The organism is Micromonospora foliorum, assembly GCF_022229015.1.
Classification (GTDB): Bacteria; Actinomycetota; Actinomycetes; order Mycobacteriales; family Micromonosporaceae; genus Micromonospora; species Micromonospora foliorum.
Genome location: NZ_JAKKFF010000100.1, coordinates 1 through 50,551 on the forward strand (window position 1 = coordinate 1; position 50,551 = coordinate 50,551).

Consider the following 50,551-nt stretch of genomic DNA (forward strand, 5'->3'; position numbering starts at 1 on the left):
CCACAATCGCCGGCCCCGTCACCACCGCGTTCGCCGCAACCACCAGCAAGCCGACCACCCAGACCCAGGCCGACCGTAAGGGTCACGGTGAGCGGGAACTGGGTGTGCGCTACGAGGCGCAGCCGAACTTCTACTACTGCGGGCCCGCCGCGACCCGTAACGCCCTGAGTGTGCAGGGTAAGAACATCAACGTTGATGACATGGCCAAGGAGATGGGCACCACCGAGGCCGGCACCAACTCCATCAACGACATCACCCCCGTCCTGAACAAGGAAACCGGCAAGAACGACGCCTACCGGTCGGTGGAGATCAGCACCCCCGACGCTGACGGCAAGCAGACCGACACGCTGCGCGCCGACGTCGTCAAGACCGTCGACGACGGCCGGGCCGTGGTCGCCAACATCGCCGGCACCAGCACCGACACCGACGGTGTCACCCACTCCTACGAGGGCGGGCACTACATCAGCGTCGTCGGCTACCGCGACAACGGCGAGACGGTGAAGATCGCCGACTCCGCCGACCCGAACACCGCCTCCTACTGGATCAGCGTCGAGCACCTCGCGGACTGGATCGCCACCCGCGGCTACGCCACCAGCTGACCCCACACACCAGCACACCAGCACACCAGCACACACCACGCACCACGCACGAAGCGAAGGGCCGGACCCCACCACGGGGCCCGGCCCTTCGTCGTCATTTCCACCAACTGCCGCACGTATTGACAATTGTCGACTTCGGCGTGAGGCTGAAGGGCAGTGAGAGCGCTCTCTCGCACCGGCTCGACAGGCCACCACCAAGTCTGGCCAGGCACAACTCCGATGCCTTCGGCGGCGGCGCGGAGCTGTCCCTGACCCGTCCCCCGACAGGAGTCACGAGATGGACAGGGCCGCACCCCTCTCCGGCATCCCCCGCCGACTGCGCCTCGTCACGGCGATCGGCGCGTTGCTGGTGCTACTCGGCACGTACCTGGTCTCCGCCACCGACCGGGCCGACGCCGCCCCCGGCCGCGCCGGCGCTGACTTCGGCGTCAACGTCATCCGCGTCGCCGAGTTCCCCGCCGACTGCACGTACAGCCACCGGCTGCCGGACGACCCGATCGTCTTCCCTGGGCTGCCCGGAGCGTCGCACATGCACAGCTTCTTCGGCAGCACGGTGACGAACGCCAAGACCACCCTCCCGGACCTGGTCAACTCGCCCACCACCTGCAACCCCCGGGTGGACGTCTCGTCGTACTGGGTGCCGACCCTGTACCGGGACAACGTCGCGGTGGAACCGGCGATCGCCACGTTCTACTACCTGGGCGAGGGCGTACGCGCCGATGTCGTCGCGAACACCCAGCCGTTCCCGCTGGGGTTGCGGCTCGTCGCCGGCAACGCGAAGGCCACCGGGCCGAACGACAGCATCGCCCGCTGGTCCTGCCTGCACGCCGGGCACGTGCCCCCGTCGAAGGACTTCGTCAACTGCCCGTCGGGCACGATGTTGGAGTCGTACCTGGACTTCCCGCAGTGCTGGAACGGCCGGGACCTCGACTCGCCGGACCACAAGAGCCACCTGGCGTACCCGGTGAACCAGGCCTGCCCGAGCACCCACCCGGTGCACGTGCCGAAGTTGCGCCAGGTGCTGCGGTACCCGGTCACCGGTGACCCGTCGCGGTTCCGGCTGGCCTCCGGGCCGGGCTACACGATGCACGGCGACTTCTTCAACGCGTGGCCGGTGGCCGAGTTGGCCCGCCGGGTCCAGGACTGCATCCGTCCCGTCATCAAGTGCGGTCACGACGGCCGACCGATCTGAGCCGACAGGTTCACCCCGCGGCGGCGGGTCCGGTCATCCGGGCCCGCCGCCCTGGTGGGAAGGGAGTCGGATGCGCCAGTCGACGGCGTCCGCCCTGCTCGCTGCCGTGCTGCTCGTCGCCGGCTGCGGCGCTGGGCCACGAGACGCGGCCAGCACCGCCACACCACCCGTGACCGCGCCGCCCGTGTCGAGTGCGCCGACAGCCACGGGTACGGCGGGGTCGTTCAACCCCACTGACATCGCCTGGCTGCAACTGACGGTGGCGATGACCGAACGCCTGCTGCCCGTACTCGATCTGGTGCCGGCGCGGACCACCGACCCGGCCTGGCGGCGGACGGCCACCCAGGTGGCGACCACCCGGCGCGCCGAGTTGGACCGTGCCCACCGACTGCTGGCCGAGGCCGCCGCCCCGACGACGAATCCGCACGAGGGGCACGACATGCCGGGAATGGTCACCGCCCAGGAGGTGACCGTGCTGCGGGCAGCCAGCGGGAAGCCGTTTCACCGCCTGCTCGCCGGGCACCTGCGGGCGCACCTCACGCAGTCGGTCCGGATCGCCACCGAGGAGCAGCAGAGCGGAGCCCAGCCGGCGACCGTCGCGCTGGCGGCTGCCGTGGTCCGGTCCGGCACCGCCGACCTCGCCCGACTCGATCATCTCGACCCCGCGTAGCCGCCCGCGCTCAGCCGCGAGCGGTGACGATCTCGTCGAGCAGCGCGGCCAGCTCGACCGGACGGGACAGGAACGGTGAGTGGCTGGACTCGATCCGCCGGACGCTGGTGGCCCGGGCGGCCATCTTCTCCTGCAGCGGCACCGGAATGGCTTGGTCGTTGGTGCAGACGATGTAGGTCGACGGGATCGAGCGCCATGCCGGCTCGGTCACCCGGTCCACGCATGCCCGCAGGCGCTGGTCGACCAGTTGGCTGATGGCGGCCTCGGCATCGGCGTCCGACAGGTCGCCGTAGAACGCCGTGCGCGGGTCCCCGGTGATCGGGATCAGCACGTCGGTCTCGACCGGGTCCGGCACGCCGTGGAAGCTGAACATCGACTCACCACGGTCCAGCTGGTACGCCGTCAGGTAGACGAGGTGCTCGACCTCGGACAGGCCGGTGGCGGCCTCGCTGACCGGGATGCCGCCGTAGGAGTGGGCCACCACGACGACCGGCCCACCGATCGCCGCGATCTCCTGGCGGACGGCGGCGGCGTCGTCCCGCATGCCGCCTCGGGCGTCCGGCCCCGAGGTGGGCAGGTCGACGGCCCGGGTCGGGTAGCCGAGGACGTCCAGTTCTGCCCGGAGGCGGTCCCAGACGGCCGGCTGGTGCCAGGCGCCGTGGACGAACAACAGGGTGGGGCGGGTCGAGGTCATGGCCTGCGCTTTCACTGATCGGACACAATGCCGGACAGTGTGTCCGACGGAGCCAACGATAGCTGGCGCCGCCCCACCGGCCACCCGAGGCGGGTGAACTCCTGGCGTCGGTGCCGTGGTCTGCGCGATCGCGTCCCGGGCTTACGCCTTACGCCCGGCGACCACAGCGTCCTCCAAATCCCGCGAGCGAAAGCTCCCGACCTGGCCAGCGGGAGCGGAGTCTGCGGTCGTGGCTGGCCACGACGACGGCACCCGGGCCGGTGCCCAGGGCGTCCTCCAGCTCGTCGCAGAGCGTCGGCGAGAGGTGGTTGGTGGGCTCGTCGAGCAGGAGCAGCTCCGGCGGATCGGCGACGAGCACCGCCAGGGCGAGCCGACGGCGCTGTCCCACCGACAGGTCGGCCACCGGGCGGTCGAGGTCCGCCGGGGCGAGGAGTCCGAGGGACGACAGCGGTACGACCTCGGCCCGCTCCATCCCGACGGCACCGTCGAAGACCTGCCGGGCCGTCCGCCGCGCATCCGCGAAGACGCTGTCCTGGGCGAGCAGACCGACCCGCAGCTCCGGTCGTCGCCAGAGCGCTCCGGCACCAACCAGGTGGCCGGCCAGCACGGCGAGCAGAGTCGACTTGCCCGCGCCGTTGGGGCCGGTCACCAACAGCCGGTCGCGAGCCTTGATCTCCAGGTGCGCCACCCGCAGTCGGCCGGGAACCTCCAGCCGGTCCGCCGTGACGATGACCCCGTCGCTGTCGCCGACGGCGAGCGCCGGCGCGTGGAAGCGCAGCGGCTCCGACGGCACCGGAACGGGGTCGCGCTCGATCGTCTCCAGTCGACGGGCGGCGTCACGGACGCGCCGGGAGATCTGGTTCTGGACACGGCCGGCGGTGTGCCCGTACCCCATCTTCTCGCTGTCGCGCGGGCCCCGGCCGTGGGCGACCTGGTGCCCGGTCACGGCGGCGGCCTCGCGCAGATCGGCGAGGAGCGCCTGCTCGTCGTCGTAGCGCCGACGCCACCGTTGCGCCTCGGCGCGCTTCGCCGTCAGGTACGCGGTGTAGCCGCCGCCGAAGCGGACCGGCCCGTCGACCGCCGGGTCCAGGTCGATGAGATCGGTGCAGACCGCGTCCAGGAAGGCCCGGTCGTGACTGGCCACCACGACCACCCCCGGCATGGCACGGAGCTGGTCCTCGCAGAACGCCGCCCCCGCGTCGTCGAGATGGTTGGTGGGCTCGTCGAGCAGCAGCGCGCTCGGCCGACGGATCAGCGTCGCCGCGAGAGCGAGCCGACCACGTTGCCCACCGGAGAGCGCGCCCAACGTCCGGTCGTGGGGCAACCCGCCGAGACCGAGGCCGTCAAGGACCGTCCGGGCCCGCCGGTCGGCGCCCCAGGCGTCGCGGTCCTGCGCCCGCTCCAGCACCTCGCCGTAGGCGGCCAGCAGCCGGTCGTGCTGCTCGGCGCCCTCCGGCGAGTCGGCGAGCGCGACGCCGATCCGGTCCAGCTCGGCGAGGTCGGTGCGAGCCTCGCGCAGCGCGTCGTCGAGGACCGCGGCGATGGTCGTGGCTGGGCGGAAGGGCAGCTCCTGGTGCAGGAAGCCGACGTCCGGCGGGCGCGTGACGGCGCCGGAGTCGGGTTGGTCGACGCCGGCGAAGACCCGCAGCAGGGTCGTCTTGCCGGTGCCGTTCTCACCGATCAGGCCGATCCGGTGGCCGGGCGCGGCGGTCAGGGAGACGCCGTCGAGCACGCGGCGGCCACCGCGGAACCGCACGAGGTCATGGGCGATGAGAGCAGGTCGAACAGACATGGGGAACCTCGGAGAACGACGATCCGGGGCGCACACCGGCACCCCCGGCGGAAGCAGGACATGACGACGGAGGCCGCGGCGACAAGGGCGCGATCACGCGCTCGTCGGCGGCCGGTCCGGGTGCTCACCCGGAGATGTCGTCGTCACCTGCCACGTCTGCTCCGATCTCCGAAAACTCGGGCGCAAGAATAACTCGGCGTCGCTGGCCTCGGCTCAGCTCCCGCCAGTGCGGGCACCGGCTCGCAGCGAGTCGATGGTGAGGTCGAGGACGGCTTCGAGGTGGTCGATCTTCCCGGTGGAGAGCAGCAGCAGCACACCGCCCTGGATGCCGGCGAGCAGTGCCGCGGCGGCCCGGTCGGCGTCGAGGTCCGGGTCGATGTCGCCGGTCGACTGCATGTGCCGGATGCCCTCGGTGATCGCCGTCTGCCAGCGCCACATGAGCCCGGTCACGATCGCCTGCGCGCCGGGCGCCCGCCGGCCGGTCTGGCCGAGCAGACCGTTGAGGGGGCACTTCACCCCCTGCGCGAGGTACCGCTCGATCAGTCGGTCGCGCCAGGCGAGCCAGGCCGGCCAGGATGTCAGGTTGCTGAGCATCGGCTCCTGGTCAATGAGCACCTGGTCCGCCTCGTGCTGGGCCACCGCGAGCAGCAGTCCCTCCTTCCCGTCCGGGAAGTAGTGGAAGAGCTGGCCCTTGCTGGTGCCGGTGTGGGCCATCACATCCTCGAGGCGTACCTCGTCGACGCCGCGCTCGCGGATCTCGGCGGCCGCGCCGGCGACGATGCGCGCCCGGGTCGCCTCGCCCTTGCGGGTCAACGCCCGTGTCATGAGACCTCCTGGTCTGGACCTGCGGGTCCAACCCTACCTCGGTTTCTGGACTTGCGGGTCCATTTTTGCCGAGCAAAGGTCTGAACACGCGGTCCGCAGCGGGCCGACACCACGATCGGGAGGGCACCACGATGAACCACTACTACCTGCTCGGGCGGTCCGGTCTGCGGGTGAGCCGGCTGGCGTTGGGCACGATGAACTTCGGCGTCGACGGGTTCCACGCCGCGTACGGCAAGACCGAGGCGGAGGCCGAGCCGATCTTCCGGCAGTACCTGGAGGCGGGCGGGAACTTCATCGACACGGCGGACTTCTACACCGCAGGCGAGAGCGAGAAGATCCTCGGCCGCCTGATCGACCGGGCCGGCGTACGGGAGCGGCTCGTGCTGACCAGCAAGTTCACCAACACCGTCGACCCGACCGACCCGAACGCCAGCGGCAACGGCCGCAAGCACATCATGCGGGCCGTGGAGGCGTCGCTACGCCGGCTCGGCACCGACTACATCGACCTGTACCTGCTGCACACCTGGGACCGGATCACCCCGGTCGAGGAGGTCGTGCACACCCTCGACGACCTCGTGCGCGCCGGCAAGATCCGGTACGCCGGCCTCTCCGACGTACCGGCCTGGTACGCCGCCCGGGCACAGAGCTACGCCGAAGCGCACGGGCTGGCCCCGACGATCAATCTGCAGCTCCCGTATTCCCTGGTCAGCCGGGGCATCGAGGCGGAGTATGTGGCGATGGCCCAGACGATGGGCATGGGGCTCACCGCGTGGAGCCCGATCGCCAGCGGCCTGCTCAGCGGCAAGTACCGGCGCACCGGCGACGGTCTGAGCGGCAGCGGTCGGCTGACCAATCCCGACGCCGGAGGGCGTGAGGTCAGCCCCAGCGAATGGCAGGTCATCGAGGCACTGGAGAGCGTGGCCGCCGACCTGGGTCGCAGCATGGCCCAGGTCGCGATCAACTGGGTCGCGACCCAGCCCGCCGTCGCCTCAGTGATCATCGGGGCCAGCAGCGCCGAGCAGGTCGGCAGCAACTTCGAGTCGCTCGACTTCGAGATCCCGGCCGACGCCCGCCGCCGGCTTGAGGAGGCCAGCGCGCCGCAGTTCGGGGGGCCCTACGTGATGTTCACCCCGCAGTACCAGTCCTGGGTGGTGAGCCCCGGCCTCGGCATCGGCGACAAGCCCGCCGGCTACGCCCCGCCGGTGTTCAACGGCACCAAGTAGGCCGCCGCAAGATCGCGCTCGATCAGGGAAACAGTGGGGTCCGCGCCCGCGGAGACCACTCCGCCCAGGATCGAGCGCTGGGTGCGCCCTGGTCGGGCGAGGGTTACGGCGACCAGGGCGACGGTCCTACCGACTGATCGGCGCGTCGCCCGTCGTCGCGGGGCCCGAGGCCGGCGCGGTCGCACCCTCGTAGAGCGCGACGTACCGCCGGCGCCACGCGTCGCCGTCGGCGCCGAGGGCAGCGAGGTTGAGGGTGTTGTGTTCGATGCCCAACGCCTCCGGCAGGGTGCACACCCGCAGCGGGATCGCGTTCGCGTCGGCGATCCGACGCGGCACCTGGACCGCTGCCCTCAGGTCCACCACGCCGTCGAGCGGGCTGATCGCGACCGCGGCGGTCCGCAGACCGGTCCGCCGCGGCGGATTCGGCAGGGTACGGGCGATCGTCAGGTACTGGGTGACGGCGGCGAGGGAGTATCCGCGCGACGTGACACGGTCCCGCAGGACGCGACGCCCGTACAGCACGATGAGCGGCTTGACCGCGTAGGCCGGCGCCTGTCGCGGGTTCGGGCCGAAGAACGGTGACAGCAACAGCAGGTGTCGTACGACGTTGCCGGGCACCTGGGCCAGCCAGGCGGCCAGCACGGCGCCGCCGGAGATCCCCACGACGCCGACCTCGTCTCCCAGGGCCGCCGCGACGACCCACCCCTGCGCGGCGTACGTGGTCAGCTCACCGGCCTCGACCCGGTGGTGGGCCCGCCGGTCGACGGTCCCGTGCTGGGGCGCCCGGGGAATCCAGACGTTGTACCCACGCTCGAAGAACTCCTCGGCCAGCCCCGCGTACTGCTCGGGCGCGAGGGTGTATCCGTGCAGCAGCAGCACGGCCTTGTCGGTACGGGAGCCGTGGCTCAGCAGGCGGCTGCGTGACTCCGGCCGGACCTCCGGATCGGCCGCCTCAGCGGCGATGATGGCTGCGGCGGCACGGGTGGCCGTGTCGAAGTCGAGCGGTCGGGCCGGCGCGACCCGTAGCCCACGGCGGCCCACCGGCCAGAGGTAGAGCCCGGCGACCGCCGCCCCGACGAGCGCCAACCCGCCGACGAGAAGCGCGATGATCTCCGGCATGGTCAGATGCTGACAGGGGCCGCACTCGGTGCTGGCTGAGGGGGTGCGCCCGGGTGACCGGGCGCACCCAGTCAGCTATTCCTGGCTGGACGGCGGCGCGAAGACGACCCGGGAGCGCAACTGCCGAAAGCCGGTCCGCTCCAACTCCGCCAGCACCGTCACCCGGTGCGATTCCACGTCGGCGATGACCTCGCGGGCACCGCCGGCGGCCAGCACCCGGACCGCCTCGGCCAGCAGCTCGGGCCGGGCCGCCTCGTCGAGCAGGCCGAGATAGGCGAGCAGGGGATAGCAGGCGTCCCCCAATGTGCCGACCAACCCGACCGGCTTCCCGGCCTCCAGCGCGATGCGCCATCTCTCGGTGTCGTTCCCCAGCCAGGCCAGCGGGTCGGTGGCGAGGTCGACGCCCCCGACCACCCGCGCGATCTCGACGCCGGTCAGCACGTCCGGCTCGGCGATCCTGGCGACCAGGGCGTTGATCTCCGCCACGTCTACGGGCGCCCGGAAGTCGTACCGGCCGGAGGACGCCGGCAGGGGGGTGCCCGTCCAGGAGCAGCGGAGCCGCTCCCCCCGCTCGACCAGCCCGGCGAGCCGGGCGGCCTCCATGGGTGCCCGCACCACGGCCAGCACCTCGGGCCGCCGCCGCCAGTGCGCCGGTAGCGCGGCGTAGTACAGGCCGGGACCGCCCAACGCCTCGTGGGCGGCGCGCAGCAGCTCGGCGCCCACCTCCGGCTCGGCGTCCAGATCGAACCGGTCCAGCCAGGGGGCACCGACGGCGCCCGGGGGCAGGAGCCAGGCGGCCCGGCCCACCAACCGGCCGGCGCGCAGCGCGACCCAGGTGGTCTCGGGCCGGTAGCCGCCGCCGGCGATCCCGTCGGCGTACGCGACCTGGCGTAGTTGGGGCAGCGGATCAGGCATGGAGTCGAACAGGTTTTCCTCGCCCGCGACGAGCGGACGGATGACCAGATCAGTCATGGGTTGGTCCTCCGGGAAGCGCGCGCCCCGGGGTCAGATCCGCGCGGACGCCGGAGCGCGGAGGGGGCGCAGAACATCGGACATTGTTCTGACCTCCTTCCAGCTCGACGGCGTGCCCGACGACCATACGCGGGCTGGTCGCCGGTTCGCAACGGATCGTCACAGCGTCGGGTTGGTCTCCGCCCCCCGCTTGTGGGCTCGCTGGTCGTACACGGTGATGCCGGCCAGGATCACCGCCGCGACGGCCGCCACGGCGACCGGCGGGAGCAGCACCATCGGCGGGGCCGCCACGGCGAGCGCCACCCCGCCGAAGTACAGCGCCCGACACCGTGGCGCGGACCGGTCCTCCCGCTCCAGGGTGCTCCGCCCGATCAGGAACAGCACCGGGCCGCCGAAGATGATGGCCACCAGAGCCCAGTCGATCGGCGGGTGCGGATCCTCGACGACCTGACCGAAGCCTACGGCGGTGCAGATGATGCCACCGACGATCAGCAGCAGGCTGTAGCTCGCCCACCGGGACAGCTGGATCCCCTCCCCGCTCGGGGTCGAGGCATGGCCGGATCTGACGTGGTAGAAGTAGATCCGCCAGAACGAGACGACCACCACGAACGAGGCGACGAGGACGATTGTTCCCTCGGTGGTGAAGCCCGGGAAGCTCACCGCGGCGCCGGCTTCGAGCACCACCTCGGCGAGAGCGATCATGAAGAACTGGTTGTACCGCTCGGCGAGATGCTCCTGCGAAACGGTGACCCTCAGGCTGTTCAGCTGTCTCCGGCCCATTCGGGGAAGGGGGTAGGTGGTGGCGGCGCCGATCATCTCGATGGCGAGGGCGATGGTCCAGAAGACGCCCCGACCGAGACCGCCACTGATGCCACCACTGATCCAGAGCACGCTGGACGCCAGGTGCCAGGTCAGCACCCGGAGCGAGAACGTGTGCGCCGGGTGGCCCCGCAGGGCGAACGCCACGAAGAGCGGTCGGCCGACCTGGATGACGACGTAGGTGCAGGCGAAGATCACGCCGCGTTGGCCGAAGGCCTGTGGCAACGTGACGGCCAGCACCAGGGTGCCGAACATCGTCGCCAGCAGGAGGGCCTGCAGGTCGGGGCGCCTGGGGTCGTAGGTGCTGGCCAGCAGGGCGTTGAGCGACCAGATCATCCACATCGCCGTGAAGAACAGGACGGTCTGGCCCGCCTCGGACAACAGCGCGTGCCGGACGATGGTCAGGTCGTCCGCGATCCGCCCGGCGAGGCGGGCCAGCGCGAAGACGTAGACGATGTCGAAGAGCAGTTCCAGGACGGTCGCCGAGCGGGGGCTCCTGCTGTCCCCGAGCCCACGAAAGAACTCGGTGCGCGTCAGCACGGACGGCGGGACAGCTCAGCCGGCCAGGGCCGCCGGCACGGGCACACCACGGTGACCCTGTTCCGCTGCCATCGTCCCCGAGCCTCCCTCGCCGACCGGCCCCACCTGATCCCTATCTGCGTATTTTATCCATCTTCATCGGGTCCCCGTCGCTGATGGCGGATACCGGGTCGGCGGTGCGCCGGATCATCTGTGCCGTCACCCTGCGGTACGAGCCCGGGTCGACCGGGAACAGCCACTGCCGGGCCCGGGTCAGCGGGCCGACGTTGAGCCCCAACTCGTCGAGCACCTCGTCGACGTTGTGCATCGAGAACGGGATGATGTTCGTGCCGCGAGCGTGCCGTCCGTTGGTGCGCTTCGTCATCCAGAACAGCCGGGCGCGCACCTCGTCGCGCATCCGGACCTCGGTCGGCAGGGTGAGCCCACCCCGCAGGTACGCGGCCGTCCAGACCGCCGCCATCTCCGCGCTGAGCGGGCTGAAGAACGACGAGTTGTAGCCGGCGAACGTCAGCCGCGGCACGCCGATCGGCAGGATCTGCCGGTAGAGCATGAAGTTGCCGGCCTCGTCCTGGAGCCGGGCGTGCAACGCGTCGTCGAAGAACGGCACGTGCTGGCGGAAGCCGGTGCCACAGATGACCAGGTCGGCGGCGAGCACCGTGCCGTCGGCCAGGCGGGCGGCGGGTCGGCCACGGTCGTCGACAAGCAACTCGGTGATCACCTGGTCCCGGTGCACGGTGATGCGGCCGTCGGTGACCCGCTCGAAGAAGCCCTCGGTGGCGAGGCTGACCGTGCTGCGGGCGATGTCCTCGAAGCTGCCGTTGGGCACGAGACCCAGCTGGCGCAGCTTGAACTGCCGGGTCGCGACCGAGCCGACGCTGTCCACCATGCGCTGGCGCAGACCGTTGCCCGGGCCGTGCAGGAACCGCTCGAAGCCCCTCAGGTGCAGGTAACGGAAGAGCGCCTCACCCATCCGGGTGAGCAGCAGGTACTTGTAGTTGAGCGCGCCGCCGAGCTTGCGGGGCATCTTCCAGAGCAGCTGGCGCGCCACCACGTGGGTCTGGGCGGCGACCTCGCTCACCGGGACCGCCACGTCGCAGGACGACTTGCCGTACCCGACCACGAGGACGTTCTTGCCTCGGGCCGCCTCGATGTCGTGGAACTCCCCCGTCGCCAGTACGCGCCCTCCGGCGGCGGCGAAGCTCACGTGCCCGTCGAAGGACGGGACGAGCGGGTCCGAGAAGATGCCGTTGGCGACGATCAGGTGGTCGTACCGTTCCACCGTCAGCGGGTCCTGACCGCTCGCCGGCCGTGACGTGACCAGCCACCCGGTCTCATCGTTGACGAGTTCGGCGGAGACGACCTCCGTGGACAGGCGCAGCGCACCGGCCAGCCCGAACTTCTCCACGTAGCTCTCCAGGTACCGCTGGACCTGCTCACCGGACGGCCACTGCGGGTAGTCGGCGGGCATCGGCAGGTCGGAGAGGTGGTAGGTGCCCTTGTCGTTCTGGGTGTGCAGGCCGGGGTAGCGCCGGGTACGGCTCCACACCCCACCGACGTCGGGCGCCCGTTCGAACACGGTGACGTCGAATCCGCTCTGCCGCAGCACCTTCGCTGCGCTCACCCCGGCGAATCCGGCACCGACGACGGCAATCCTCATGGTCTCCTCCGAAGAACGTGCGAACCGTGCCGGCGCTGACCGCCCGCGTTGGTCGCACGCTAGCGAGCGGACCGGGCGGTCGCTATCCGCGCGACGCGGGCGCTGTCCGCAGTACGCAGGCGGACCCTTTTCCTGTCGGGTCGACGGCTTTCGGGTCTGGTCCGGCCCGCGCACGCCTTACGGTCAGCGCGACGGGACGCCCGGGAGGTGTCGGATGGATGCGGTGACGGTCCGGACGGACGACGTCGACCGGGCGCGCGCCGAGGTGGGCCGGATCTTCTGTCCACACCGGCTCACCCCACAGCCAGGTGTGCACAGCGTGCAACTGCGGATGGCGGCTCGCCGGGCGGGCGGGGTGGGTGTCATCGACCTCGACTACGGGCAGGCGGTCCGCATTCAACCGCCCGCGCTGGAGACCTTCTACCTCGTCCAGATCCCTACCGCCGGCAGTACGACGGTCCGGCACGCCGGTCAGACCGTGACCTCGACCCCCGACGTCGCCTCGGTCCTGTCCCCGTACGACCCCTCGGACATGCGGTGGTCCGCGGGGTCGCCCCACCGGATCTTCTACGCCGACCGGCGCGCCGTCGACAGGGAACTCGCCCGCCTGCTGGGCCACCCGGTGGACGACCCGGTCCGCCTGGACATCGGCATGCTCATGACCACGCCGACCGCGCAGGCGTGGGCGCGCGGGGTGGCGTTCCTCGCCGACGAGCTGTCGCAGCCGGCGGACGCGTCCCTGTTCGATCATCCGCAGGTCGCCGCCCGTTTCGAACAGGGGCTCATCGGCAAGTTGTTGCTGGCCCACCGGCACAGCCACTCGCACCTTCTGGCCGAGCCGGGCCACCACGCCCACGCCGGGCGTCTCGTCCGCCGGGCCTGCGCCCTGATCTCCGAGCACCACGGCGAGGCACTGACCGTCGGTGACGTCGCCGAGGCGCTACGGGTGAGCGTACGAACGCTGCAGGACTGTTTCCGCCGTGAGTTGCAGACCACCCCGACCGCGTACCTGCGGGCCTGCCGGCTCGACGCGGCGCACCGCACGCTCCGCTCGGCCGAGCCGGGGGCGTCCGTGACGACTGTTGCCCTGCGACACGGCTTCGTGCACCTCGGCCGGTTCGCGACCGAGTACCGGACGCGATTCGGGGAGTCGCCGTCCGCGACACTGCGGCGCTGACCGGGCCGTCCCACGTCGTACCGTCGCGGCCGCCTGCTGGGCGCCGGCGACGGTACGACGCGGCGGGCCTCAGGTCAGCCGACCGACCCCGGCGCCGCCGGTGACCAGCGCCGGAACGTTCGTCGCCGGGTCCAGCTGGTACGGGTAGTAGGTACGCGGCTCGACGACCGTGCCGGCGGTCTCGGGCTGACCGGAGTTGACGAAGACGTTGCCGCGCTGCACGGCGCGGCCGGGCCCGCTGTCGGCGTACCCGCTCGCGGAGTGCAGCGGGTACGGGACGTCGCGGAAGTAGTTGCCCTCGACCAGGACGCCGGCGTTCTCCGTCGACGCGACACCGTAGAGGGCGTTGCCGAGGAAGTAGTTGTTGTAGACGTGCACCGGCTCGCCGAACCGGACCCGGGGATGGCGCTGGCGGCTGTGGTCGAAGAAGTTGTGGTGGATGCTCACCTTCAGGTGCCCGATGTCGGTGGACGCCGCGCCGTCGGAGTGCCCGATGAGCATGCTCTTGTCGGCGTGGTCGAAGTGGTTCCAGGAAACCGTCACGTAGTCGGCACCCCGCACGATGTCGACCGAGCCGTCGATCGCGCCGGCGAAGCGGTTGTGGTCGATCCAGATGTGGTGGGAGTTCTGGCCGACGTTTATCGCGTCGTCCTCGGCCTCGGTGAAGTTGATGTTGCGGACGATCACGTTGTACGACCGGTAGAAGTCCAGCCCGCCCCCGGTGATCTCGGCGTTCCCGACGCCGATGATCGTCTTGTGCGGCCGCACCCCCTGCTTGCTGCTGATCCGGATCACGCCGCTGACCTGGATGACCATCGGCCCGATGGTGTCGATGTAGTCGAGGAAGTCCGCCGCGTTGGTCGCGGTGACCACCGGGCCTCCGGCCCCGCCGGTCGTACCGTTCTGACCGAGGGCGACGACGCTGGCGAACCCGTCCGGTTGGCCGGCCGGCGCCGCGCTCGGCGCGGCAGCGGCGAGCGTCGACGACAGCTTGCCCACCCCGGCGCCGGCCGGAACCGTGGTCGGTACGTCGGCGGCGGGGGTGAGCTGGTAGGGGTAGTAACCGCGCGGATCGGGAACGGTGCCGCGGGTCTCGATCGGATGGTTGCAGGCGACGAGGATGTTTCCCCGTGCCACGATCCGGCCGAGATCGCCGCTGAAGTCCACCCGGCCGGGGTTGTTCACGGAGTAGAAGTAGTTGTTCTCCATGAGCACGGCGGCGTCGTAGGTGGACGCGACCCCGTAGCTGTTGTCGTAGTAGTAGTTGTTGTAGACGTGCGCCAGCGCGGAGAACCGTACCCGGGGGTTGCGCTGGTCGGAACGGTCGAAGAAATTGTGGTGGTAGGTGACCCGCAGCCGGCCGATGTCCTGCGGTCCGGCGTCCTCGTCGTGGCCCAGCAACAACGTCTTGTCATGATCGTGGAAGTGGTTCCAGGAGACGGTCACAAAATCGGACCCTCGTTTGATGTCAACCGCACCGTCATCGCCATTCGAGAACTCGTTGTGGTCGATCCAGATGTGGTGGGAGAACATCTGCACGTTGATCAGGTCGTCGCTCGCGCCGGTCAGGTGCAGGTTGCGGATGATGATGTTGTGTACCGCGTTCACCGGAGGCGCGGTGACGTCGTCGTCGACCGGCACGCCGATGTTCAACCCGCCGCCGGAGAGCGTGGCGGTGGCGCCGAGCCCGATGATGGTCTTGTCCGAGGCGACGTCGTGCATTCCGTCGTTGCTGCCCGCGGGCAGGTTGATGGTGCCGGAGACCTGGATGACGTAGGGCTGCGGCCGGGCGATGTAGTCGAGGAACTGGGCAGCGGTGGTGGCGGTGACGGTGGGTCCGCCGGCTCCGCCGGTGGTGCCGGCCTGACCGAGCGCGGCGACACTGGCGAAGCCGTCGGCGGGGCCGGCGACGGCTTCGGCGGCCGGGGTCGACGACGCGGCGGTGGGGGCGGCCTGAGCCAGCCCGGGTGGGGTGAGCAGGACGGCGACGAGGCCGACGACGGCGGGCGACCACCAGCGCGGCGGGATGCGGCGAGCGGGTGTGGAGTGCATGTGGCTGCTGCCTTTCGCGGGACGGAACACGGACCGGGCGTGATCCGATGGGCCGCGGCGGCGAGCCCGAACCGGTCGGCGACGCGCCTGGACGTCGGCGTCGCCAGGCACGGGCCAGCGCCGGATCGGCCGGCGATCCGTGGCGGTGGGGTGCGAGGGTGGAAAGCGCTTTCCGGCACCCATGCTAGGCGTGGCGATTAATTCATGTCAATCAACGGATCATCGTTTCCTGCAAACGGTTGTTGCATTGATCATGGTCTACGTTGCTGATCTCAACACCGCTGCGGCTCGGCGCGGCGGCCTCCTCCTCCACCAACGCGGATAAATGCCGCAGGTTCACCGCAGGGCATTGACGCTGGTCTAGGTTCCGTGCTTACTTCGCTGCAAACCTTTGCAGGCCCGGGAGGTGGGTGCCGGTGTCAGTCAGGCCCGTTGGACGAGACCTCCTCGCCCCCGCCGGCCATCCGCCCACCGGGTGGGCCCGCGCCGCGCCGCCACCCGCCCGGGCCGACGAATGAACTGCGCCACCGACGACTCGACCGATTCTGGAAAGAGCGCTTCGGGCATCGACAACTGAACGTCAGCAGCCACGCAAACAGCACCCGGCGGCTGCACAGAATGGGCACGGTCTTTCGGTGAGAACCGGACCGAATGTCTGCCGACTCGACCGCCAGCGGCCGAGCGATAAGTGTTGCCCAAATAGGCTGCAACATATCTGCACATTCAATTCATTGACTCTCGCCAGTGCATCTCCCTACCGTTCGTGTATGGCTCATTTCGTATCCGTTACGGCAACGAAAATCTGAGACCACCACCACCACCAGGGAGGTCCACGATGTCATCAACGAAACCTCGCGGCCGGCCGACGCCCCGGCTGGTCGCGGCGGTGCTAGCCGCCGGAGCGCTCGCCGCCACAGCGGTGCTCATCGCCACTCCGCCCGCCTTCGCCGACACGCTGCTCAGCGACGACTTCTCCGACGGCAACTCGACCGGCTGGTCGCGGTCGGGAGGCAGCTGGTCGGTGGTGACCGACGGTTCACTGGTCTTTCGGCAGTCCGGCACCAGCAGCGACGCGCGGGCGTTGGCCTCCGCCCCGGGCTGGGCGGACTACGGCGTCCAGGCGCGGGTCAGACCCACCGGGTTCGGCGGCACGAACCGGCACGTCGGGGTTATCGCCCGGGCCCAGAACAGCAGCAGCTACTACGCGCTGGCGGTCACCGCCAGCGGCGGCGTGCAACTGCTCCGGCGGGCCGGTGGAGATCCGGTGGCGCTGGACTCGGCCGCGGGTGGCGTGACCACCGGCAGCTGGGCCACGCTGCGCCTGGAGGCCGTGGGCACGACACTGCGGGGCTACGTCAACGGCGCGCTGGTGGTCGAGGCGACCGACAGCGCCTTCGCCGCCGGCCGCGCCGGGCTCGCCACGTCCTACGCCAGCGCCTCCTTCGACGACGTCCGGGTGGACACCGAGACCGGAGGGCCCGGAGAGCCGCCGGGCGAGCCGACACTGCCACCCACCGAGCCACCACTGGACCCGGGCGCACCGCCGATCGGCTTCGCGTCGGTGAACGCGCTCGGCCAGAACGGCACCACCGGCGGCGCGGGCGGTCCGACCGTCACCGTCGACACCGCCGCCGAGTTCCTCGCCGCGATCGGCACCGCCGGCGCGTTGAACATCCGGGTCAGCGGCGTGATCGCGCTACCTGGCCCGATGCACGACGTGACCTCGGACAAGACGATCGTCGGCGTGGGCGCCAGCTCGGGCATCACCGGCGGGGGCCTGAACATCGGTCTGCCGGTGAGCACCGCGACCAGCCCGCCCGCCAACGCGGTGCACAACGTCATCGTCCGCAACCTGAACTTCCGCAACACGGTGGACGACGCGATCAACGTGCAGATGTTCTCGCACCACATCTGGATCGACCACAACGACCTGGCGTACGGCTATGACGGGCTGATCGACATCAAGCGGGGCGCCAGCTACGTCACCGTCTCCTGGAACCACACCCACCATCACACGAAGAACATGCTGCTCGGACACGACGACAGCAACGCCGCCCAGGACACCAACTATCTGAAGGTGACCTACCACCACAACTGGTTCGACCGGACACCGCAGCGCAATCCGCGGGTCCGCTTCGGCGAGCCGGTGCACGTGTTCAACAACTACTTCGTCTACAACACCGACGTCGGGGTCGCCTGCCAGCTCAACTCCGGTTGCGTCGTCGAGGGCAACTACTTCGAGGACGTCGAGGTGCCGTGGTCGATCAGCTACGCCGGATCCAAGGGTCGGCTGATCGCCCGGAACAACGTGCTCGCCGGCACCAGCGAGCCGGGTGACGCGGGTGGCTCGGTGCAGGAGCCCAGCACCTACTACCCGTACACGGTCACCGATCCGAACACGATCAAGTCGGTCGTCTCGGCCGGCTCCGGCACCGGAAAGCTCGGCTTCTAGCAGCGGCGGCGAGGCCGGTCGACAGGCACCGACCCGGTCACCAAGGGACGACGCCGCCCCCACACATAGATACAGATCGATCTCTTGCCCACGTCCCCGGGCAGACCACCACCAAGGAGGTTCCGTGCACACCACCGACACCTGGCGAAGGCATCGCCGAGGTCTCCTGCTCACGATCGGGGCCGCGCTCGCCGCGATCGCCCTCGCTCTCGGCATGGGCGCCACCGGCGCCTACGCCGACACCCTCTTCACCGACGACTTCGAGGACGGCAACGCCACCGGTTGGACCGCGTCCGGGGGCAGTTGGTCGGTCGCCACCGACGGCTCCCGGGTCTACCGGCAGTCCGGCACCAGCAGCGATGCCCGGTCGCTGGCCGGCACGGCGAGTTGGACCGACTACTCGGTCCAGGCCACCGTCAAGCCGACCGCGTTCAACGGCACCAACCGCTTCGTCGCGCTGCTGGCCCGGGCGCAGAGCAGCACCAGCTACTACTACCTGGCACTGCGCAGCAACAACACCGTCGAACTCAAGCGGCTCAGCGGCGGCTCCAGCACCACGCTGGACAGCGCCGCGACCACGGTGACGGTCGGCACCGCGTACACGCTGCGGATCGACGTCGCCGGCAACTCGCTGAAGGGCTACGTCAACGGCACGCTGCTGACCGAGGCCACCGACAGCCAGTTCGCCAGCGGCCGGATCGGCGTCGCCACCTTCAACGCCAGCGCGAACTTCGACAACGTGCAGGTCACCAGCGCCACCCCCGGGCCGGACCCGACCGACCCGACGGACCCGCCCGGCAACCCGGGCCCGAACGTGGCCGACGGCTGGGCCTCGGTCGACGCCTGGGGTCAGAACGGCACCACCGGCGGGGCCGGCGGCCCGACCGTCACGGTGACCACCGCGGCGCAGTTCATCGCCGAGGCCGCCTCAGCCGGCCCGAAGATCATCCAGGTCAGCGGCCTGATCGCCCTGCCCGGCCCGATGCACGAGGTCACCTCGGACAAGACGATCGTCGGGCTCGGCGCCAACTCGGGCTTCACCGGCGGCGGCCTCAACATCGGCCTACCGATCGACAACGCGGTAACCAGCCCACCCGCGAACGCCGTGCACAACGTGATCGTGCGGAATCTCAACTTCCGCAACTGGTCCGACGACGCGATGAACGTGCAGATGTTCTCCCACCACATCTGGATCGACCACAACACCTGGACCACCGGCTCGGACGGCGGCCTCGACATCAAGCGCGGCTCGTCGTACGTGACGGTGTCCTACAACCACGCCGACGGCACCGACAAGAACATGCTGCTCGGGCACGACGACGGCAACGCCGCCCAGGACACCGGACGGTTGAAGGTCTCCTACCACCACAACTTCTTCGACGAGACCCGCCAGCGCAACCCCCGGGTCCGCTTCGGCGACCAGGTGCACGTCTACAGCAACTACTACCTCAACACCGGTGACTACGGGGTCGCCGCGACGGAGAACTCAGGCGTGATCGTGGAGGGCAACTACTTCGAGAACGTCGACGACCCGTACCACCTGGCCGAGGCGTCCTCCGGCCCCGGCCGGCTGGTCGCCCGGAACAACTGCCTGATCAACTCGGGCGCGGGTGAGACCGGCGGCAGCGTCACCAACCCGCCGTACGCGTACACCATCACCACCGCCTGCGACATCAAGGCCGTCGTCACCGCGCAGGCCGGGGTCGGCAAGGTCGGCCTGCCGGGCGGGCCGACCAGCCCGCCCCCGACGACCCCTCCCCCGACCACCCCGCCGCCGACCACCCCACCGCAGACCGGCCTGGTCGGCTGGGCCACCCAGAACGGTGGCACCACCGGCGGAGCGGGTGGCCAGACGGTCACCGTCTCCGACGGCCCGGCGCTCGCCGACGCCCTGGAGTCGGCAGCACCGCTGATCATCCGGGTGCAGGGTTCGCTCACCATGCCGGACACGATGAACGACGTCCGCTCCAACAAGACCGTGCTCGGCGTCGGCAACGCCACGCTGGACAACGGCCTGAACGTCAGCAGCGCCACCAACGTCATCATCCGCAACCTCACCTTCCGGGGCTGGGACGACGACGCGGTCAACGTGCAGAACTCGCGCAACGTCTGGATCGACCACAACACCTTCGACGGCGGCTACGACGGCGCGTTGGACATCAAGCGGGAGTCCGACTTCGTCACCGTCTCGTGGAACCGGGTCACCAACCACACCAAGAGCATGCTGCTCGGCCACGACGACGGCTTCACCGCCGACATCGGTCACCTGCGGGTGACCTACCACCACAACTGGTTCGACGGCAGCAAGGAGCGCCACCCCCGGGTCCGGTTCGGTGACCCGGTGCACGTGTTCAACAACTACTACTTCGGCGCGGACTACGGCGTGGCGTCCACGATGGGCGCGGGCGTGCTCGTCGAGGGCAACTACTTCGAGAACGTGACCCGACCGACCGCGGTCGGCTACGCCGAATCGGACCCGGGCGACCTCGTCCAGCGCGACAACGTCTTCGTCAACTCCGGGGCGCCGGAGAGCGCCGGGGACGTCGCCGCGATCCCCTACTCCTACCAACTCGACGCCGCCAGCGGTGTGAAGGCGAGCGTCACCGCAGGTGCCGGCGCCGGACGCATCACGGTCTGACCCGTCAGTGGGGCGGCGGTCACCGGACCGCCGCCCCACTCCTGCGTGTGCGGCCAGACCGCCCGGGCCACGCAGATTTGGCGCTGCCCGGCCGACGAAACTGTTATTCGGGTACGGCCGGCGAGTCTCCTGAGGTGAGGCGTTGGCGGGTTGCCCCCGCCACGGCAGCACCGAGTGGTGCTGCGACCACACACGAGGGAGTCGAGACGATGCGCGCAACCGGCCAGGGTGAAGCGGACGCCGCGAGGGGAAACCGGGGCGTCCACGCGGAGCCCCGACGCGGGATGCTCGGCCGCCTCCCGATCGGCGCGAGGCGGCTGCTGTGGCCACTGCTCGTGGCCGCCGCGGTCGCCGTACTGGTGACGGGTGTGATCGTGGTGGTGCAACCGACCGGGCCGACGCCGGCCCCGGCGGCGACGCAGGCGCTCGACGCGCCGCCGTCCACGAGCCCGCAACCCGGGGCACCCAGCCCGACCACGCCCGCCACCACGACGAGCCCGACGGGGGCGACCCCGACGCCAGCGCCGACGGCGAAGCCGACGACCGGGCGTCCGGTCGCCCCGGCGGCCCCGGCGGTGACCTCGAAGCGCAAGGGCGTCGGGGTGTGGACCTTCGACGGCGTCAGCCAGGCGCTGGCCAACTCCGGGGCGAGTTGGTACTACACCTGGGACGTGGCCCACTCGGGTGTCACCAGCCCGAAGGGCGCCGAGTTCGTCCCGATGATCTGGGGGGCGAAGAGCGTCACCGCCGCCAACCTGCAACAGGCCAAGAAGAACGGCCGCCACCTGCTCGGGTTCAACGAGCCGGACCTGCAGGGTCAGGCGGAGATGACCGTCGAGCAGGCGTTGGAGCTGTGGCCGCAGTTGCAGGCCACCGGCCTTCCGCTGGGCAGCCCGGCGGTGGCCTGGGGCGGCGACCGGCCGGGCGAATGGCTCGACCGGTTCATGGCCGGGGTGAAGCAGCGCGGCTACCGCGTCGACTTCATCGCCCTGCACTGGTACGGCGGCGACTTCACCACCGCCAACGCGGTCAACCAGCTCAAGTCGTACCTGCAGGCCGTGCACGACCGGTACCAGCTGCCGATCTGGCTCACCGAGTTCGCCCTGATCGACTTCTCCAACGGTGTCCGCTTCCCCACCCAGGCGCAACAGGCCGCGTTCCTCACGGCGGCGACGCGGATGCTGGGCGGCCTGTCCTGGCTACAGCGGTACGCGTGGTTCGGCCTGCCCGCCACGGACAAGGACCAGACCGGCCTGTTCCGTACCGGCAGCACCGCCACCGCCGTCGGCCGTGCCTACCAGGCGGCGCGCTGACCTACAGCAGGTCGACGTGGTCCCGCCAGGAGTGCTGCGGCTCGTAGCCCAGCACCCGGCGGGCCTTGTCGATGCTGAGCAGCGTCTCGTGCTCACCCAGCTCCTTACGGATCTCGACGCCCGGGTAGACCTCGGCCATTAGGCTCGCGCTGGACCGGGTCATGACGGTGTCGGCGTTGGCGATGATGAAGACGTCGGCACCGGGCTGGTCGTGCGCGAGCGCGCGTTCGACGGCCTGCGCGCCGTCGCGGGCGTCGATGTAGCCCCACAGGTTCCACCGGCGCAGCCGCGGGTCGTCGTCGAACGAGGGGAACGGCGCGTAGTCCTCGACGTCCATGACGTTGGAGAAGCGCAGGCCCACCATGACCAGCTCCGGGTCCCACCGGCAGAAGTGCCGGGCCATCTCCTCTTCCAGGGCCTTGTTCAGTGAGTACGTCGACTCGGGCCGTGGCGCGTACTCCTCGTCGACCGGCGCGTACGGCGGCGGGGTGTCGAACGGCAGCCCGAGCACCGTCTCGCTCGACGCCCACACGACCCGCTTGATTCCGGCCGCCCGGGCCGCGGCGAACACGTTGTACGTCGCGGCGGAGTTGTTCGCGAAGGTGGTCGCGTTCGACATCAGCCCGGGGGCCGGGACCGCCGCCAGGTGCACGACCGCGTCGACGCCGCTGGCGTGCTCGTCGGCGCCGCCGGTGAAGGCCTCCACCACCTGCCCGTAGTCGGTCAGGTCGGCCAGCAGGAACTCGCCGTTCACGTCGCGTGGGTCACGGCCGCCGGCGCGGTCCACCGCCAACACGTCGACGCCCACGGCGCGCAGGTGGGCGACCACGGCACGGCCGAGCTTACCGGTGGCACCGGTGACGACGACCCGCCTGGGCAGTGCGGAATTGCTCATGACCACATCTTCGCCGCAGGCGGCGTCAGCCCGGCAGCCGGGTGGGCCCGGTCGGCCGCGCCGCGATGGCGATCAGAGCGCGATCGGGCGGGTAGGTGCGTAACGTGCAGGGGTAAACGTTGTCGCGACGAGGAGACTTCATGTCCAAGCCACCGCTTCCCGAGGCCGCGGTCGCCATGCTCCAGAAGCCGAACCCCGCCGTCATGACCACCCTTCGCAACGGTGGTCAGCCGGTGTCCGCCGCCACCTGGTACCTGTGGGAGGACGGCCGGATCCTGGTGAACATGGACGAGAGCCGCCGTCGGCTGCAGCACGTCCGCAACGACCCCCGGGTGTCGCTCACCGTGCTCGACGAGGCCGGCTGGTACACCCACGTCAGCATCATCGGGCACGTCGCCGAGCTGCGCGCCGACGAGAGCTTCGCGGACATCGACCGGTTGGCGGAGCACTACACGGGCAACGCGTACCCACGCCGGGACCGTGGCCGGGTCAGTGCCCTGATCGAGATCGACCGCTGGCACGGTTGGGGCGCGCAGAAGGACAACGACCAGGTCGGCTGATTGTCGCCGCCCGCCCTGTCGCCCTGACAGCATCAGTCAGGGCGACAGGGCGGTGGCGGGCCGGGCGCCGACGCGGGTCACCAGGTAGCCGAAGGCCGCCGCGGTGAAGAACATGACGATGCCGTAGACGGCGCCCGGGATCGCCATCTGGGTGCTGTTGAGCAGCGCCGGGCTGAGCGCGATCGTGATGGCCAGGGTGCTGTTGTGGATGCCGATCTCGAACCCGGCGGCCGTCGCGGCGCTCCGGTCGACACCGGCGAGCCTCGGCACCCCGTACCCGATGGCGAGGCTGAGCAGGTTGAAGGCGAGCACGGCCAGGCCGACCGAGACGAAGTAGTCGGCGATGTTCTCCCGCTCACCGAGCACCGCGCCGGCGATCACCGCGACGAGCACGACGACGGAGAGGATCCGGACCGGGCGGTTCAGCCGCTCGGCCAGGTGCGGCATCCGGGCCCGGATGAGCATGCCGATGGCGACGGGGACGAGCACGATGGCGAAGACCTGGAGCACCTTGTCGAACTGTAGGCCGATGCTCCTGCCGTCGGGCAGGAAGTACGCCGCCGACAGGTTGACCAGGATCGGCAGGGTGACCACGGCGAGCACCGAGTTGATGGCGGTCAGGGTGATGTTCAGGGCCACGTGCCCGCCGAACAGGTGGCTGTAGAGGTTGGCCGTGGTGCCGCCCGGCGACGCGGCCAGCAGCATCATGCCGACGGCCAGCTCGGGTGCGAGGTCGAACGCCAGGACGAGGCAGAAGCAGAGCGCCGGCAGCACCAGCACCTGGCAGACCAGTGCGATGACGGCGGCTCGTGGATGGTGGGCGACCCGGCGGAAGTCCGCCATGGTCAGTCCGAGACCCAGACCGAGCATGATGATGCCGAGGGCGACGGGAAGTCCGATCAGGGTGACGGCGGAGTCCATGGCACAACATCGTTACCACCGGGTAACGCCGTCACAATCCCCCATGCGGCTGGGTGGCCCTTGACCCCGGACGGTGATCGGCTTAACTTCATCAATCAGATAAGTCTCTTTACTAATTCTGCTTGATGTCTCGTGGGAGTGTGCCGATGCGACCATTCCGCCACCGCCGTCTCACCGCCGTCGTCACCCTGGCGACCCTGCTGGTCACCGCCGCTCCGCCCACCGCCGCCAGCGCCGGCGACAACCACCAGCGCCGCACCGGCTACCACCGGGTCGGCTACTTCACCCAGTGGGGCATCTACGGCCGGGCCTTCCCGGTCAAGAAACTCGAAACCTCCGGGGCGGCGAGCCGCCTCACCCACCTCAACTACGCCTTCGGCAACGTCAGCGAGGACGGCCGCTGCTACCTGGACGGTGGTCCGGGTGAGGGCGACGCCTGGGCCGACTACCAGCGACCCGTCCCGGCCGAGGAGAGCGTCGACGGCGTCGCGGACGCCCCGGGCCAGGCGCTCAACGGCAACTTCGGCCAGCTCGCCAAGCTCAAGGCCAAGCACCCCGACCTGAAGGTGCTGATCTCGCTGGGCGGCTGGAGCTGGTCGACGTACTTCTCGAACGCGGCCCGCACCGACGCCTCCCGCAAGGCGTTCGTGACGTCCTGCATCGACCTCTACCTCAAGGGGAACCTGCCCGGTGGTGAGGGCGCCGCCGGCGGCCCGGGTGCCGCGGCCGGCGTCTTCGACGGCGTCGACCTCGACTGGGAGTGGCCCAACTGGGAGGGCGAGCCCGGCAACGTGATCCGCCCGGAGGACCGGGAGAACTTCACCAAACTGCTCGCCGAGTTCCGCCGGCAGCTCGACGCGTACGGGCGCACCACCCGGGCGCACCACCCGCTGACCGCGTTCCTGCCGGCCAGCCCGGCCACCATGGACGCCGGCTACGAAGGTCGCAAGATCTTCCAGTACCTGGACTTCGCCACCGTGCAGGGGTACGACTTCCACGGCGGCTGGGACGCGCGGGCCAACCAGCAGTCGGCGCTTCGCGTCCCGGCGGGCGCCCCGGACAACCCGGACTTCTCCGTCGAGGTGGCCATCGACGGGTGGATCGCCCGTGGCGCGCCGCGGGACAAGCTCGTGCTCGGCATCCCCTACTACGGTCGCGGCTGGACCGGCATCACCGGCGGCGGCAACGGCCTGTTCCAGCCGGCCACCGGGCCCGCGCCGGCCACCTTCGAGGCCGGGTACGAGGACTACAGGAAGCTCAAGACCCTGGCCGGTAACGGCTACACCGTGCACCGCGACCTGCGCGCCGGGCACGCCTGGTTGTTCGACGGTACGACGCTCTGGACGTACGACGATCCGGCTGTCGTGTTGCAGAAGACGCTCTACATCCGACGGGCCGGCCTGGCCGGCGCCATGATCTGGTCGCTCGACGGCGACGACGACAACGCCACGCTGACCAAGACGATCGGCCTCGGCCTGACCACCTGGTAGCCGTACGTGTGCCACCCCGGCCCGTCGCCGGCCGACCTCTCGGCTGGCGGCGGGCCGGCTACCGCTGTGAGGGTGTCACCGCGCGTACCGCGGCCTCGATGAGCGCGGTCACCTGGTCCATGTCCCGAGCCCGGTGTACGTCCACCTCGGCCGACCAACCGTCGGGCCGGGTGAGCTTCACCGTCACGTCCTCGCGGCGGTGGGTCAGCCAGTCGGCGATCGCCTGCACCAGCACCATGGTGGTGCCCGCGTCGCTGGCCGCCACCCGCAGGACGTCCGTGCGGTCGGCCGTCGACCCGTCCGGAGACGTCGTGGTCACCCCCTCCCGCAGCCGCTCCTCAGCGCGCAGCCAGGACGCCAGCGAACGCCGAGCATCGGCGGATGGAAGATCCGGATGGACCGAGAGCGTGATCATCTCCGGCACGTCTCCTCCTCCCAGGCGACGACAGGCCCACGCCACCATCCTGCCAGTCAGCGTCGGAACAGGCACGCCGAGTAGTCGGCAATATCGATCAACCCTTGACCGTCGTATCGGCGGTTCATAGGCTCCGGCCACTGCGAGGTTGTTCCCCAGAAGGGAAACACGACTCATGGCCCCATCGATGCGTCCGTTCCGGATGGTCTCCGCCAGGCGGTTGGCACGTGCCGCCACGATCACGCTTCTGCTCGGCATGGTTCCCCTGCTCGGCGGCACACCGGCCGCGAGCGCCGCCCAGCCCTCCCGGTGCAGCGACGACCCGACCGCCCGGTTGAGCACCGTACCCAGCCCGGAGAACGTGCTCGGCTTCCCACTCGGCGCGGGGCAGGAGCGGGTCGTCACCAACGACGAGGTCCGGACCTACCTCGGGGCCGTCGACCGCGCCTCCAACCGGGTCGTGACCGGCGTGATGACCACAAGCGTGCTCGGCCAGCCGTTGCCGTACGCGGTGGTGTCGAACGAGCGCCACGTGCGGCCCGCCGCGCTACGCGAGATCGCCGACGACGTCCGGGACCTGCGCGACCCGCGCCGGACCAGCGCGCGAACGGCCGCCCGGACGGCGAAGGACAGCCCGGCCATCGTCTGGGTCACCGCGAACGTGCACGGCGGCGAGAAGAGCGGCGCCGACGCGGCGCTCAAGACGCTGTACGAGTTGGCGGCGGGCCTGTCCTGCGTGGTCGCCCAGCGCAACGACAACCTCGTCACCATCATCGTCCCCACGCAGAACCCGGACGGGCGCGACGCGACCCGCCGGCAGAACGAGTTCGGCTTCGACCTGAACCGGGACTGGTTCGCCCGCACCCAGCAGGAGACCGACGGCAAGCTCGAACTGCTGCGCCGCTACCCGCCACAGGTCTTCATCGACGCGCACGAGATGGGTGGCCGGCAGTACTTCTTCCCGCCCAACGCCGACCCGATCCACCACGAGATCGCCGGTGAGGCGGTGGACTGGATCAACCGGATCGGCGAGGCCAACAAGGCCGGCTTCGGCTTCAACGGGGCCTGCGACGAGACCGTCACCACCGAGTGCTACTTCAACTACGACACGTACGACATGTTCTTCATGGGCTACGGCGACACGGTGCCGACCACCGGCTTCGGCGCGGCCGGCATGACGTATGAGAAGGGCAGCGCGTCGGCCGTGGCCGACCGGGTCCAGCAGCAGTTCAACACCCAGTGGTCGACGCTCGGCTGGGCCGCCGCGAACAAGCGCGAGGTGCTCGACGGCTACTTCGACATCTGGACCGACGCGCTCGCCCAGGGCAGGGCCGGCACGCTGGAGCCGAACGAGGTGGTGCAACCCACCAACGAGGTCCAGTTCCCGGTGCCGGACCTGACCATCCGCTCGTACTTCCTGCTGCCCGACCGGCAGCTCGCCGACGTCCGCCAGCTCGTCGAGCGGCTGCGCCGGATGGACGTCGAGGTGTACGAGGTGCAGAAGGCCACCCGGGTGCCCACGGCCCGGGTGTTCGGCGGGCGCAGCGCCACCAACGTGACAGTGCCCAAGGGCGCGTACTGGATCCCGATGGACCAGCCGCAGAAGCACTGGATCCAGGCCATCATGGGCGAGGACCCGTACGTCCCCTTCCCGTACTTCTACGACGTGTCGTCCTGGAGCAACCCGCTGCTGATGGGCATCAACACCATCTACACCGGAGACACCGTCCGGCCGAGGGCCGAACTGGTCCGCAAGGTCTCCGGCGGTCGCACCGGTGCGGCGTGGCCCTGGGGCTCGTACACGTACCCGCTCGACTCGGCCGCCGCCGCAGAGTTCACCTTCACCCTGCTCGGCCGTGGCGTCCCCCTGGTCCGCGACCTCACGACCAGCAGGGTCGCCATCGCGGCGACCAAGGTGAGCCGGACCGTCGACGAGTTGGCCGAATCCCTCGGGGTCACCCTCACCCCGGGCGGTCGGCCCACCGGTACCCGCCTCGACCTGCCCGACGTGGGGCTGTTCCAGGGCACCGGCATCTCCACCACCTCCGGCTCGCACGGCGAGGCCCGCTACGTGCTCGGCAAGCGGTGGGGGCTCGACCTCACCCCGGTCACCACGGCCGACATCAACGACAACACCGAGGCGTTCACCGGGCGGACCGTGCTGCTGGTGCCGGACGGCAGCAGCGCCACCGGCGGTCTGACCGCCGCCGGGCAGGCCAACCTGCGCACCTGGATCGGCCAGGGCCACACCTACCTCGGGCTGCGCAACGAGGGCACCCGGGTGGCCCGCGCCGCCGGGCTCACCTCGACCACGGAGAAGGCGAAGCCGGCGGACTACCTGGTGATCGGCTCGCACCTGCGCGTCGACGTCGAGCAGGACAGCCCGGTGGCGCTGGGTCGCCCGGCGGAGGACTTCGAGTTCAACAACAGCGACCCGATCCTCACCCCCAGCACCACCGGGACGAACGTGCTCACCTACCCGACCGGTGACACGTTCTGGGCCAACGGCTACACCGTCGGGGCGGAGACGCTGAAGGGCACCGCGGCCGTCGTCGACGAGCCGACCGGCACCGGCCGGGCGGTGCTGTTCGCGTTCAATCCGCTCTTCCGCGCGTACAACGAAAATGGTCTGCACCTGGTCGCCAACGCGCTGCTCTACCCGACGACCGCCGCGCCCGACGCCCGACGTTCCGCCGGCGTCGACCCGGCGCGCGCCAGCGCCGCCGCCGCGCCGGTCACGCCGGACCTGGGCGGCGGGTGGCGGCCGATCACCATCCAGGTGGCGGCCGGCGACCTGTCCCGCACCCGGGCGATCGTCGAACGCTTCACCACCGACGCCCAGGCGTCCGCGAAGAACGGCTCGGCGTACGTCGTGATCCCGAACCCGCAGGGACTCCAGGTGGACGAACACCCGTTCGCCAGCGATCTGGTACGCGCGCTGCGCGAGGCGCGAGTGCCGCTGCGGTCGGTGGTGAGCTAACCGATCCCGCGAGCGTGATCCACTCGGCTTTCGGGAAGTCGGGGTGTCGGCAGGCCGCGGACACCCCGACTTCCTGAAACGCGAGTCGACCTTGCTGGCCCTACGGTGCAGCCACCTGCACCAGCACCGGTGTACGGCCGGCGGAGAGGTAACCGCGCCCCGGTGGGCCGGTGAGGAACTGGTCGGATTCCAGGGTGATGTTGTGGGCCACTGCCGCCGGCCGGCCGTTCGGAGCCAGGACGAGGCGCGCCCCGGCCATCATGATGGCGTTGACCAGCCGGGTCAGCGGGCTGGGAAAGCCGGTCAGCAGAGGCGTGGCGTCCGCGGTGACCACCAGGGCCCGTTGCCCTCGGGCCCCGGGATGGATGATGTCGTCCAGCAACGTGGGGCTGCTCGCGAAGCCCTGCTCGGTGGGGAGCACGGTGATCCGGTCGACGTCGTCGACGACCACCGCGTACGGCTCGTCGCCGAACGCGGCGACGGCCTCGCGCAGATCGGTGTCCTTGATCGTGACACCGGTGAGCACCCGAAGGCCGGTGTCGTCCGGAAGCAGCGTCGGCAGTGGGGACTGGAGCGGAGCCACGGCGAGGACGCCGATCCCCCGCCGTCGCAGCGCACAGACCACGGTGGCGGCCGCCGTGGTACGGCCCGTTCCGCCAGCGCCGGAGATCAGCAGCAGGTGCGGGCCGGCCTCGAACAGGTCGATGCCGATAGTGGTGGCGTCCGGGCCGCCGATGCCCAGCGGCACCCAGGTGGACTGGTTCGAATCTGCGGTGACTGTGGGGCCCGACCCTAACGCGGCAAGGTCGACGCGGGTGGGCAGGGATGGGAAACGTCGGGGCAGTCGGTGCGGCGGCGAGTCGTGCGCCTCGGCGGCGAGGTCACTGGCCGGCCTCGCCGGCAGGCACACCTGCACGTGGCGACCGCTGCCGGCGTCGATGGCCCGCCCGGGTAGGACCGGCGGGCTGGCCATTCCGGTCTGCAGCTGCATCCGTCGGGTCTCCTCCTTCGGGAAAGGCAGGAGCAGCCGCCGGTTGTAGAGGGTCGGCAGCCGGTGGGTGAGCATGTCCTGGCCGCCGAGCGCCACGACGTGCACCCCGAGCGGGGTACCCGCGGTGATGACGCCACGCAGGGTGGCAACCAGGGACGTCTCGATGAAGGCGGGGTCGCCGTGGTCCTCGAAGTGTTCCCAGCCGTCCACAACGACCACGATGTGCGGGCGCGCTTCATCCGGCGAGGGCCTGGTAGCGGTGCGGCGCTGGACCTCCTCGTCGAGCCAGGTGACCAGACGACGGATCCGGTCCGGCTCCGCTGGGGAAAAGACTCCGCCGCAGTGCGGCAACGCCGCGTACTCGGCCAGCCCCGCCGGGTGCCGTTCGACGACGTACACGTGTACCTCGTCGGGCTGGAAACGGGCGACCAGGCTGCTGATCAGGGTGCGGGCGAAGGTCGTCCGCCCGGACTGCGGACCACCAGCGACGAGGAGTCGGTCGACTCCGGCCAGGTCGAGGAATTCCGCTGGCTGCGCCTGCCGGGCGGGCTCATCGGCCAGCCCGAACGGTACGGCCGTCACCGGCCCGACGGCCGTCCACCGCGATGGAAGCTCGGCCATCGTCAGGGTCGCCGGCAGCGGGGGCAGAATCGGCCGGAAGGGCTCTGGCAGGCCGGACCGACCAGCGGCATCCTCGATCGCGGCGATGGTGAGCACCAGGTCGCTGGGCTCCTCACCGCCGGTTGGCCCGGCAGCGGCGGGTCGGGGGGCGCCCACGTCCGTCTGATTCAAGACCCGGACAGTGACCGGGGCGGCCGCGCCCGCCGGCGGCGGGTCGCCGAGATAGCCGGACTGGAACGGTTGCGGGATCCTGGTCTCCGCGGTGGTGCAGAGGATCATGCCGCGACCACGCAGCGCACCGGGAATGGTGGCGGCGTCCGGCGTCCCGAGCACCTCGGTGCTGTCCGCGGGCTCGTTCTGTCGAAGACTGACCCGCAGCGACACGTTGTTCTTCAGCTCCGGCGAGAGCTTGCCCTGCAACGACTGGGTGGCCAGGACGAGGTGCATGCCCAGCGACCGCCCCTTCGCGGCGACGTTCACCAACTCCTTGACGAAGTCAGGCGAGGCATCCAGCACCCGCCCGAACTCGTCAAAGATCAACACCAGCCGGGACAGCGGCGGCAGGTCGGCGCCGGCCAGGCGCTTCTGCCAGTACCGGTCGATCTCCCCGTCGTGGCGTGCCAGCAGGGACTCCCGCCGGCTCACCTCCGCCCGGATCGAGGCGAGCACCCGGGCCTCTGCCGCGTCGTCGAACACGTCGGCGGGGGTCTCGCCGGTGGACCGGATGAGGGAAACCACGTGCGGGCATCGCTCGAAGGGCAGGAAGGAACTGCCGCCCTTGAAGTCGACGAGCACCAGGTTGAGCTCGTCCGGACGATTCGCCAGCAGCAACGAGGTGACCAGGGTCTGCAGCAGCACGCTCTTACCGGCGCCCGTCGCGCCACCCAGCATGGCGTGCGGGCCCTGACCGGCGAGGTCGACGAAGACCGGCCCCGTCGCGTCCGCACCGAGCACGACACGGGTACGCGGGCCCCGACCCCGCTCCCACAGCGCGAGCACGTCGGCGCTGGTGGGCATCCCGAGACCGAGGAGGTCCAGCAACCGAACCGCCCCCGGGATGGCGTTCTGGGCCGCACCGACTGTCGCCCGGTCGCGCATCGGCGCCAACGCCCGGGCCAGCCGCTCGACGGTTGCCGCGTCCAGCCGGTCGACCCGCACCGTCAGCGTCTGACCATCCGGGCTGCGGGTCAGCCGCGCCGAGTCTCCCGACGTCTCGATCAGACCCCGACACTCGTTCATGCTGTGCCGGTCGGCGCAGATGAGGTAGACCCCGACCGAAGGCCCGTCCCGCAACACCTCGTCCATGCCGGGCAGGTCCCGCAGGGCCAACGCACCGTCGAGGACGACGACCACGTCGTCGAACTGCCGCGCGCCGCGGTCGGCACGCCGTGTCGCGACGAGGGTACGCAACTCCCGTACGCGGTCGGCGCGGGTGGCGGTGGTGTTGCCGATCCAGCACGGGAAGGGCGCGGTGTCGCCCGCGTCGACGTGCGGCAACCATCGCGCCCAGGCCAGATTCGTCGCGTCATCGCTGCTGAGCAGCACGATCCGCAGATCGTCGGGACCCCGAAGGGTGGCCAGTTGCAGGAGCAACCAGCACAGGACATCGTGGACCGGACCGTCGGCACCAGTCACGCCGAGCACACCGACGGTGCCCAGGTCCACGGTGATCGGAACGGCCGACAGCTTCGGAGGGCGGAAGCCCGACCAGGGCTCGCCGCGTACCGTCACCGATGCCGGCTCGTCGGCGACACCAACCCGCAACGCCAGCGCGTACGCAGCACCCGCCCGGCGCGTCCACAGCCCGGATCGCACCCCGCTGGCCACGTCGACGATTTCGGCAGGGCCTGGGGCGAGCGCCTCCCGTAACCGTCGCTCGGTCTTCACCTGTGCGGTGATCGTCGACTCGACGGCCTTTCTCGCCCTGGTGAACTCTGCCTCACGCTCCCTGTCCTGCTTCTCCTGTGCGGAGTGGTTGAGGAGGAAGCCCGCGACCGAGACCGCCGCGCCGAGCAGCAGGATCGGCGTCTGAGTGAACAGGGCAGCCCCCACCGACCCGGCGCCGCCCAGGAGAAATCCGGCCTCCAGGGGACCCCGCGTGACCATCGGTTGCACCGGCATGGTCACGTCGACGGTGGGGATCACCGGAACGCGGGCGAAGGCGCGGTCGAAGTCGACCCGGCCGTCCGGGGCTCGGACGAGTCGTCGTGCGCCAGCGGGCAGGGGTGTCCACCGCAGCTCGTTCCCGCCGATCTGGAGCACGCTGCTCGACGACACTGCGGACGCGCCGGTGAGCCGGACGCCGTCCACCCATGTGCCGTTGCTCGATCCGCCGTCGGTGACTGTGAGGCTGCCGTCGGCAGACACCTCCAGCAGGGCGTGCGCACTGCGGGAGACGTCCGCGTCCCGCAGCGGCAGGGCAGCCGAGGCACTGCGGGCCACCGAGTGGGCCCCGGGCCGCAGGGCGACGGCCAGGCCGACGTCGCGACCGTCCACCACCTCCAGCACACCCACCGCTCCGTCCGTGACGAGGCGACCGACGGGCCCGGGCCCACCCACGCTGATCACCGAGCTACTCAGCAGAGGGCTGTCGGCCAGGCTGGCGGCCGGATCCAACGGGACGGCACCGACGAAGCAGCGGCGGTCAGCCACGGGTACGGGCAGCGCCGCCAGCAGGGACCGCACACTGGCGGCCGGTGCGGCGGTCACCTCGACGTCGTACGCGACCCCGGTGCCGACGTCCCGCACGGTCATGCGCACGATCACCGCTGGCCCCTCAACTGCCCGAGCCGTACGTCCACACCCACAGTCCCTCGTCTCCGCCCACTGCGGCAGCACCGCTCGCGCTCAGCGCCACCACGTCCGAGGCCCACTCGTCCGTGGGGAAGAACCCCGCCTTGTACACGTGCACGGTCCGACCGGTAGTCGTCCGCCAGACGCGGATCTCGTCCCAGCGGACCGTGACGAAGAGATCCCCCGGCCCGAATGCCGTGGCGCTGGGGCGCCCCGCCTCACCGACCAGGGTGGCCAGGATCTGGCCCGAGCCCGAGGCGTGAATCAGCACCTCCCCGTCGGCGGATACCTCGGACCACGGCGCAACGGGTCCGTCGATGCGGCTCGCGCTGCGTCCACTGGCGGTCTCCCAGGCCCGCACTGACCCCTTGCGGTCGAGGGTCACCAGCACCCGGCCGTCCTGGCTGAAGCGGGCCGCCTCCACGTACCTCTGCTCGTCGGGAAAGTCGACGCGCTTGCCCGAGGACAGCGACGGCCACACCTTGGCGTCGCCGGAGCCGACGGCTGCGATGCCGCTCCCCTGGGGGGTGAACAGCACGTCGGAGACCCGTTGGGTCTCGCCGAAGGCGAGCGTGGACGCGCTCTGCCGAGTGGCGACATCCCAGAGCTTGACGACACCGTCCTCACCGCCGCTGGCGAGCGTCTTCCCGTCCGGGCTGAACGCGAGCACGTTGATTTTCTTGGTGTGTCCGGGGATGACAGCCATGGCTCTGTGGTCGGCGACGTTCCACAAGGTGATGCTGAACGTCTCGGTGCTCGCGCTGGCGAGCGCGGTGCCGTCCGGGCTGAACGCCACCGCGCTGACCGGATCGTCCGCGAGAGCCACCATCGCCGCCTGCTGGCGGTGCGTGTAGAGGTGGCCGCTCAGAACGAGAGCCGCCAGCAGCGCGAAACACAGCACCACCACTGGCAGACGACGGCCGAGCGGCCGGAAGGCCCGCGAAGGCCAGCCCGCGATCTCGCTGGCCGGGCCTACGATCCGGACGTGGCTCGGGATGACGGAGCGCAGTTTGCGCACCGTGTGCGCCGGGCTGAGGTTGAGGTCGCCGATCATCCAGACCGGCGCCCGGTCGCCCTGCTCGTGAATGACTCCGAGGGCCCTCGCGCGACTCAGCGTGGACTCGGGTATGCGTCTCGTCAGCTCGATGCCGAGCCTGGACCGGACGGTTGACGAACTGTCACCGGGCCCGACCGTGACGCTGGCGACGTGCTCCCAGAGCAGGTCATGCGGCTTGCGGCGAGCGTCAGTCATTCGCACCGACCGGGGGTCCACGCGTAGTGGCCCGTGCGGCGGGTCGACGACCTTCAGCGCGACCCACGCCCCCGCCACCGCAGGCAAGAGGAAGACGGGAATCACTGTCCACTCGGGCACGTCGAGCGTCGTCAGCACGTTGATGAAAAGCAGAGTCGCCCAGAGCACGAGGCCGACGAGGACGAGCCGAACAGCGACGTTGACCCTGCGGGCCGTCTCCGGCACCACGACCGGGAAGCTCACCCCCGTCGACGACGTCCCTGACCCGGCCGCGCTCGATCGTTGGCGGGGTGGAGCAGGCCCGGCCGGCTGCACGGTCGTGGGCTGCCGCTCCCAGGCTTCGCCCTCCGGGGCGGGGCCGGCGCCCTCCGGGGCCGATCGGTTGGGTCTACCCGACACGACTGGAGTGATGTCGTCGCGCCGACCGGTGGCACCCGCGACGACCGGAACGTCGAGGAGGTCACGAGCCTGCTCGACGGTGAGTCGTTGCGCCACGTCGCGGGTTAGCAGACCGGCGACAACGGTGGACAGCGGCTCGTCGCAGTCGACGGCCGGAATGTCGTCGTACAGAACGGCGTGCACAGTGGCTGCGGTCGAGGCCCGCTCGAACGGAAGCTCGCCGTTCACGGCCTGGGCGAGGGTCACCCCCGCCGACCACAGATCCGCGGCGGGCGTGGGGTCGCTGCCGTGGAACAACTCCGGCGCGAGATACCCGGTCGAGCCCATCATCCCGTGCCGGGTCAGGCGGGCGTCCCCGGCCGCCTGCGCGATCCCGAAGTCGAGCAGCTTCACCTCGTCGCCGGGAAGGACCATGATGTTGCCGGGCTTGACGTCGCGATGCACCACCCCGACCGAGTGCGCGGCCTTCAGTGCGTCCAACATCCGGATGCCGATCGCCGTCACCCGGTTGGGTGGCAGCGTTCCCTCCCGGTCGAGAAGGTCGGCCAGCGTGGGAGCGTCCACCAACTCCGTCACGATGTAGACGGCCTCGTCGTCGCCGGTCGCCGGCACGAGGTCATGGATCGCGACGACAGCCGGATGGTTGATCCGCCCAGCGGTGCGCGCCTCACGCAGCGCCCGCTCACCGAACAGCCGGCGCTCATCGGCGGGGAGCCCAACGGGAGCGCGGATCTCCTTGATCGCGACGGTACGCCCAATCAACTCGTCGGTCGCCCGCCAGACCACCCCCATGCCGCCGCGGCCGAGAATGCTCTCCAGCCGGTAACGCCCCGCAACGAGCCGCTGCGCCGCCTGGGAATCTGGCACTCTCGCGCTCCTTGCCATCGACCACTACAGTCGGTGCGTACGATACTCCGACCGGTACCGGACCAACGTCCGTCCACAACAGACTTGATCGCCCAAGCAGGTTCGGTTCGGACGGGCGGCAGGGTTGGGTCCCGATCGATGTTGGCGCGGTTTCAGGGAGTCACGGGGATGGCGACCAGCTTCGGCTTTGACCGGGACGCGGTGCTCGCCGCCGCAGCGGCATTGAGAAGCCTGAAGTCCGAGTTGGAGTCGTCTCGACGGCAGACCGGGCCGTCTTCCACGACCGGCTCTGGCGACGTCGACCGGGCTCTCCAGGGATTCACCGACGCCGCGATCCGACACCAGAGTGGCCTGACGGCCGCCGTGGATGCCGCAGCGGACCTGCTGAACGACGTGGTGGTGAGCCACGCACAGCTCGACAGCTCGCTGGGCGGTCGAATAGCGAGTAACCAACCACCAAAGGGGAAGAGCGATGAGTGACGTCAGCGTCGGCTACGAGGGTCTCCAGTCGGCGGCCCGGACCCTGACCACCGGGCAGGAGGAGATGACCCAGAAGCTGACCGCGCTGAAGGCGATGATCGACCAGCTGGTCAACAGCGAATTCCGCACCCAGCTGGCGTCAGGTCGTTTCCAGGACTCCTACCAGCAGTGGACCACCGGCGCCCAGAACATGATCGGTGGCCTGGAGGGCATGTCGTCGTTCCTGGTCGGCGTCGTCCGTGAGCACCAGGACCTGGACGCCAGGTTGGCCGGGGGCATCAACGGCTGATCATCAGCCGACATGGACAGCTGGCACGTGCTCGATATCTACGACGGCGATCCGACCCCTGGTGAGCCGGCGTCGATCCATGCGATGGCGGTTGACTTCCAGCGCCGGGGCGGGGAGGCCAACGGGCACAGCATGCGGCTGCGCTCCATCGGGGCAAACAGCGGCGCGCTGGCCCTCCGGGGCGACTTCGCCACGACCATCGATCGGGAGCTCGCGCACCTTCCCGGTGAGGCGAAGGCCCTGGCGGATGCCTACCTGGCCTGCGCCCAAGCCCTTTCCGCGTTCGCGAACGAGTTGGCGCAGGTCCAGGCGCAGTCCCGCAGCGCGCTGCAGCGGGGGGCGGCAGCCGACAACCAGTACCGGAACCTGCTCGGTCAATTCTGTGGACTGACCGGTCGGCGTACTTACGGGCCGGGCATCTGGCGAGGGCTCGACGAGTCCTACGCGGCGGCAGAACGTGAACCAGTTCGCACGATGGTCAACGCCATCGGTCGATCGGCCCGGCTGTGCGAGGCGGAACGCCAGGAGGCCCGGGTCGCTGCCCTTCAGGCCAAGGGTCTCTACGATGCCGCCGCGGCTCGGTGCGCCGCTGCGATTCGGGCCGCCACCCTGACCTCGACGCGTCTGTCAGCTGGACGAAGGCGACAACCAGCTAGCGGAGCGTCTCAGAACGCGACCACCGAACGCATCCCCGGACCTGCGGGTAAGCGACCACAGCTGCCTCCACATCATCGCCACAACCTGGAGAGAGTCCAGCCAGGGAGCCGCACAAAAGGGGCCAACACGGTCGTCCTACCCGGCACGGACGTCGCCAAGGATGTCGACGACATCAACAGTGGTCGGGCTACCTGGGATGCTGGCCGCCAGCGCTACGTGGTGAACGGGCGTACCTACATCGCCAAGGACGGAAGAGTGGTTCCCGAGTCCGGACCGGGCCTGGAGGCACTCGATCACCAGGAGTACACCGTACTGAAGGCGTACATTCAGTACGACGGAGACCTCGATGCGGCGATTGCCGTATTGTCCAGGGACCCGAACATCACGCCGGCGCACAGGGCCCGGGCGTTGGAGATCTTCCGCCATCACAGCAAGTACCGGGGGTGAGTGGTGGTCTACCGGATCCAGTTCGAGAAGGAGATACCCGCTGCCGCCCTGCTTCGGTTTCTCCAGGACAGCTATGGCATCGCCCCAGGGGAGATCTACGTCGGGCGCGTCGTAGACCGCTCTGTCGACGATCCTCGACCGGTCGCCATGTTCACTCCGCCCGACCACGACGAAGAGTTCGGCTGGGTCCTGGTCGGCGGCACGGAGCTTGCCGACGCCACCGGTCAGCATGAGTTGGAACTGGCCGTCACCCTGGCCCGCGCGTTCCAGGTGCGGGTGGTGGTCGACGACGGAAGCATCTTCCCCGACAGGTGGCGGCTGATCAGCACCGATGGCAGCAGCGGCCTGGTGCGCACAGACGAGGACGCCGCGGTCGAAGGCAATCTACGGATCATGCACGCCCTCGAACCGATCAGTGGTGAGCCCGACCTGACCGTCGTGCCACCGCCGGACGGCGTCCGCAACTGATGATCGGGTAGCGCCGACGACCCGTTGCCCACACGGCGGTGGACCGCTACTCCGCCCTGCGCCCATCCGATGGAAGAGTGAATCTTGGACACTTTCCGTCAGCCGCTGACGGAAACTGTCCAAGATCTGCGGTCGAGGGGCGTCAGGCTTGCGGGCGACGCCGCTGTAGCCGGTGCGGGCGACCTGCGGACGCTCGGTGGTTGGCCCCTCGGGTCGGCTAGCGGACATCTCCCGGGCCGGATCACGACAGCGCTCACGGCACCCTGCGCGCAGGCTGGCCGGAATCGCTGACGACGACGGTCGGCACCCGGAGGAGGCTCGCGGCCCATGGGCGTACCCCGTGTAGGGACGGCGGCCCTCGCCGGCGGTCTCGCCCTGCTGCTGATGGCGACCACTGTCGGGTGCAGACGCTCGCGTCCGTCACCGGCCCCGAGCGGCGGCACGGCGACGGTCGGCCTGACCGTCAGCGCCGCGCAACCGTCGTACCGGGTGGGTGAGCAGATCAGCCTGCGGCTGAAGCTGGTCAACAACCGCGACGCCGAGTGCCAACTCAGTCGGGTGCCGGACGGCGCGGTGACGATCATGTCGTTGGCCCGCGACGGCACGGCGGTGGCACCCGCGGTCGGCGGCGCCGCCTACTACCGGGACTTCACCGCGTACCTGATCGAGAACCTGGTGCGGGTGCCGCCGCGCGGGTCGGTGGAGCTGACACTGGGCAGCGACCCGCAGAGCCCGGTCGGCGCGGCGTTGACCACGTCCGCGCCGGACGGGCGGGGTGGGGCCGCCGTTACCTGGTGGCCGGTCGACCAGCCCGGGGCGTACCGGCTGGTGCTGGGCTACCTGCGGGCGCCGCTGCGGGGTGTGCCGGCGGATGCCTGTGCCGCGACGGCCGAGCAGGGCACGGTCGCGTTCGAGGTGAGGGGCGGATGACCGGGATGCGCGTGATCCGGACGGGTCTGGTGCTGGCAGGCGTGCTGGTGCTCGTCGCCCCGCAGGCGGCGTCCGCCGTGGTCAGCGTCAATTCTGACCTGCAGACGGAGTACGCGGGCTGCGTCGGGCAGATTCGCAGCTCCGGCAACGGCAAGGTGCTCGAAGAACTCGAACGCTCCGGAAAGAAGATCCAGGTCCGGAGGCCCATCTTCGGCTCGGAGAGCAGCACCACCACGTACGTCCCGGGTAGCGACGTGCAGATCAACTGGGTGCCGGAGAACGACGGGCGGAAGCTGGACGACGAGGGTTCCGGCTTCACCGAGGACCAGTGTGCCACCCTCATCCACGAGATGAACCATGCCCTCGACGAGGTGAACGACACCGACCGGGGCCAGTTCTGCACGCAGGGGGGCCAACAGGCGAGCCCGGTGGACCCCGCCGAGGTGCACGCGGTGTTGGCGGAGAACGCGTACCGCAAGGCGGTCGGTGTGCCGCTCCGCCCCTCGTACAGTGGAATGAAGCTGCCGTCGAACGGCAAGGACTGCGACCAGCCCAAGCCCCGACCGCCCGGTGGTGGTGGTTGTTCGATCTCGGTGATCGGCAAGGGTTACCGGTGCGCGAACAGCAACGGTGACCCGCACCTGCTCACCTACGACGGCCTGCGCTACGACTTCCAGGCCGCCGGGGAGTTCGTGCTGACCCGCTCGGCGACCGACGACTTCGAGGTCCAGGTACGACAGACGATGTTCCCGGCCAGTTCGGTGGTGGCCGTCAACTCGGCCGTCGCGGTTCGGGTGGCCGGTGACCGGGTCGGTGTGTACGTCACACCCGACGGTCCGGCGGTGCGGGTGAACGGCGCCGCGCCGGTGTCCGCGCCCGACGGGGTGAAGCTGCCGCGCGGCGGCACCGTCACCACCTGGGGAGACGGCACGGTGACCATGGAGTGGCCGGACGGCGCTCGGCTGACCGCGCAGCCGATCGGGGTGTGGGGGCTGAGTGTGAGCGTCAGCGCGCCCACCGCACGGGCCGGGACGCTGGAGGGTTTGCTCGGCGACCATGACGGTGACCCGGGTGACGACCTGACCGTGCGCGGCGGGAAGCGGTTGGCGCAGCCGCCCACGTTCGAGGCGCTGTACCCCGGCTTCGCCGACAGTTGGCGCGTCGAGGCGCAACGGTCGCTGTTCGACTACGAGCCGAGGCAGAACACCGGCACGTTCACCGACCGGCGTTTCCCGAACCGGCTGCTCACCGTCGGGGACCTGCCCAACCGGGCCACCGCCGAACTCGTCTGCCGGCGGGCCGGCGTCACCGATCCGCAGATCCTCGCCGACTGCGTGCTCGACGTCGGCCTCACCGGGCAGGTCGCGTTCGCCGAGGACGCCGCCCGCGCGCAGCGCGACGTGCCCGCTGCCGGTGACGTCGACCTGGAGGTGAGCCGAGCGGGCGCCACGGCCGCGATGAAGGTGCCGGGCCGGGCCGGCCAGAAGATCTTCGTGGAGGTGCCCGCCGCCACCGTGCCGGATCGCTGCGGCGTGTTGCTGCTGCTCGACCCGCAGGGCCGTCAGCTCGCCACCGGCTGCGTCATCTCCGGCGTCGGCTTCATCGACACGACCACGTTGACCGCCACCGGCGACCACCAGGTGGTGCTCGACCCGTGGGATGCCGACCTCGGCCGGGCGACGGTACGGGTCGTTCCGGTGACCGACGAGGAGAAGACGCTCACGCTGGACGGACCCGCGGTCCGGGCGACCCTCGCCCAACCGGGGGCGGTCAGCCGCCTGGCCTTCGACGGGCGCGCCGGCCAGAAGATCTTCCTCCAGGTCACCAACGCCACCCTGCCCGACCGGTGCGGCCTGCTGCTGCTGCGCGACCCGGCCGGCGAACAGGTGGCCAGCGGCTGCGTGATCGGCGGCACGGGGTATGTCGACGGGATCGTCCTTCCCGCCAGCGGCCGGTACGTGCTGGAGGTCGACGGGACCTCCACCGACACCGGCTCGGCGGACGTACGGCTCCACGACGCTCGCGACGAGCAGGCCGACACCGTCGCGGACGGCCGGGCCGCCACCCTGACGGTCAGCCGACCCGGTGCGGTGAGCCGGCTGCGGTTCGCCGCCGACGCCGGTCGTCGCGTCACCGTCGAGGTGACCACCGCCACCCTGCCCGACCGGTGCGGCATCCTGTTCCTGACCGACCCGGACGGCGACCCGATGACCAGTGGCTGCATCATCGGTGGGGCGGGGCGGTTCGAGACAGGCTCACTGCCCAAAAGCGGCACGTACACCCTCGCGCTCGACCCCTGGGCGGACGACATCGGCTCGGCCACAATCATCATGCGCCAGGGGCTCTGACTGCGGCGGCTGTTGTGGGGGCCGGCCCTTCCCGGACGAGCGTGATGCCTGTGGGTCATCCTGATGACCCACAGGCATCACACACTTCGGGGATCGCGTCAGGGGCCAACCCGAGCCGCCCTGACCATCGACGCCCCTGGCCAATCGGTCAGCCGGTGGCGCAGACGGTGCCGTTGAGCGTGAACGCCGTGGGCAGCACGTTCGGTCCGCCGTACGCGCCGACGAAGCCGGCGCTCACGGTGCCGCCGGCGGCGATCTGCCGGTTGTCGGTGGTGGGCGTGACCCGCACCGCGGTGCCGACCTGTTCCCAGGTGGCGCTCCAACCACTGCTCACCTGCTGCCAGCCGGTGGGCCAGGTCCAGGTGAGCGTCCAGCCGTTGATCGGGCTGGACCCGTTGTTGATGATCTCGACGCCACCGATGTAGCCGTTGCCCCAGTCGTTGCTGGTGGTGAAGCGGACGGTGCACGGGCTGTCGGCGGGACTGCCGGTGGCGAAGGTGAGCGGCGGTGAGGCCCAGGACACCCGTCCGGCGGTGTCGCGGGCCAGCACGTTGACTGTGTACCTGCTGCCCGGCACGAGGTTGTCGACGGTGAACGAGGTGGACCTCGTCTCGCCGAGCTGCTCGCTGACCGCGCCGTGCTGCCGGTGCACCTCGTACTTGGCGATCGGGCTGCCGCCCGGGGTGGCCGCCGGCCAGGTGATCGTCGCGGCGCGGTCGGTGACGCCACTCGCGGTCGGCTGACCGGGTGCGGCCGGCCGCCCGGCGGTCGCGCCGGCCGGGCGCAGCACCAGCGTGGTCAACGAGTACGCCGGCAGCGTCCGGCTGGTCGCCGAGCCGGACTGGCCGGTGACGATGCCGGTGGCGCCGTTGGTGAGGGTGGAGACCGTCGGCGCGACGGCCGACGGGGTGAACCCGGCATAGTCGACGGTGACCGGGTGGGCGTTGTCCGGGTCCTTGTTCACCAGCAGCACGGCGAGGTCACCGTTGCCCCGGCGGACGGCGTGGGCGGTGACCAGGGGCTCGTCGGTGGCGGCGCGAACGAACTGGTCGCCGGTCTTCGCGAAGAGCTTCATCATGCTCAGCCCGTGGTACGGCGCGAACGGTGTGTTCAGCGGCGGTTGGCAGACCGAGCCGTCCTCTGGGCAGGCGCCGCTGGAGAGCATCCCGAAGTCGCCGTAGTCGGTCTGGCCGGCCACCTGCGTCACGGTGCCCATGCCGTTGTGCACGTTCCACCACTGGGCGGTGAAGACGCCGTTCTCCAGTAGCCCGCTGTATACGTCGGCCAGGAAGAGCGCGGCCGGCTGGGTGTTCCGGCCGGCGTCGACGTTCAGTTCGGTGAAGCTGATGCCGATGCGGTCGGCGTTCGCGCCGGCGTACCGGGCGAGTTGCTGGCGCAGCAGGTAGGTGGCGTCGGGGAGGTGGTTGACGCGGGCCAGCGACTCGGCGGCCGTGCCGCCCGGGTACCAGTGCACGTCCACGAAATCGATCTTCGGGCCGGCGATGGAGAGCACGGTCTGGTTCCACGGGCCCGGGTCGCTGCCGGCGGTGATCCCGTCCGGCCAGTTGCCCGGCATGGTCAGCACCGCCCCGACCTTGATGCTCGGGTCGACCGCCTTCATCGCGTCGGCGTACTCGACGACCAGCCTCGCGTACTGTGTCGCGCTCTTGTCCGGGTGGTCGTCCGCCTCCCACGCGGACCCGTAGTGGCCGTTGCCGTAGTTCTCGTTGCCGACGGTCCAGTAGCGCGCGTCGTAGCCCTTGGTCACGTTGGCGTACCGCACCCAGTCGGCGGCTTCGGCGGGCGTGCCGGTGCCGTAGTTCGCGATGATCATCGGTTGCGCGCCGGCGCGCCGGACCCCCGCCATGAAGGTGTCGAAGTCGGTTCCGGGCGCGACGTAGCCGCCGGGCGCGGTGTGGTCCTTCCAGTGGTAGATGTCGGCGTACGAGCCGCCGGGATAGCGCATCATCTGCACGCCGGCAGCCCTGAGCAGGTCCGACGTCTCGGCGGTGCCGAGGTTCGCGTCCCAGATGGCGTGGTTGACGCCGAGAGCGGTGTCCGGCACGGTCGCCAGACCCGCGCGGGCGTTGACGGTCACGGTGACCGGGTCGGCCGCCGCACTGGCGGTGGGTGGGTTGACGCCGGCGAGCGCGCTCGCGGCGAGCAGGAGGCCCGTCAGGAGTGCTGCTCGGGTCTTCGGTTTACGCATGGGCGGGGTTCCTTCACGCGGATGAGCCGCCCGGCCGGTCAGGGTGCGACGCGGCGACGGGCGAACTCGTGGACGACTGACTGTTGGTCCGTCGCTTGTGTCACCGTCCCCCGGAGATCACACCTGGATCCCGGTTGCCCAGTGGACGGACGTCAGCCCGCGCGCGGCTCTTCATCGACGTACCACAATGGCACTGTCGGTCCGACAATCTCAAGGTGCGTCAGGCGTCGTCTTCGCCGCGCTCGCCGCGCCCTGAACGACGCCCACGGACACTCACGGCAGCCAACAGAGTGACGACCGCGGCGGCCAGTTGCAGCACGCCGACGAGCAGGTCGACCATGCCGGAGATGGCAGTCGCGTCTGGCAGATGGGTCATGAGACGGCCTCCGGGTTCGTGCCCACCGTCCGCTTCCTGCGGAAGGCCCTCCCCCGGGCCCAGCGGTGACCGCCTGAGCGCCGCCCTCATTGTGGCACTCACTCTCCACCGAGCGGAAGGCGTCAACGCTCGACATGAGATCGACAGACGTCATACGTTACAGCTTGACGAACGGCATGTTATCGCTCACAGTCGATGCGAGGCGATCAGTGTTCGCGGCCCACCGGGAGGCCCCCTCGCTGGTCTGACCTCAGTGGTCAGGACGTCCCTGGGCAGGTGGACGTCGCATTCAGGATCTGTCCGCAGCCGCCGGTGACGCGCGGCGGACCTCGCGCGCCTCGGGACCGCCCAGGCGCCGTCGTCGACCGCCTGCGCCGGACTGCCGTGCTGCCGCCGGGTCCCGACTCACGACAAGAGGAACCGCCGATGAGATCAAGGATCGCACTGCTGGCCGCCACGTTGGCGACGGCCCTGGCGACGATGACGGCCGTAGTCACGGCCGCCACGCCGGCGTCGGCCGCGACGCTCACCCAGGTGACCAACTTCGGCACCAACCCCACGAACCTGCAGATGCACCTGTACGTGCCGGACCGGGTCGCGGCCCAGCCGGCCCTGCTCCTCGCCCTGCACTACTGCACCGGCAGTGGTCCGGCGGTGCACACCGGCTTCGGGCTCAGCACCCTCGCCGACCGCTACGGCTTCATCGTGATCTACCCGTCGGTGACCCGGAGCAGCAAGTGTTGGGACGTCTCGTCACCGCAGGCCCTGCGGCGCGACGGCGGCAGTGACCCGGTCGGCCTCAAGTCCATGGTCGACTACGTCCGGAGCCGCTACCCGGTCGACGCCACCCGAATCGGCGTGGGTGGGTTCTCCTCCGGCGCCATGATGACCAACGTCATGGTCGGCCTCTACCCGGACCTGTTCAACGCCGGCTTCAGCTCCTCCGGGGTTCCGTCCGGGTGCTTCGCCACCACCAACGGCGCGGAGTGGAACAGCGAGTGCTCCGGCGGACGGATCGTCAGGACCCCGCAGCAGTGGGGTGACCTGGTCCGCAACGCCTACCCCGGCTACACCGGCAAGCGTCCCCGGTTCCAGATCTGGCACGGCACCACGGACACCACCCTGAGCTACGTCAACTTCGGCGAGCAGATCAAGCAGTGGACCAACGTGCAGGGCGTGTCGCAGACCGCCAGCTTCACCGACTCCCCGCAGGCCAGCGCCACCCGTACCCGCTACGGGGGCACCGGCGGCACGGCGCCCGTCGAAGCGATCAGCTTCCAGGGGTACGGCCACTCCATCCCCTTCGACGCCGCACAGGCCATCCGGTTCCTCGGCTTCGACACCACGAGCCCCACCACGCCGCCACCCGGCGGCACGTCGGCGCCGCTGCGCAACACCGGCGCCAACCGCTGCCTGGACGTCCCGTCTCGGTCGCAGACCAACGGCACCCAGCTGACGTTGTGGAACTGCAACGGCGGCACCAACCAACAGTGGACGTCGACCGCCACGAAACAACTCCAGGTGTACGGCACGAAGTGCCTGGACGCCGAGGGCGCCGGGACCTCGCCGGGCACCCGGGTGATCATCTGGGACTGCAACGGCGGCACCAACCAGCAGTGGAACGTCACCACCGATGGCACGGTCACCGGCGTGCAGTCCGGCCTGTGCCTGACGCCCAACGCCGCCGGAACCGCCAACGGCACCCCTGCGGTCCTGTCGACCTGCAACGGCACGAACAGCCAGCGGTGGACCCGAAGCTGACCCGGTGACCGACGTCGGCGTACCCCGTCGGTTGCTCGTGCGGGTGTGCGCCCCGCTGTTCGGGCCCGGACTCCGAACAGCGGGACGCCACCCGGCGGCCAGGGCTGGTGCCGACGGTCGTCATCAGGGCGGCCGGGGTGTGGCCCCTGCTCAGCGGCGTCCGCTGGGCAGGTGAGCGGACCGGTTGTCGTCGCACGACTGTCCCGGCTGCTGCGGTGCCCTGGAATTCCGATGGCCGTTCATGCCTCGGCCGCGTGGCGCGCGGGTCGCCCGGTGGTGGTCTCGGGCCGTCTCGCGCCGGCCACGTGCCACCCGCCCCACGCCACGATCGTCGTCGAGCACGTCTCGGGTCGATGGCGACAGCTCCGTCACACCGCCCGAGGTTGTTCGAGTGTCGACGACTGTCCGTCACGTTAGCGCTAACAGTCAGCGATTGTCCATAGACAACGGTCTTCGTTTGCTGCTCGGGATGGTTCGCGTGTACGCCGACGACAGACGTGCGCGCGGGCCGAATAGCCTTGCGGCATGCGGGGACGATTCGGCGCGGCCAGACGGTGGTGCGGGGAGCACCGGAGGTTGGTCCGCCGAACGGTCCTCGCGCTCGTGGTGGGGGCGGTGGCGCTGACCGGCGGCACGGTAGCCAGCGTCACGTGGATCCGCGACACCGCGGAGGGCCACCTCTACGGCGAGGCCGAGGTGCCGGACGCGCCGGTCGCGCTGGTCCTGGGCACCAAGGTGGACGCGGACGGTACGCCCTCGCCCGTCCTCACGGCCCGGTTGGAGATCGCGCGGCGACTGTTCGACGCCGGCAAGGTTCGGGCGATCCTCGTGTCGGGCGACAACATGAACGCCGATTACAACGAGCCCGCCGCGATGCGGAGTTGGCTGGTACAGCGGGGTGTACCGGCGGACAAGGTGGTGCCGGACTACGCCGGCTTCGACACGTACGACTCGTGTGCCCGGGCCGAGCGGATCTTCGGGGTGCGGCGGGCCACGGTGGTGACCCAGTCGTTCCATCTTCCGCGCGCCGTGGCGCTGTGCCGGCGCCTCGGCATCGACGCCAACGGCGTGGGCGACGACAGCGCGAAGCGGTACGCCCAGACGTGGTGGTTCAGTTCGTCCCGGGAGAACGGCGCCTGCCTGAAGGCCGCGCTGGATCTGCTCTCAGGCCGGGATCCGGCGCACCTCGGCCGCCGGGAGACCGGCGTCGACGACGCGTTGCGCGTCAGCTGAGGGAGGTCACGACCGAGGTGGTGCGGCGCTGTCACGCACGATGAGCTCGGTGGCGAGTTCGACGCGTGGGCTCTCGGTCCTCTCGCCGCCGGCGAGGCGCAGCACCGTACGCGCGGCCAGCATGCCCATCTCGGCCAGAGGTTGCCGGACGGTGGTCAGCGGTGGGGAGCACCACCGCACCTCGGGCAGGTCGTCGAAGCCGACCACACTGACGTCGTCGGGCACTCGCAGGCCCCGTTTGCGGACCGCCTCGTAGACGCCGAGGGCCATCTGGTCGCTGGAGGCGCAGATGGCGGTGGGCGGGTCGGGCAGGGCCAGCAGCTGCGTGCCGGCGGTGAAGCCGGACTCGTGGTAGAAGTTTCCGGGGCGGATCAGGGCGTCGTCGACGGGGATGCCGGCGGCGCCGAGAGCGGCCCGGTAACCGTCCATCCGGGCACGGCTGCACATCAGGTGCGGCGGGCCGGCGATGAAGCCGATGCGGCGGTGGCCGAGGCTGATCAGGTACTGGTTGGCGCTGAGGCTGCCCGCCCAGTTGGTGGCGCCGATGGTGGGTGACTCCTGCGGGTCGACCCCGGCCGGGTCGATGATGACGACCGGCAGGTGGAGCCGGCGCAGCTCGGCCTGCAACGGTGGGTTCACCATCGAGGTCACGAAGATGATGCCCTCGGTGGAGCGCGTACGCATGTTGTCGAGCCACTGCTTGGCCGAGGCGATCCGCCAGTGGATGGCCGACACGACGGTGCCGACGCCGCTGGTCTGGCCGACGTCCTCCACCCCACGGATGATCTCCACGGCCCACGGGCTGTCCAGGTCGTTGAAGACCAGGTCGATGAGGGCGGCGTCGGTGCGCCGGGCCGGTGACCGGCGGCGGTAGCCGTGCCGGTGCAGGAGCGCCTCGACGCGTTCCCGGGTGTCGGGGGCGACGTCGGAGCGGCCGTTGATGACCCGGGAGACGGTGGGCACGGAGACACCGGCCAACCGCGCGATCATGGCGATGGTGACGTTTCGGCCGTTCTCCGTGCCCACGGTCCCCCCTGTGTCCTGGTGGAAACTTCAGGTCTGCTCGCGGTCGTGCGTTGTCTCACGGGCTACTCGGACGCCGACTGGGCCGGCGGGGTGGGGAACCGTGGATCTCCGAAACTTTCAATGCTTCGCCGGTAATACCGATCGATGGCCGGCACGCTACGAGCTGTTGTCGCAACGGTCAAGACCTCTGTCCTATTGCGAAAAGACCGGCTAGCGTAGGTACAACCTTCAATGGCCGGGGACCGCGAGTTTCCGGAAGTTACCGCCAGCCCGCCCAGAGGAGCGCTCGTGTCGACCGACATCGCTAACGTGGCGACCGCTACCCGGTCGATCCGCAACCCCATCCTCGCCGGGTTCCACCCGGACCCGTCGATCCTGCGCGTCGGCGACGACTACTACCTGGCCACCTCGACCTTCGAGTGGTATCCGGGCGTGCTCGTGCACCACTCGCGTGATCTCGTGAACTGGCGCAGCCTGGGTGGGATCATCACCGACCGGCGCCTGCTCGACCTGCGCGGATGCGGCGACTCCAACGGAGTGTGGGCGCCCGACCTGACGTACCACGACGGTCAGTTCCACCTTGTCTACAGCGACGTGGCCAGCTTCGCCAGCGGTTACTGGGATCCCCAGAACTTCCTGGTCACCGCCGAGGACATCACCGGCCCCTGGTCCGACCCCGTGAAACTGCACGGGCGCGGGTTCGACGCGTCGCTGTTCCACGACGAAGACGGCAGCACGTGGCTGCTGGGCATGAGCGCGGACTGGCGACCCGGCCGCGACCGCTTCGGCGGCATCGAGATCCAGCAGTACGACCGGGCCGCGCGCCGTCTGGTCGGCAGCCCCCGCATCCTGTTCACCGGCTCCCCCGCTGGGCTCACCGAGGGTCCGCACCTGTACCGCCACGACGGCTGGTACTGGCTCATCACCGCCGAGGGCGGCACCAGCTGGGAGCACCAGGTCACCGTGGCCCGGTCCCGGGAGCTGTTCGGACCGTACGAGGTGGACCCGGACGGGCCGCTGCTCACCTCCTTCGGACGGCCCGACCTACGGTTGCAGAAGGCGGGTCACGGCAGCCTGGTCCGCACGCAGAACGGCGAGTGGTACCTGGCCCACCTGGTCGGCCGCCCCTACTCCCCGCTGGGCAACTGTGTGCTGGGTCGGGAGACCGCGATCCAGCGGGTCGAGTGGCCGTCGGGCGGCTGGCCGCGGATCGCCGGAGGGGTGCCCGCGGATGAGGTCGTCGCACCCGGACTGCCCGCGCACCCGTGGCCGGCGGAGCCCGAGACGGACCACTTCGACGCCCCCGAGCTGGGCCGGTGCTGGTCGACGCTGCGTCGACCGGCCAGCCCGGACTGGGTCGACCTGCACACCCGCCCGTCGTACCTGCGGGTCCACGGCGGGCAGTCGCCGGTCGGTCGACAGGCGCCCAGCCTGGTCGGGCGACGCGTCGGCGCGATGGAGTGCTCGCTGGAGACCGTGGTGGAGTTCGAACCGGCCGACCACCGTCAGCTCGCCGGGATCACCGCCTACTACAACACCCTCAACTGGCACCACCTATACCTGACCCGGGCCGACGACGGGCGGACGGTGCTGGAGCTGCTCAGCTCCGACAACGGGCGGCGCACCGCGTACCCCGAGCTGACCATCGATGTCGGTGGCACCACCCGGGTCGGCCTGCGGGCCGTGTTTGACGGGCCGGCGGTGCGCTTCGACTACGACCTCGGCGCCGGTTGGCAGCGGCTGCCGGTGGAGTTGGACGCGACCATCCTGTCCGACGAACACGCCGCGCTGATCATCGACGGTGAGCCGGCGGCGTGGGGCTTCACCGGGGCCTTCCTCGGCCTGTGGGTGCAGGACCTGGGCGGCGACGGCGTGTACGCCGACTTCGACCTGGCCACCTACCGGGAGCAGTGAGCACGGGGACGGCACCCGAGGGTGCTGACGGCCATGGTCTGCGAGCGGGTCGCGGCGACGGCCTCCGCGCCGGATCCGCTCAGGTCGAACACACCGAAGTCGCCGCTGAGCGTCCGGAACGTCGGGGCCGCCGGGTCCTGGGCGAGGTAGAGCACCACGACCTGGCCAGCCTCGAGCGTCGACATGTGCGCCAGGTCCGGCACGCCGGTGGGCAGAGTGGCGAGCGTGATCCGTGCCCCGGCCCGCACCGTCGATCCGGTCGTCGCGCGCAGGACCTCGTCGACCCGGAATCCGGCCGCCTCGACCTCACCGCGTACGACCAGGTCCGCGGTTTCGCTGAGCTGCCGCACGGTGCCGTACCCGCGCAGCTTGCCCTTGATCGGCGGGGGCGCGACGTCGGTCGGCGTGGCCGCGCTGCTCGGGGTGGCGCTGCTCGGGGTGGGCGCGGCGGCCGCGTCGCCGCCGCTGCCGCAGGCGGACAACGCCGCCGCGGCG

At 70.4% G+C, this 50,551-nt stretch carries 36 protein-coding genes; 20 read left to right on the forward strand and 16 right to left on the reverse strand.

The features are described 5' to 3' along the window. The first annotated feature begins 5 nt into the window (after positions 1-5). The 3 genes from PSH25_RS09345 to PSH25_RS09355 all read left to right on the forward strand — a co-directional run bounded on the left by PSH25_RS09345 (position 6) and on the right by PSH25_RS09355 (position 2,461). Entirely contained in the window at positions 6-599 is a 594-nt protein-coding gene (locus tag PSH25_RS09345) for a C39 family peptidase (RefSeq protein ID WP_238658667.1), read from the forward strand. Positions 600-876: 277 nt separating this feature from the next. Further along, a complete protein-coding gene (locus PSH25_RS09350) occupies positions 877-1,791 on the forward strand; it encodes a DUF1996 domain-containing protein (RefSeq protein ID WP_238658634.1) in 915 nt (304 codons plus the stop codon). Positions 1,792-1,861: 70 nt separating this feature from the next. Next, the gene (locus PSH25_RS09355; protein ID WP_238658635.1) at positions 1,862-2,461 is read left to right on the forward strand and encodes a DUF305 domain-containing protein; all 600 of its coding nucleotides are present in this window, start codon (positions 1,862-1,864) and stop codon (positions 2,459-2,461) included. 10 nt (positions 2,462-2,471) lie between these two features. Here PSH25_RS09355 and PSH25_RS09360 read toward each other — a convergent pair whose 3' ends face one another. From PSH25_RS09360 to PSH25_RS09370, 3 genes are all read right to left on the reverse strand, one after another. Beyond that, positions 2,472-3,155, reverse strand: a complete 684-nt coding sequence (locus tag PSH25_RS09360) for an alpha/beta fold hydrolase (RefSeq protein ID WP_238658636.1) — start codon at positions 3,153-3,155, stop codon at positions 2,472-2,474. A 148-nt stretch (positions 3,156-3,303) separates the two neighbouring features. After that, a complete protein-coding gene (locus PSH25_RS09365) occupies positions 3,304-4,947 on the reverse strand; it encodes an ABC-F family ATP-binding cassette domain-containing protein (protein ID WP_238658637.1) in 1,644 nt (547 codons plus the stop codon). 213 nt (positions 4,948-5,160) lie between these two features. Then, positions 5,161-5,772 carry a TetR/AcrR family transcriptional regulator gene (locus PSH25_RS09370; protein WP_238658638.1) on the reverse strand — a complete coding sequence of 204 codons (612 nt, stop codon included), beginning with the start codon at positions 5,770-5,772 and terminating at the stop codon, positions 5,161-5,163. A 131-nt stretch (positions 5,773-5,903) separates the two neighbouring features. On the opposite strand from PSH25_RS09370, the gene PSH25_RS09375 reads away from it, so the two are divergent. Further along, on the forward strand, positions 5,904-6,995 hold the full coding sequence (locus PSH25_RS09375) for an aldo/keto reductase (protein WP_238658639.1): 1,092 nt from the start codon (positions 5,904-5,906) through the stop codon (positions 6,993-6,995). 126 nt (positions 6,996-7,121) lie between these two features. Here the strand turns inward: PSH25_RS09375 and PSH25_RS09380 are convergent, their stop codons facing one another. The 4 genes from PSH25_RS09380 to PSH25_RS09395 all read right to left on the reverse strand — a co-directional run bounded on the left by PSH25_RS09380 (position 7,122) and on the right by PSH25_RS09395 (position 12,102). Further along, a complete protein-coding gene (locus PSH25_RS09380) occupies positions 7,122-8,114 on the reverse strand; it encodes an alpha/beta hydrolase (protein WP_238658640.1) in 993 nt (330 codons plus the stop codon). A 75-nt stretch (positions 8,115-8,189) separates the two neighbouring features. Then, the gene (locus tag PSH25_RS09385) at positions 8,190-9,086 is read right to left on the reverse strand and encodes an acetyltransferase (RefSeq protein ID WP_238658641.1); all 897 of its coding nucleotides are present in this window, start codon (positions 9,084-9,086) and stop codon (positions 8,190-8,192) included. A 159-nt stretch (positions 9,087-9,245) separates the two neighbouring features. After that, complete coding sequence (locus PSH25_RS09390; RefSeq protein WP_238658642.1) at positions 9,246-10,445, reverse strand: low temperature requirement protein A; 1,200 nt, start codon at positions 10,443-10,445, stop codon at positions 9,246-9,248. 112 nt (positions 10,446-10,557) lie between these two features. Further along, positions 10,558-12,102 (reverse strand): flavin-containing monooxygenase, encoded by a 1,545-nt coding sequence (locus PSH25_RS09395; protein ID WP_238658643.1) that lies wholly within the window; start codon positions 12,100-12,102, stop codon positions 10,558-10,560. Positions 12,103-12,325: 223 nt separating this feature from the next. On the opposite strand from PSH25_RS09395, the gene PSH25_RS09400 reads away from it, so the two are divergent. Further along, positions 12,326-13,279 (forward strand): AraC family transcriptional regulator, encoded by a 954-nt coding sequence (locus tag PSH25_RS09400; protein WP_238658644.1) that lies wholly within the window; start codon positions 12,326-12,328, stop codon positions 13,277-13,279. A 69-nt stretch (positions 13,280-13,348) separates the two neighbouring features. Here the strand turns inward: PSH25_RS09400 and PSH25_RS09405 are convergent, their stop codons facing one another. Next, entirely contained in the window at positions 13,349-15,331 is a 1,983-nt protein-coding gene (locus tag PSH25_RS09405; protein WP_274527222.1) for a pectate lyase family protein, read from the reverse strand. Between the two features lie 835 nt (positions 15,332-16,166). Between PSH25_RS09405 and PSH25_RS09415 the strand changes: the two genes are divergently transcribed. The 3 genes from PSH25_RS09415 (at position 16,167) to PSH25_RS09425 (ending at position 21,734) form a co-directional block, all read left to right on the forward strand. Beyond that, positions 16,167-17,783: a pectate lyase family protein gene (locus tag PSH25_RS09415; RefSeq protein ID WP_238658645.1), complete on the forward strand. Its 1,617-nt coding sequence runs from the start codon at positions 16,167-16,169 to the stop codon at positions 17,781-17,783. 124 nt (positions 17,784-17,907) lie between these two features. Next, the gene (locus PSH25_RS09420; RefSeq protein ID WP_238658646.1) at positions 17,908-20,421 is read left to right on the forward strand and encodes a pectate lyase family protein; all 2,514 of its coding nucleotides are present in this window, start codon (positions 17,908-17,910) and stop codon (positions 20,419-20,421) included. 209 nt (positions 20,422-20,630) lie between these two features. Next, the gene (locus PSH25_RS09425; RefSeq protein ID WP_238658647.1) at positions 20,631-21,734 is read left to right on the forward strand and encodes a glycoside hydrolase family protein; all 1,104 of its coding nucleotides are present in this window, start codon (positions 20,631-20,633) and stop codon (positions 21,732-21,734) included. 1 nt (position 21,735) lies between these two features. Here PSH25_RS09425 and PSH25_RS09430 read toward each other — a convergent pair whose 3' ends face one another. Beyond that, complete coding sequence (locus tag PSH25_RS09430; protein WP_238658648.1) at positions 21,736-22,629, reverse strand: NAD-dependent epimerase/dehydratase family protein; 894 nt, start codon at positions 22,627-22,629, stop codon at positions 21,736-21,738. 140 nt (positions 22,630-22,769) lie between these two features. Here PSH25_RS09430 and PSH25_RS09435 point away from each other — a divergent pair, with 140 nt between their 5' ends. Next, entirely contained in the window at positions 22,770-23,189 is a 420-nt protein-coding gene (locus tag PSH25_RS09435; RefSeq protein WP_238658649.1) for a PPOX class F420-dependent oxidoreductase, read from the forward strand. Positions 23,190-23,225: 36 nt separating this feature from the next. Here the strand turns inward: PSH25_RS09435 and PSH25_RS09440 are convergent, their stop codons facing one another. Beyond that, positions 23,226-24,110 (reverse strand): bile acid:sodium symporter family protein, encoded by an 885-nt coding sequence (locus PSH25_RS09440; RefSeq protein ID WP_238658650.1) that lies wholly within the window; start codon positions 24,108-24,110, stop codon positions 23,226-23,228. 146 nt (positions 24,111-24,256) lie between these two features. On the opposite strand from PSH25_RS09440, the gene PSH25_RS09445 reads away from it, so the two are divergent. Further along, positions 24,257-25,600 (forward strand): glycoside hydrolase family 18 protein, encoded by a 1,344-nt coding sequence (locus PSH25_RS09445; protein ID WP_238658651.1) that lies wholly within the window; start codon positions 24,257-24,259, stop codon positions 25,598-25,600. Positions 25,601-25,658: 58 nt separating this feature from the next. Here the strand turns inward: PSH25_RS09445 and PSH25_RS09450 are convergent, their stop codons facing one another. Continuing rightward, complete coding sequence (locus PSH25_RS09450) at positions 25,659-26,015, reverse strand: effector-associated constant component EACC1 (protein ID WP_238658669.1); 357 nt, start codon at positions 26,013-26,015, stop codon at positions 25,659-25,661. A 187-nt stretch (positions 26,016-26,202) separates the two neighbouring features. On the opposite strand from PSH25_RS09450, the gene PSH25_RS09455 reads away from it, so the two are divergent. After that, positions 26,203-28,995, forward strand: a complete 2,793-nt coding sequence (locus tag PSH25_RS09455) for a M14 family zinc carboxypeptidase (RefSeq protein ID WP_238658652.1) — start codon at positions 26,203-26,205, stop codon at positions 28,993-28,995. Positions 28,996-29,095: 100 nt separating this feature from the next. Here PSH25_RS09455 and PSH25_RS09460 read toward each other — a convergent pair whose 3' ends face one another. Then, positions 29,096-33,373 (reverse strand): type VII secretion EssC family protein, encoded by a 4,278-nt coding sequence (locus tag PSH25_RS09460; RefSeq protein ID WP_238658653.1) that lies wholly within the window; start codon positions 33,371-33,373, stop codon positions 29,096-29,098. A gap of 10 nt (positions 33,374-33,383) precedes the next feature. Beyond that, complete coding sequence (locus PSH25_RS09465; protein WP_238658654.1) at positions 33,384-35,918, reverse strand: WD40 repeat domain-containing serine/threonine protein kinase; 2,535 nt, start codon at positions 35,916-35,918, stop codon at positions 33,384-33,386. Positions 35,919-36,086: 168 nt separating this feature from the next. Between PSH25_RS09465 and PSH25_RS09470 the strand changes: the two genes are divergently transcribed. The 6 genes from PSH25_RS09470 (at position 36,087) to PSH25_RS09495 (ending at position 41,537) form a co-directional block, all read left to right on the forward strand. After that, positions 36,087-36,398, forward strand: coding sequence for a hypothetical protein (locus tag PSH25_RS09470; RefSeq protein WP_238658655.1), 312 nt, complete (start codon positions 36,087-36,089; stop codon positions 36,396-36,398). After that, a complete protein-coding gene (locus tag PSH25_RS09475) occupies positions 36,391-36,687 on the forward strand; it encodes a WXG100 family type VII secretion target (protein ID WP_238658656.1) in 297 nt (98 codons plus the stop codon). Before PSH25_RS09470 ends, PSH25_RS09475 begins: the two co-directional genes overlap by 8 nt. Before the next feature lie 12 nt (positions 36,688-36,699). Next, positions 36,700-37,791 carry a hypothetical protein gene (locus tag PSH25_RS09480; RefSeq protein WP_238658657.1) on the forward strand — a complete coding sequence of 364 codons (1,092 nt, stop codon included), beginning with the start codon at positions 36,700-36,702 and terminating at the stop codon, positions 37,789-37,791. Further along, positions 37,792-38,259, forward strand: a complete 468-nt coding sequence (locus PSH25_RS09485; protein ID WP_238658658.1) for a hypothetical protein — start codon at positions 37,792-37,794, stop codon at positions 38,257-38,259. It begins immediately after the preceding gene. Positions 38,260-38,586: 327 nt separating this feature from the next. Beyond that, the gene (locus PSH25_RS09490) at positions 38,587-39,189 is read left to right on the forward strand and encodes a hypothetical protein (RefSeq protein WP_238658659.1); all 603 of its coding nucleotides are present in this window, start codon (positions 38,587-38,589) and stop codon (positions 39,187-39,189) included. Further along, positions 39,186-41,537 (forward strand): VWD domain-containing protein, encoded by a 2,352-nt coding sequence (locus PSH25_RS09495; protein WP_238658660.1) that lies wholly within the window; start codon positions 39,186-39,188, stop codon positions 41,535-41,537. The genes PSH25_RS09490 and PSH25_RS09495 overlap by 4 nt, the downstream gene beginning before the upstream one ends. 148 nt (positions 41,538-41,685) lie before the next feature. Here the strand turns inward: PSH25_RS09495 and PSH25_RS09500 are convergent, their stop codons facing one another. Then, positions 41,686-43,746 (reverse strand): cellulose binding domain-containing protein, encoded by a 2,061-nt coding sequence (locus PSH25_RS09500; protein ID WP_238658661.1) that lies wholly within the window; start codon positions 43,744-43,746, stop codon positions 41,686-41,688. Positions 43,747-44,548: 802 nt separating this feature from the next. Here PSH25_RS09500 and PSH25_RS09505 point away from each other — a divergent pair. Then, positions 44,549-45,883, forward strand: coding sequence for an extracellular catalytic domain type 1 short-chain-length polyhydroxyalkanoate depolymerase (locus PSH25_RS09505; RefSeq protein ID WP_238658662.1), 1,335 nt, complete (start codon positions 44,549-44,551; stop codon positions 45,881-45,883). Positions 45,884-46,408: 525 nt separating this feature from the next. Continuing rightward, the gene (locus PSH25_RS09510) at positions 46,409-47,116 is read left to right on the forward strand and encodes a SanA/YdcF family protein (protein ID WP_238658663.1); all 708 of its coding nucleotides are present in this window, start codon (positions 46,409-46,411) and stop codon (positions 47,114-47,116) included. Positions 47,117-47,122: 6 nt separating this feature from the next. On the opposite strand, the gene PSH25_RS09515 is transcribed toward PSH25_RS09510, so the two are convergent. Continuing rightward, positions 47,123-48,106: a LacI family DNA-binding transcriptional regulator gene (locus tag PSH25_RS09515; protein WP_274527229.1), complete on the reverse strand. Its 984-nt coding sequence runs from the start codon at positions 48,104-48,106 to the stop codon at positions 47,123-47,125. A 324-nt stretch (positions 48,107-48,430) separates the two neighbouring features. Between PSH25_RS09515 and PSH25_RS09520 the strand changes: the two genes are divergently transcribed. After that, complete coding sequence (locus PSH25_RS09520) at positions 48,431-50,056, forward strand: glycoside hydrolase family 43 protein (RefSeq protein ID WP_238658665.1); 1,626 nt, start codon at positions 48,431-48,433, stop codon at positions 50,054-50,056. On the opposite strand, the gene PSH25_RS09525 is transcribed toward PSH25_RS09520, so the two are convergent. Further along, positions 50,041-50,551 (reverse strand): hypothetical protein (locus tag PSH25_RS09525; protein WP_238658666.1); only part of this gene is annotated, 511 nt, incomplete at its 5' end. The two genes, PSH25_RS09520 and PSH25_RS09525, sit on opposite strands and share 16 nt — an antisense overlap.

What these genes read in the sequence shown, in the direction of transcription:
- PSH25_RS09350 (WP_238658634.1), top strand. Translation starts at nt 877, where the DNA reads ATGGACAGGGCCGCACCCCTCTCCGGCATCCCCCGCCGACTGCGCCTC.
- PSH25_RS09355 (WP_238658635.1), top strand. Translation starts at nt 1,862, where the DNA reads ATGCGCCAGTCGACGGCGTCCGCCCTGCTCGCTGCCGTGCTGCTCGTC.
- PSH25_RS09360 (WP_238658636.1), bottom strand. Translation starts at nt 3,155, where the DNA reads ATGACCTCGACCCGCCCCACCCTGTTGTTCGTCCACGGCGCCTGGCAC.
- PSH25_RS09365 (WP_238658637.1), bottom strand. Translation starts at nt 4,947, where the DNA reads ATGTCTGTTCGACCTGCTCTCATCGCCCATGACCTCGTGCGGTTCCGC.
- PSH25_RS09370 (WP_238658638.1), bottom strand. Translation starts at nt 5,772, where the DNA reads ATGACACGGGCGTTGACCCGCAAGGGCGAGGCGACCCGGGCGCGCATC.
- PSH25_RS09375 (WP_238658639.1), top strand. Translation starts at nt 5,904, where the DNA reads ATGAACCACTACTACCTGCTCGGGCGGTCCGGTCTGCGGGTGAGCCGG.
- PSH25_RS09380 (WP_238658640.1), bottom strand. Translation starts at nt 8,114, where the DNA reads ATGCCGGAGATCATCGCGCTTCTCGTCGGCGGGTTGGCGCTCGTCGGG.
- PSH25_RS09385 (WP_238658641.1), bottom strand. Translation starts at nt 9,086, where the DNA reads ATGACTGATCTGGTCATCCGTCCGCTCGTCGCGGGCGAGGAAAACCTG.
- PSH25_RS09395 (WP_238658643.1), bottom strand. Translation starts at nt 12,102, where the DNA reads ATGAGGATTGCCGTCGTCGGTGCCGGATTCGCCGGGGTGAGCGCAGCG.
- PSH25_RS09405 (WP_274527222.1), bottom strand. Translation starts at nt 15,331, where the DNA reads ATGCACTCCACACCCGCTCGCCGCATCCCGCCGCGCTGGTGGTCGCCC.
- PSH25_RS09415 (WP_238658645.1), top strand. Translation starts at nt 16,167, where the DNA reads ATGTCATCAACGAAACCTCGCGGCCGGCCGACGCCCCGGCTGGTCGCG.
- PSH25_RS09425 (WP_238658647.1), top strand. Translation starts at nt 20,631, where the DNA reads ATGCGCGCAACCGGCCAGGGTGAAGCGGACGCCGCGAGGGGAAACCGG.
- PSH25_RS09430 (WP_238658648.1), bottom strand. Translation starts at nt 22,629, where the DNA reads ATGAGCAATTCCGCACTGCCCAGGCGGGTCGTCGTCACCGGTGCCACC.
- PSH25_RS09435 (WP_238658649.1), top strand. Translation starts at nt 22,770, where the DNA reads ATGTCCAAGCCACCGCTTCCCGAGGCCGCGGTCGCCATGCTCCAGAAG.
- PSH25_RS09440 (WP_238658650.1), bottom strand. Translation starts at nt 24,110, where the DNA reads ATGGACTCCGCCGTCACCCTGATCGGACTTCCCGTCGCCCTCGGCATC.
- PSH25_RS09445 (WP_238658651.1), top strand. Translation starts at nt 24,257, where the DNA reads ATGCGACCATTCCGCCACCGCCGTCTCACCGCCGTCGTCACCCTGGCG.
- PSH25_RS09450 (WP_238658669.1), bottom strand. Translation starts at nt 26,015, where the DNA reads ATGATCACGCTCTCGGTCCATCCGGATCTTCCATCCGCCGATGCTCGG.
- PSH25_RS09455 (WP_238658652.1), top strand. Translation starts at nt 26,203, where the DNA reads ATGCGTCCGTTCCGGATGGTCTCCGCCAGGCGGTTGGCACGTGCCGCC.
- PSH25_RS09470 (WP_238658655.1), top strand. Translation starts at nt 36,087, where the DNA reads ATGGCGACCAGCTTCGGCTTTGACCGGGACGCGGTGCTCGCCGCCGCA.
- PSH25_RS09475 (WP_238658656.1), top strand. Translation starts at nt 36,391, where the DNA reads ATGAGTGACGTCAGCGTCGGCTACGAGGGTCTCCAGTCGGCGGCCCGG.
- PSH25_RS09480 (WP_238658657.1), top strand. Translation starts at nt 36,700, where the DNA reads ATGGACAGCTGGCACGTGCTCGATATCTACGACGGCGATCCGACCCCT.
- PSH25_RS09490 (WP_238658659.1), top strand. Translation starts at nt 38,587, where the DNA reads ATGGGCGTACCCCGTGTAGGGACGGCGGCCCTCGCCGGCGGTCTCGCC.
- PSH25_RS09495 (WP_238658660.1), top strand. Translation starts at nt 39,186, where the DNA reads ATGACCGGGATGCGCGTGATCCGGACGGGTCTGGTGCTGGCAGGCGTG.
- PSH25_RS09500 (WP_238658661.1), bottom strand. Translation starts at nt 43,746, where the DNA reads ATGCGTAAACCGAAGACCCGAGCAGCACTCCTGACGGGCCTCCTGCTC.
- PSH25_RS09505 (WP_238658662.1), top strand. Translation starts at nt 44,549, where the DNA reads ATGAGATCAAGGATCGCACTGCTGGCCGCCACGTTGGCGACGGCCCTG.
- PSH25_RS09510 (WP_238658663.1), top strand. Translation starts at nt 46,409, where the DNA reads ATGCGGGGACGATTCGGCGCGGCCAGACGGTGGTGCGGGGAGCACCGG.
- PSH25_RS09515 (WP_274527229.1), bottom strand. Translation starts at nt 48,106, where the DNA reads ATGATCGCGCGGTTGGCCGGTGTCTCCGTGCCCACCGTCTCCCGGGTC.